The sequence below is a fragment of the Methylobacterium sp. WL19 genome (assembly GCF_008040005.1).
GTDB classification, from domain to species: domain Bacteria; phylum Pseudomonadota; class Alphaproteobacteria; order Rhizobiales; family Beijerinckiaceae; genus Methylobacterium; species Methylobacterium bullatum.
In genome coordinates this window covers 1-43,761 of the sequence record NZ_VRVC01000028.1, presented here as the reverse complement: position 1 = coordinate 43,761, position 43,761 = coordinate 1, and the positions used below count along the sequence as shown (strand labels likewise).

Below are 43,761 nucleotides of genomic sequence, written 5' to 3'. Positions count from 1 at the left end.
TGCCGGGCTCCGGCGCCGCTGGCGAGCGCGCCAAGGCCGGGGCCGGTCATCCGGGCGCCGTGCCCTCCCCCATGGTCGGCACTGCCTATCGCCGGCCCTCGCCGGATGCAAAGGCCTTCGTCGATATCGGGTCCCAAGTGGCGGCCGGCGAGAAACTGCTTCTGATCGAGGCGATGAAGACCTTCAACGAGATCGTCGCGCCCCGCGCCGGAACGGTGACCGCGATCTTCTTCGAGGATGGTCAGCCGGTCGAGTTCGGCGAACCTCTCCTCGTCATCGAGTGATAGCGCCCCCCATGTTCGAAAAGATCCTGATCGCCAATCGTGGCGAGATCGCCCTGCGCGTCCTGCGCGCGGCCAAGGAACTCGGGATCGCCACTGTGGCGGTGCATTCGACTGCGGATGCCGATGCCATGCATGTGCGGCTCGCCGACGAGAGTGTCTGTATCGGTCCGCCCTCGGCCAGGGACAGCTACCTCAACATTCCCTCGATCATCGCCGCCTGTGAGATCACCGGCGCGGATGCGGTGCATCCGGGCTACGGATTTCTGTCGGAGAATGCGCGCTTCGCCGAAGTGCTGGCCCATCACAATATCGGCTTCATCGGTCCCAAGGCCGAGCATATCCGCATCATGGGCGACAAGATCGAGGCCAAGCGGACAGCCAAGCGGCTCGGTATTCCTTGTGTGCCCGGCTCCGAGGGCGGTGTCGACGATCCGGTCGAGGCCAAGCGAATCGCGGCGGAGATCGGATATCCTGTTCTGGTGAAGGCCGCCTCCGGTGGCGGTGGCCGCGGCATGAAGGTGGCGCGTACGGAGGCCGATCTGGAACAGGCCCTCGACATGGCGCGCACCGAAGCGAAAGCGGCGTTCGGTGACGATGCCGTCTATCTCGAAAAATATCTCGAGAAGCCGCGGCACATCGAAGTTCAGGTTCTGGGCGATGGTCGCGGCAAGGCAGTCCACCTAGCCGAGCGCGATTGCTCGCTCCAGCGACGTCACCAGAAAGTGTGGGAGGAAGGCGGATCGCCGGTGATCGACGAGGCGACCCGTGCTGAAATCGGCGGTATCTGCGCTCGGGCGATGCAGGAGCTGCAATATATCGGCGCCGGAACGGTCGAGTTTCTCTACGAGGACGGGCGGTTCTACTTCATCGAGATGAATACCCGCATCCAGGTGGAGCATCCGGTAACGGAGATGATCACCGGGGTGGATCTCGTGTCCGAGCAAATCCGTGTGGCCGCTGGCCTGCCCCTCTCGGTGACGCAGGAGGACATCAAGGTCACGGGTCATGCCATCGAGTGCCGGATCAATGCCGAGCATCCGGCTACCTTCCGTCCATCGCCTGGGCTCATTACCTACTTCCATCCGCCCGGCGGGCTCGGTGTACGCGTCGATTCTGCCGCCTATCAGGGGTATCGCATCCCGCCGAACTACGATTCGCTGATCGGGAAACTCATCGTTCACGGGCGTACCCGACATGAATGCCTCATGCGCCTGCGTCGCGCCCTCGACGAATTCGTGGTCGCCGGCGTCGACACGACGCTTCCGCTGTTCCGAACGCTGGTGCGAAATCCGGAGGTCCTCGCGGGAGCCTACGACATCCATTGGCTGGAGAGCTTCCTCGAAGGCGGTGGCCTCTCGGAGACGACGACCTGAATGACGCCGACAAACGGCTGAGAGGAACTGCTCCGCTTAAAGCTCGTTCTCTGGATAAGAAGTTTCTCATTGCGCGCAATCGAGGGTGACCGCCCGGCGCAGTGGGAGCACGAACCCAGAAGGACGAACGTCATGCGCATTGCAAAGCTTACCGTCGCTGCCCTGCTCCTCGCAGCCTCCCCGGCCTTGGCGCAGTCACCCTCAGGCAACGTCTCGCAGCCGGAACGGACTGTGCCACAGGCCGGCACGACGACGGGTGGTCCGCTCGACAATCCGTCCACCCGGGATATGCCGCCGGCCACCGGCAGCACGAGCCGTCCAGTTGGCGAGAATGGGATGTCCGCAGGAGCCGGCGCAGTCGATTCGGCAAAAGGCGGCAATGCCGATCAGACCAATAAGGGCATGGGAGCCAATACCGGTTCCACTTCCGGCGGTCCGGCGCGCTAATCGCAGCGCTTTCCCTTTGCTTGATTTAGAGCAGCCTGCCCCAAGAGGCAGGCTGCTTTGTTTTGACCAGCAGAAAAGATAGCTTTTTAACCGTGCGAATTGTTACAACGAGCGGATGTTTCGTTTCTCTCCGTACTCGACATTTATTGGTATTCTCATCCAAAAGAATAATTCGAAGTGCCCTATGAGAGAAGAATCTGCTGCTTTTAATGCCCATTTAGAAGCACGGAGCTTTTGATGTTTGTTTTTACCCCATTGAGATGCGACACATTGCCGGCTCACTACAAGGGGAACGCCTGGCGACGACAGAGCTTATCCGACCAGCCCGGCCCGGCAAGCGCCTTTTCTGACATCAGCAGGAAGCTACCGAGAGGCCGATCACCCTTATGACAATCGAGATATTCATGCGCACCCTGACCATCGCCGTGTTGGCCGCCTCCCTGAGCGCCACCGCCGCCTTCGCCCAGTCACCATCCGCATATATCGGTGCGCCCGACCGCATCGTCCCGATGACCGGCACGCAAGCAGACGGCATCTATCGTGATGCCGAAGGTCGCGTCGATGTCGAGGATACCGGCAGCGTTCGTAGCCGCCCCTTCATTTCGAACCGCGAGGCGGTGTTCGAGGATTCCGCGAAGGGCGGCAATGCCGAGCAGAACCAGCGTTCCAACCCCAATCTCGGTACGACTTCGGGCGGTCCCGAATTCTGAAATCGATCCTTTTCACAAGACGAGACGGCGGAGCGAAAGCTCCGCCGTTTTTCGTCGGGAGCGACGCTGGGTGATGCGTCCGCCCTCTGGCTTTCGTACGTCCGAAGCGTCACATTGGTCATCATGCAGCACGACCACGACGGCGACCGCGTGGACATCACTCCGCAGATCTTGCTGAAGGCCTATGCCGCCGGAATCTTTCCCATGGCGGAAGATGCCGATGACCCGACCATCTATTGGGTCGAGCCGAAAGCACGCGGAGTTCTGCCGATCGACCGTTTCCACGTCTCCCGTCGGCTCGCCCGTACAATAAGGTCCAACCGTTTTGAGGTTCGGACAGATTTCGATTTCGATAGCGTGATCGCCGGCTGCGCTGCTCCTCGAGGCGACGGGGAGAAGACCTGGATCAACGCACGTATCCGAGAACTCTACCGTGCCCTCTATGATGCCGGCCATGCCCATACGATCGAAGTCTATGCGGAGGGACGGATCGTCGGCGGACTCTACGGCGTATCGCTCGGAGCGGCATTCTTCGGCGAGAGCATGTTCCACGTCTCCCGCGATGCATCGAAGGTTGCCCTTGTCCATCTGATGGCGAGGTTGCGGATGGGTGGCTATCGCCTCGCCGATACGCAGTTCGTCACGGACCATCTGATCCAGTTCGGAGCGGAGGAAGTGCCGCGCCATGTCTACAAACGACGGCTAGCGGAGGCGATCGCTGAGGAAGCGGTCTGGGATGTCTGGCCGAAGGAGCGGGCCGTGAGTGGCGAGGAGGTGCTCACCTCGATCGCTCGGCAGACATGAATCGCGGTGCGCGTCAGCGGGTTCTGTCGAGCGCCATGCGCAGGGCGAGACTTCCGAGAACGCCGCCCATGATCCAGCGCTGGGCTTTCAGCCATCCGGGATTGCGCGACAGAAAGACGGCGATCGATCCTGCCGCCAACGCGATCAGCGCATTCACCGCGACGCTGATCGCGATCTGGACGGAGCCCAGCATCAGTGTCTGTCCCAGCACCGAGCCGCCCGTGGGTGTCACGAATTGCGGCATGAGCGCGAGATAGAGCATCGCGATCTTCGGATTGAGGAGGTTGGTGAGGAAGCCCATGGCGAAGAGCCGCTTCCGGCTATCGGGGGCGAGCCGGCTCACCTCGAACGGTGAGCGGCCACCAGGCTTCAGCGCCTGCCAGGCAAGGTAACCGAGATAGAGGGCGCCAGTCAGTCTTAGTGCATCGTATGCGTAGGGGATCGCCAGGATCAGAGCGGTGATGCCGAAGGCGGCACAGAGCATGTAGACGACGAAGCCCAGCGCGACCCCGCCGAGGGAGACCAGCGCCGCCCCGCGGCCCTGACAGATCGCGCGGGAGACCAAATAGGCCATGTTCGGCCCTGGCGTCAGCACCATCCCGAGGGAAACGCCCGCGAAAGCCAGAAGGGTGACGGCATCGGGCATGAAGCAAAACTCGGTTGCCCGGCCGATCCTACCGGAAGATGGCGTCGAAGATCGATTGCGGCTGCTGAGGCGGCGGCGCGGGCGCCGGGCCTTCGTTGGTCGGGAAGAATTTCCGCGATGGCTTCTGCTTCGGCTGCACCGGAACTCCGCGCGGCGCCTCCACATCGACCTGCCCGTTCGGGTTGACCTGTTGGGCCGTACGCGTCGGGTCCGAGTTCCGCTGGCGCTTGGTCTTCTCCGGCTTCGACGCCATGGCAGGCACGTCTTCCTGCTCGCGGGCCTCGGCGATGATGTCGTTGCCACCTTTGCAATCCACGAGCCACACATCGTAGATCGGATGCTCGATCGCATGCAGCCCGGGACTCGCCGCGAACATCCAGCCGGTGAAGATGCGGCGGTACTTGTTGTCGAGGGTTACCTCGTCGACTTCGAGGAAGGCCGTGGTCTTTGGGCTCTCGGTGGGCGGCCGGCTGTAGCAGACGCGCGGGGTCATCTGCAGTGCGCCGAACTGAACGGTCTCGTCCACCGCGACTTCGAACGACACGATCCGCCCCGTGATCTTGTCGAGGCCGGAGAACACCGCGGTCGGGTTCTTGATCTTGTCGGCGAGGGCATGGCCCGTCATCGGCAGGCCGAGCGCCGCGGTGCCCGCGAATAGAAGGCCGGCTCTGATGGCGAGATGCAGATTGCGGTGAACGAGCATGCGGCTTACCCGGCGCGGGACGAAGAGGCGTCTGCCCTAAGCCAGGGCGGTCGCGATGTCATGCACCGATAGACAGGCCAAGCATGGTGTAAAAAGGGCGGCCCAATCATGGGTGCTGGATCCGGCGTCGGCGGCCGCTCTCATTCGGCGAAGCGCTATTCCGGGCTCCAGGCCGCGTAGTCACCACCCGTCACGACCTTGTTGCCCGGATTGAGTTGGGATCCCTTCGGACGGTACGCCGCGCTGGTTCCGGTGAGATTCTCCACATGCGGCTTCTGCCACTCGCGCGGGGTGTAGCTCTCCTCACTCGGGGGAACGTCACCGTTATGGCAGAGCCAGCCGCGCCAGCCGGGCGGGACCTTCGATGCATCGGCATAGCCGTTATAGACGACCCAGCGACGCTCCGTCCCGACCGAGCGGTCGTTCAGCGGTCCGATGGCCTTGTAATAGGTGTTTCCGAAATCGTCTTTGCCGACCAGCTGGCCGTGACGGGCCGTCATGACGGCGAGCGACATGGTCTGCCCGTTCCACCATGTGAAGATCCGCAGAAGCGTGTCCTTGAGAGCCATCGCACTTGCCTGAACCGGACCGGCGCGACCGCCCGTCCTTCGATGGCCGGACTATGGTCAGGGGCCGGCACGAAGTCCAGCGCGAGTCGGACCGGGGACAGCCATCGGCGCGCGATCAGCGATCAGGCTCCTGGGGCGGTGCGGCGGGAATCACACAGCCAACGCGCCTTAACCAAAAGCTTACATGGCCAAGGCGGCGTCCGCCCTGTGAACTCAGAAATTTTCCAGCCGGATTCCCGCAACGTAAAACAGCACTTATCGCCGCCGCCGCGATATCCACAGGTTTTACGGTAGCACTACAACATATAGCGCGGAACGTAGCCGGCACACACAAGTTGTTGACGTGGAGGGCGTGTCCGAGATAGCTTTCGAAGGTCGCCGGGACGACGGGTTCGGTCCGGTAGCCCTAAGCATTTTCGGCCATCTGACAGCGCATCGCGAGCGTTCGCGAGCGCTTGCCTTCGTCAGACTTCAGTGAATCGGCGGCTGCGCAGGGCGCGGCGGCATCGTCGACTCTTCGACAAGGGATACAGGGTTCATGCGGTTCGAGCGGCGTTACACCACGGCCGGGCAATCCCCCTACGCGACCATCGCCTTCCGCAAGGCGTTGAGCGAGATCCGCAATCCGGACGGATCCATTGTCTTCCGCCTCGACGGCATCTCGGTGCCGGACAGTTGGAGCCAGGTCGCCAGCGATGTGCTGGCGCAGAAGTACTTCCGCAAGGCCGGCGTGCCGGCGCGCCTGAAGAAGGTCGAGGAGAACGACGTTCCCTCCTTCCTGTGGCGTTCTGTGGCCGACGAGGCCGCCCTGGCGGAACTGCCGGAGGCGGAGCGCGCCGGCTCTGAGATCTCATCCACCCAAGTGTTCGACCGGCTCGCCGGCTGCTGGACCTATTGGGGCTGGAAGGGCGGCTACTTCACCTCGGAGGAGGACGCATCCGCGTTCCTCGACGAGCTTCGCTTCATGCTGGCCAAGCAGATGGTCGCGCCGAACTCGCCGCAATGGTTCAACACCGGTCTCCACTGGGCCTACGGCATCGACGGTCCGGCGCAGGGCCATCACTATGTCGATTACCGCACCGGCGGACTGGTGAAGTCGGCCTCGTCCTACGAGCACCCGCAGCCGCATGCCTGCTTCATCCAGGGTGTGCAGGACGACCTCGTGAACGAGGGCGGCATCATGGACCTGTGGGTCCGTGAGGCGCGCCTGTTCAAGTATGGCTCGGGCACCGGCTCCAACTTCTCCATGCTGCGCGGCGAGAACGAAAAGCTCGGCGGGGGCGGCAAGTCGTCGGGCCTGATGTCGTTCCTGAAGATCGGCGACCGGGCGGCCGGCGCGATCAAGTCCGGTGGCACCACCCGGCGCGCAGCCAAGATGGTCATCGTCGACATCGACCACCCGGATATCGAGCAGTACATCGATTGGAAGGTGAAGGAGGAGCAGAAGGTCGCCGCCCTCGTCACAGGCTCCAAGATCGTTTCCAAGCACCTCCAGGCAGTGATGAAGGCCTGCACCCAGTGCGAGGCCGAGGGTGATGCCTGTTTCGACATCGAGCGCAATCCCGTCCTCAAGAAGGCTGTGAAGGCAGCCCGCAAGGAGATGGTGCCGGACGGCTACACCAAGCGCGTCATCCAGTTCGCCCGCCAGGGTTTCACCAAGATCGATTTCCCGGTCTACGACACCGACTGGGATTCCGAGGCCTATCTGACGGTTGCCGGCCAGAACTCGAACAACTCCGTCTCGCTTACCGACGACTTTTTGCGCGCGGTGGAGCGTGACGAGGAATGGCATCTGACGGCTCGGACCACCGGCAAGTCCGTGAAGACGGTCCAGGCCCGCGAGCTCTGGGATAAGATCGGCGAAGCCGCTTGGGCATCCGCCGATCCGGGCCTGCATTTCAATACGACCATGAACGATTGGCACACCTGCCCGTCCGCTGGCCGGATCCGCGCGTCGAACCCGTGCTCCGAGTACATGTTCCTGGACGACACGGCCTGCAATCTCGCGTCCGCCAACCTGCTGACGATGTACGATCAGGCCAGCGGCGAGTTCGACGTAGCTGCCTTCGAGCACCTCAACCGGCTCTGGACCGTGGTCCTCGAGATTTCGGTGATGATGGCGCAGTTCCCGTCGAAGGAGATCGCGGAGCTTTCCTACCGCTATCGTACCCTGGGTCTCGGCTACGCCAATATCGGCGGCCTGTTGATGAGCATGGGCCTGCCTTACGATTCGCATAAGGGTCGGGCACTGGCCGGTGCCCTGACCGCCATCATGACTGGTGTCGCCTACGCCACCTCGGCGGAAATGGCTGCCGAACTCGGGCCGTTCCCGGGCTACGACGAGAACGCGGATGCCATGCTCAAGGTCATCCGTAACCATCGCCGCGCGGCGCATGGCGAGGCTGCGGGCTACGAGTTCCTCTCGATCGCCCCCGTCCCCCTCGACATCGCCAACATTCCTCAAACGAACCTGGCGGAACGCGCCAAGGTGGCGTGGGACCGCGCCCTCTCGCTGGGCGAGGAGCACGGCTACCGCAACGCCCAGGCCACCGTCATCGCGCCCACCGGCACGATTGGCCTCGTGATGGATTGCGACACCACCGGTATCGAACCGGACTTCGCCCTGGTGAAGTTCAAGAAGCTCGCGGGTGGCGGTTACTTCAAGATCATCAACCGTGCCGTACCGAACGCCTTGCGTTCCCTCGGCTACCGCGAATCGGAGATTGCCGAGATCGAGGCCTATGCCGTCGGCCATGGTTCGATGGGGCAGGCTCCCGCCATCAACCCGGGTTCCCTGCGCGCCAGAGGCTTCACCGACGACAAGATTGCGGCCATCGAGGCGGGACTGAAGTCGGCCTTCGACATCAAGTTCGTGTTCAACCGCTGGACCCTCGGCGACGACTTCCTCAAGGACGTGCTTCAGGTTCCGGCCGATAAGCTCGCCGACGCGACTTTCGAGATCCTGCCCTTCCTCGGCTATTCGAAGAAGGACATCGAGGCAGCCAACACGCATATCTGCGGCGCGATGACCCTCGAGGGAGCCCCCTTCCTCAAGCAGGAGCATTACGCGGTCTTCGATTGCGCCAACCCGTGCGGGCGCATCGGCAAGCGCTACCTCTCGGTGGAGAGCCACATCCGCATGATGGCAGCGGCGCAGCCCTTCATCTCTGGGGCGATCTCTAAGACCATCAACATGCCCAACGACGCCACGGTCGAGGATTGCAAGAACGCCTACAAGCTGTCTTGGACGCTGGCCCTCAAGGCCAACGCCCTCTACCGCGACGGCTCGAAACTCTCTCAGCCCCTGAACTCGGCGCTCATCGCCGATGAGGAGGAGGATACCGAGGAGGCCATCGAAGCTCTGGTGGCGCAACCGGCCACCGCCAAGGCAGCGCAGCTCGCGGAAAAAATCGTCGAACGGGTGATCGAGCGCGTCGAGCGTATCCGCTCGCGCGAGAAGCTACCCGATCGGCGCAAGGGCTATACTCAGAAGGCTGTTGTCGGCGGCCACAAGGTCTATCTGCGGACCGGCGAATATGAGGATGGCCGCATCGGCGAGATCTTCATCGACATGCACAAGGAAGGCGCCGCCTTCCGTTCGCTGATGAACAACTTCGCCATCGCGATCTCGATCGGCCTTCAATACGGCGTGCCGATGGAGGAGTATGTCGACGCCTTCACCTTCACCCGCTTCGAGCCGGCCGGATTTGTCCAAGGCAACGACGCGATCAAGAACGCTACCTCGATCCTCGACTACGTGTTCCGCGAGCTGGCGATCTCGTATCTCGGCAGGATGGACCTCGCCCATGTCGACCCGTCTGAAATCGGCAACACGGTGATGGGCAAGGGCGAGGGCGAAGGGAGCCGCAGTGGCGGCGACAGGCCGGATCCCGTGGCGTCCAGCGTCGTCTCGCGCGGCCTGCTGCGCGGATCGGCCGACCGGCTTACCCTCATCCAGGGCGGCCCCGGCGGCGGCACGATGGGCATCGGCTCCGGTAACGCCGGAACGAGTTCCCCGGCCGGCGGCGTCGTTCATGCCCTGCGGGGAGCGACGGCATTGAAGGCCGAAGAGAGGGATACTTCAGTAGCTCTCGGGTTTTCTCTTCCAAATACAGAAGTCGGCCCATCAATTGCCTACCGTAGAACTGAAGCTAAGCTGAAGGGCTATGTGGGAGAAGCTTGCCCAGAGTGTGCAAACTTTACTCTCGTTCGGAATGGAACATGTATGAAGTGCGATACATGTGGAAGCACTACCGGCTGTTCATAAAGGAAAATGAGTATGGCCGGGACATATGTTACTACACCCCGGCCGTACTATAAAATCAATATTTCAGTCCAAAACTGCCGAGAGCTTGCATCTCTCGGCAGTTCCATCGATTTTAGTATTACAGAATTTATTGTCGGCCCTTTAATCGATCACTTTCGAGGAAGGCTTGGCATTGAGTATATCCTACAAGACGAAGTTGCCGGACCAGCTGAAGTGGTCATAAATGGCGATAAAACGTCTATACTATTAAGAGTAAGTAAGGAAATGTGGGCTGCCGCATCCAGGGGCGAGGCAGAGGGACGACGCATCTTAGCTCATGAAATAGACACATCTGGCTTCATAGAGATGATAAATTTCTATTTTCAGATGATATTGAATTCAATCATAGGTTTATTCCATCTGAATGCTTTGTTGAAAATCAAGCAAATGTCTTCGCTGATCTATTCCTGCTTCCAGATCAAGCGGTTAAAAATTTTGACGCAATTCAAGACCTTATTGATTATTGCGATTATTATTCTGGCGTACCTAGAGATGTGATACAACGTCGCTTCCGTATTGCACAAGAAAGAAAACGTCATTTTTTTCTTCCAAAGTATGAGATGGGGCGGATTTGTGCAAAGTGTGGAGAGGAAAAAGTTTCGCTGATTGTTTCCGTTCTTAAGTGTGATAATTGTGGTAATATTTCCTATTAACAAAAAACTAAGATTAGCTTAGCTCTTCAATGGCTGAGCTTTAGACGGTCGGCCATGCCGAAAGCCTCGTTACCGCCCTCCCCTTCGCCAAGGCCGAACGCACCGTGTCGGACCGCCGAGCCGAGGCCAAGATAAAGGGCTATGTCAGGGAATCCTGCTCCGAATGCGCGAATTTCACCCTCGTGCGTAACGGAACTTGCTTGAAATGCGATAAGTGTGGCGGAACGACGGGCTGCTCGTAAGGGGTTAGCAAAAACTGTTGCCACGACGAGCACCAAAACATTGCATTTCTAGCGATGTTTCTGGCTACTAAAATAACATAAAGCTGCGTATGACAGGACGGTGCGCGGAGGAATCCGCGCGTTTTTCCTTTATTTACACGGTATTATAAATGCTGAACCTGATCAGGCGTCGGAGCAAAAACTGCCCGAAGCCTCTTGCCTGCTTGACCTGCCCGGACGCCGGCCCGGCGACCTGCTTCCTGAGGCGATAGCGGCTCCGGCTGCCAGCCTGCTCCAGCCGCGGGGGCATCGCACACATCAGGGGGCGTCTTCATCAGCGTGCGAGGGCCGGCCCGCATCCGTCTCGCTGTGACGCGCCCGACCCGGAGCCAGGTCGGCGGTAATCCGCCGCTCCCTCACAGCAGCGAGGTTCGCCTCGTTGGCAAAGCATGCATCGCAGGAGACGTCACACCGCTTAGCCCGAGATGACTGCGGACGTCGTCGATGAGCGGCACCAGGGGGCGGGAGTGGGCGCAATTCGTAACAAGGGGATGCACAACGGTGATCTAACTCGCGGCATCGGCGGCGATCTGCCCGCGCTAGCCCTACACGAAGGCATCGCACCTGGGCACGATCAGACTGTCTGCGTCCGTAAAGTTGCGCTCTGGTCGGTCTGGCGGACCCCCGTCCACTCTAGCTAAATTATACAATGGCGACGGTCTTTCATTAGCCAATCGAGAAAACGGAAGCAAGGCAATCGGCCCGTTATCTCGCAGACGCTTCTTGATGGACAGCCCTCGACGTCACGTCAGTGCATCAATGTGACGAAAGCCCCGATCTTCTCTTGGGCAAGGATAAAGGTATGGCTAAATGGCTGATCGTTCAAATAAACCCGCCCCGCAGTCAAAGTCAGGGCGAGTGTCCAAAAGATCGCGATAGCGGCATTGCGCGCCCGACGATCTCCCTGCACCATGTGCGTGGTGCGGTCTTCTCCCACCGGCTCGCCATACGGATCGAAGCTGGTGACGTTGGCATCGGAACACGTGGTCATGGGCATTAAGATCGGGCTTTGCGTGCCAGCGATCAATGGATAAGACTTTTGAAATTCCCGCGGTATGGAGCGCGACTTTCTCTTTTCGTCGAGCCATGTGGAAGTTTTTTTCGGGGAGCCTGGAGGCAACTCCGAGCGGGTGGAATGGGCGTGAAGGCATCCTCGAATCTGACAATCCCGACGGGAGCGGCCACGTCGCATAGGCGATCGTCGCTTCTGCCGGGCATCGTCCTCTGCCTCGGTGTCACCGGGATCGCCATAGCCATCCAAGCCTGGGAGGAGCGGGCCACCGGGCACCCCTATATCGAAGCGCTCGTGATCGCGATCCTGTTCGGCATTGCGATCCGCACCGTCTGGATGCCGGGAGAGCGCTTCCGGGCAGGGATTGCCTTCAGCGCGAAGCAACTGCTCGAACTGGCCGTGACGTTGATGGGAGCGTCGGTCACCCTCGGCGCCATCGTCGCCTCAGGATCCGCACTTCTCACCGGCATCGTCGGCACGGTGTTGCTGGCGATCGTCTCGAGTTACGCGATCTGCCGTGGTCTCGGCCTGCCGGCCCGGATGGCGATCCTGGTTGCCTGCGGCAACGCCATCTGCGGAAATTCGGCCATCGCCGCCGTGGCGCCGGTGATCGGAGCCGATAGCAAGGACGTCGCCGGCTCCATCGCCTTCACCGCCGTGCTCGGCGTGCTGATGGTGCTCGGCCTGCCCCTCTTCATCCCCCTCGTTGGCCTATCGGATCACCAGTACGGGGTGCTGGCGGGCCTAACCGTCTACGCTGTGCCGCAGGTGCTCGCCGCCACGGTGCCGGTGGGGCTGCTCAGCACCCAGGTCGGCACGCTGGTCAAGCTGGTGCGTGTATTGATGCTCGGCCCCGTCGTCATCGCCTTCTCGCTCATCGCCCATCGGCTTGCCTTGGAAGACGGAGTTCGGAAAGCATCGACGGGGCGGCTCGGCTTCACCAAGCTCGTACCCTGGTTCATTCTGGGTTTTCTCGGGCTGGCGAGCCTGCGTTCCCTCGGCCTGATCCCTGAGGCGGCCTCCGGGCCGGTGAGGCAACTGGCTGGATTCTTGACGATCATGTCCATGGCCGCCCTGGGCCTGGGCGTCGATGTCCGGGTACTGGCCCGCATGGGCGGGCGGGTGACGCTTGCCGTCACCGGCTCTCTGGCCGTCCTCCTCGCCATCAGCCTTCTTCTCATCCGCGCCCTCGGCATCTCTTGATCGCCTGATCCGCGGTGCGCCGAAATCGAGATGTTCGACCTCTCGCACCTGTACGGCGCCCGGCGTCTTCTCGATGAGGGGTTGAAGAATGCCCGTCCCCGCGTCCCTTCGTAACCCGCCTGAAGAACGCTCTTCCTGCCAATGAGCGCCTCCTCGACCGGCTCCTCGGGGAGCGGAAACGGATCCTGCCCCCGGGCGACCTGGACGGCCGCCGGCACCGGCCGGCATCCGGCCGAGGTATTGGATTGGGCGCATGCGCGCGAGGACGATGCGGTGCGGACTGGAAGACAAGATCCGTGTCCCGGAGCACCAATTGGCAGCCAGCAGCGCTGAACTCGTCGGGCTAGCCCTCGAACGGGGTTTCGCCGCGGCCGGGACGTCGCCGAACCCTACGCGGCTCGGGAGCTTCTCGGTCTCGCGACCTGTGCCTTCTGTGCCAAGAGGGCTGCAGGCGAAGCTCTTCACCGCCTGCAGCCGCACCGGACGCGTCTTTCAGGGCTCCCGGTACCTCAAGGTTAGGACCGGGGCCGCGCCGTTCTCCAGCCGGCCTTCAGTTCACGCCGAGCAGTTCGACGTCGAAGATGAGCGTGGCGTTCGGGGGGATCAGGCCACCGGCGCCGCGTGCGCCATAGCCGAGGTCGGATGGGATGATGAGCGTGCGCTTGCCGCCGACCTTCATCGTGGCGACCCCCTGGTCCCAGCCGCCGATGACCTGTCCGATACCGAGGGTGAAGCTGAAGGGCTGGCCCCGGTCGCGGGAGGAGTCGAACTTCTTGCCGGGCTTGCCACCATCGTCGAGCCAGCCGGTGTAATGGACGCTGACCTTCTTGCCGGTCTGTGGCGAGGGGCCGGTGCCGACGACTTCGTCGCGATATTGAAGGCCCGAAGGCGTGGTCACGGTCTCGGCGGATGCGGAAGCGGTCATGGCGATCAACAAGGCTCCGGTGAGGGCAAGAAGCGGACGACGCATGCGGATGGTTCCTGTCTGGCGTGCCGAACGGGCCGAGTAGCACGGCTGCGCCCGCGCGTCAGCGCCTGCCCAAGACCCGCTTGATCAGCGCCTTGCAATCGCGTTCGATCATGACAAGGCGAATCCGTCGATCTACGGGAAGCAAGCGGGACGCCCGGCGCGGGGCGGCGACGACCTCGCAGATCGTCTCCCGGTCCGGAAAGAGATCCTCTAGGACGGAACCGGCCAATGTCGCCGAATCGAGCCGCTGGGCGAACCCCGTCTCGTGCAGCATCTCGATGATCCGTGCCTCGAGCAGGAGCCCCGGAGCGTTGGAGCGCTCGGTCTCGTCATAGGTCGTCTTCAGAAGCGTGGCCGTGCCGCCTGTCAGAAGGGCGAGGCTGATCGAGAGGGGGCGACCGTCGAGCCGAAGGATATCGGCGCGTAGGCCGATCGGGCCGCTCCCGTCGGCGAAGAGGGCTCGCGCAAAAGCCTCGTGCTGTGGCTGACAAGTCAGCGCCGTTCTGGCTCTGCCCTTCCATCCGGCCCGTTCGAGACTGAGGAAGCTGGTGACGGCATCGCGCAGGTGTGCGCCATCGGTGGCGACATCGAGGATGAGCGTACCACGCTTCGATAGACGCCGATCGCGACGGTTCAGATCCTTCAGGCGCGACCGGTTCGGATGACCTACGAGGAAGGCGTCATATGAGGTGCGGCGCTCTACGATCGGTCGTTCGAAACTGTGTGCGGTGCCATGCTGCCAGCCCGCCCGATCCATCGCCGCGAGCAGTTCGCCACCGAGCCTCGTCGAGGTGGGAAGCAGCGGCCAGCGCCAGAGATGGCCGCCGGAGGCGGATTGTAGACCCGCCACCAGAAGATCGAGAATTTCCTCCAGGTCCGGGTCGTCGGCAACGAGCGGACTCGTCTGCGTGATGAAGGGTGAGAGGAAGGGGCGTGCCACCTTCATTCCGAGCCCGCAGACATCGCGCTTGCATGCGAACGGTAGTAGCGCATCGAGGCCGCTCGGACCCCGCACGGCAACGAAGGCGAGATCCGTATCGGCGAGTCCCGCAGCGTGGTGGGCGGCGATGACGTGGCGGCTGTAATGCGGATGCGTGGTGAGCGCCCGGGCCATCAGCGCGTCCCAGGCACCGGGATCGGCAGCCAATTCCGAATATGTGACGATCGAGGCGGAGCGTCGGCCGTTCGTCCCTCGATGCTCGGTCTTCATGAACCCGCGCGGCTTGGGAACCGCAGAACCGGCGTCACGATGCCGTGTACGAGGAAAGCCCCCATCGCCATGCCGGCTCCGCGAAGGATGGTGGCCAGTGCCATGGCGATGGCGGCCCCCATGGCGCCCATCGACGGGACGAGGACCACACACAGAAAGGCTGCCACGGCCAGCGTTGCCAGTGTGATGGCGGCGCACAGACGTTCGCCGTCGATCATGGTCAGCAGGTCCTCCCCCGGCCCGAACAGGCTTGCACCGACATTGCCCAAAACCAGCACGGCGAGGAGCGGGAAGCTCGCGCCGAATTCCGGCCCGAACATCGCGAGCAGGAACGGTCCCGCCGCCACGATGACGAGACCGACCGTCACCGTGGCGGCGAATGTGAGCCGGGCCTGGATGCGGACGAAGCGTTTCAGGCCCGGAGCATCCCGGGACGCATGGATGGCGGCGAAACGCTGAGCGGTGGCCGCGGATGCGGCGTAATGCACGAAGGGGACGAATTGCTGGATCCGGGTCGCGACGAAATAGAGGGCCACCGCCGTCGGCGGCATCATCATACTCAGGATGACCACATCGATCATGGTGAAGGCGGAATGGGCAAGATCACCCGCCGCGATTGGCAGGCATGCCCGGAGCCAGATCCGCCAACGGTATCGCGGTGGCTCCGAGGGCAGAACGGCGCGAAGGCGCAGGATCAGGAGCCACGCTTGGATCGCCAGGGCGATCCCGGTGGCGACCAAGGTGCACGCGACGGCAACCCAAGCCTGCGCCGGCGCTCCCGCGGCGACGGCTCCCGCCATGGCGGCCATGATCAGGCACTGGCGGAGGAGATAGGGTGGCGCGATGGCGAGCACCGCCCAGTTCTGGCTGCGGGCGACGCCCTCGAGATAGTCTTGCAGGGTGAAGAGCGGCAGGACCAGCGCGGCGACGAGCAGTGGTCCAGCATACGGTCCTCCGAGGAGGGTACCCTGCATCCAGACCAGTGCGAGGCCGAGACATGCGACGGTGCAGGCGCACGCGGCACTCACCCATGCGCCCCCGATGAGGAACCCCCGGACATGGACGAGGTCGGCCCGTGCTTGGTCGGCGGGCAGGAAACGGCAGGCGCCCTGGGCGAAACCCAGTGTCGAGGAATGCCCGAGGATGGCGATCCAGACCCAGATCGAGGCGAATATCCCGTATTCCGTCCGCCCCATCAGGCGCGCCATCAGCACTTGCGCCCCGTAGGCGAAGACGGCGGCAGCGATACGGATGGTGAAGACGTCGAGTGCCGCTCCCGCGGCACCTGCGCGGAACGTCTTGAAGCGGACGATCACCGCTCCGAAGGTGCGACCCTCCGTCCCATCAGTTGCTAAGCTCACGTCGCCCCTTCGAGATCTCAAGTCAGGCCCTGGCCTCGTTCCGGAAACAGGACGCCTGTCTTCGGACGAGGTCACGCAATACCGGGGCTTTTTTTCGCATCGTTCCGGCGTCGGTGTTCAGAGCGACACCCGTTGCGGCCGGGCTAAAAGAAACCGAGTGCGCATGTCACCGTGCGCATCAGGGCTTGTCCTCCAGCGATGCACCGCCGCTCCGTGGGGGCGACGGCTTGACCGAAGCATCCTTCGGCGGCGCGACGATCAGGGCCGGCGCGCCGGCCGTCCCCGTCGCCGCAGGGTCGGGCTGTAGCAGGGAGAGAGTGATGGCCCGCGTCACGTGTTCGGCCATGCAGCGCAGGCCGAGGTCGTTGAGGCGGAACTGGCGCCCCAGCATGTGCGCTTCGCCCTTGTCGCTACTGCCGGACAGGTAGCGCATCGCCTCGTAGCGCTGTACCAGCGGAACGCCTTCGCGCAGGGCCACTTCCTGCACCTTGCGGACGATGCTGCTGTAATATTCGTCCTGGGCCAGCGACGCCGTGTAGACGGGATTGACCAGCACCACGTCGATATCGTGCGACTTAATCCACTGAACCGTTTCGTCGAGAGCGCTCGCGAAGGCATCGAGATCGACGCGGGCGAGTGCATCGTGGGTGCCGACTTGCCAGACCACGAGATCGGGCTCCACCTCTGCCACCATACTGCGCAGACGCTCCGCCGCGCCGGAGGCTATCTCACCCTGCATGCCCCGGCTCTCGACTTCCACATCCACATTGGGAAGCGAGCGTTCCAGTGCCGTCTCCAGCTTGACCGGATAGGTCGCCGAGGCCCCGGCACCGGCCGAGGACGAACCGATGGCCAGAACGCGGACCGGACGCTTCTCCTTGAGCGCCGCTTTGACCGAGTTCAACCGGGCGAGGGTGTAGAGCTTGGAGCCGGGAACCCGGCATTCGGGCGACAGGCTCACATCGACGGCCTCCGACGCCTCGCCGCCCGGAGCGGGCGCCGCTGCGGTCGGTGGTGAGACGATCGTCGCACCGCCCTCCGCCCTGGTCTGCGATGATCCGACGATCATTCCCAGTAAGGCGAGGCCGAGGGAAATCAGGAGTGCCGAGGTTTGCGCGAGCGCCATTCGACGAACCATGCAGTGAAGCCCAGAGCGAACAAGCCGAATCCCATGACGCCGACATCAACCAGGATGCCGCCCCCCGTCCAGAACCGCACGAGTTGTGCGGCTAGGCTCAGGAGCGAGCCGATGGAGAAGACTGCCAGTGAATTACGACCGAGTCCCGTCAAATATCGACCGACCGCGCCGACATGCGGGACGATGAGCGCGTAGACCCCCTGGAAGGCCAGCAGCACTCCGAGGAAGTGGATCAGCCGGGCGGGCGACAGGTAGGTCTTGTCGAAGGAGAAGACGAGCCGTGGATCGGGAACGAGCAACGGGTCGGGCCTGAGATCGAACACCGATAGCACGATGCCGAGCACGACGATGACGACGCCCACGGGCATCAGTCGCTTTGACCAGCGCCGGAGCGTGTCGGATTCGCGGTTCAGATCCTGCCCGACGAATCCGAGCACGAGCAGCAATTGCCAGCACAGCGGATCGAAGAACCAATCCCCCTCCCCCGGCCAGGATGGCAGGTTCCATTCGAAGACGAGGCTTGCGGCATAGAGGGAGAAGGACAGTCCGAGCGCCGCGACGCGGCTCACCCGGGCCACCAGGATGAAGACGGGGGCGATGCCGAGAAGCACCACGTAGAGCGGCAGGATGTTGAAGAAGCCGAGTTGATGTGTGAGCAGCACGAAACCGACGGTGGTCTGTATAGGATCGGCGAAGAAGCCGCCGGCGTTGTGCCACTCAAGAAGAAGCGGATTGTCGAGAAGCAACGCCGTCCCGGCAATCATGGCCAATGCGATGGCCATCGTCGTGATCTGGGCGCGATAGACTTCGATCGTGCGTGACAGCAGTCTCAGGACGCTTTTCAGGCGCGGTTCCGGTCGTCCGTCGCGCCCGCGCGTGGCGATCCCGATCGACCATCCGGCGAGGAAGACGAACAGCTCCGCCGCATCTGAAATGCCGTATTGCGAGTAGGTGTAGCGCTCGAACGTGTTGCCCGGGATGTGGTTGACGTAGATCGTCACGAGGGCGAGGCCGCGCCAGAAATCGATCGCGTTCGGTTCGCGCATAAGGGATCCGAACTCCGGAATGTCGGGCGGGTTGGAGGAGCGCGAAGCGGAATCGGAGGCCGCCTCGCAGCGCAACGGCACGGTCTGATAATGCGGTACGCGGCAATCTGCAAAGGCGGTATCCGATCCGTCCCGTACGGGATGAATCCGCACTGTGGCCGATTTATCGGGGACAGGGCCGGCGCGGAAACTTATGCTGCGATCATGCCGTACCCACCGGACACGACGATGTCAGCCAGTCCCGCCCCCGATGCCCAACCGATTCCCACGGGAGTTCCGGGGCTCGATGTGATCCTGGCGGGAGGATACGCGGCCCAGCGTGCCCATCTCATCGAGGGACGGCCCGGTGGCGGCAAGACGACCCTCGGCCTCCAGTTTCTTCTCGACGGCGCCGCCCGGGGCGAGACATGCCTCTATATCACCCTGTCGGAGAGCCGCCGCGAGCTGATGTCCGTCTCCGAGCGGCATGGCTGGTCGCTGGAGGGGATCGAGATCTACGAACTCGTTCCGCCGGAACTCAGCTTGGATTCGAAGCTGCAGCAGAGCCTCGTCCATTCGTCCGATCTCGAGCTCGGTGAAACCGTGCGCATGGCCCTGAGCGAGATGGAGCGGGTGAAGCCGAGCCGTGTCGTGTTCGACAGCCTGTCGGAGATCAGGTTGCTGTCACAAGGGTCGCTGCGCTACCGGCGCCAGGTGCTCGCACTGAAGAGCTACTTCCTCCTCAACGACATCACCGCGCTGATGCTCGACGATCTCAGCGCCGAGCATGACGACCTCAACCTGCATTCCATCAGCCACGCGGTGATCCGGCTCGAACAGCTGACGCCGGCCTATGGTGCCCCGCGGCGGCGCGTCCACGTCATCAAGATGCGGGGCACGGAGTACCAGGGCGGCTACCACGACTTCGCAATCCGCAAGGGCGGCATCCTGGTGCATCCGCGCCTGATCGCGAGCGACCATCCCAGCAGCTTCGAGGCGGGCTCGGTGGAAAGCGGCGTCGCCGAGCTCGATCGGGTTCTGGGCGGCGGCCTCGACCGGGGGACGACGAGCCTCATCGTCGGTCCGTCGGGGGCCGGCAAATCCACGCTCGCCATGAGCTACCTGGTGGCCGCCCTCCGGCGCGGCGAACGCGGCCTGATCATCAGCTTCGACGAGACGCGCGGCATCCTGTTGCGACGTGCCCGGAGCGTGGGCATGCCCCTGGCGGATTTCATCGAGGCCGGATCGCTGCAGATCGAGCAGATCGACCCTGCCGACGTCTCGCCCGGCGATTTCGCGGGACGTATCCGCGATGCCGTGGAGCACGATGCGGCCAGGATCGTCATCATCGACAGCCTGACCGGCTACATGACCGCCATGGCGGGCCAGCCCTTCCTCGTCATGCAGATGCACGAGCTCGTCACCTACCTGAACCAGCAGGGCGTGGTGACGATCCTGATCCTCGCCCAGCACGGCATGGTGGGGAAGATGGAATCGCCGGTGGACCTGACCTATGTCAGCGACACCGTCGTGATGCTGCGGTTCTTCGAGGCCGCCGGCCGGGTTCGCCGGGCCTTGTCCGTTCTCAAGAAGCGGACCGGTCCGCACGAGGACACGATCCGCGAGTTCAAGATCGACGCCAACGGATTGCGCGTCGGCGAACCCCTGCGGAAATTCCGCGGCGTCCTGACGGGCGTGCCCACCTATGACGGCAACGGCGACAATCTCCTCGTCGAACGGGTCGGGGCCGATGGAGAGTCCCTGGACGAGCCCGGACGCGATGCCGCATCCTGAACCGGTCGTTCTGATCCTCGCGCCCCTGGGACGTGATGCGTCAGTGGCCACGGCGATCCTGGCGGAAGTCGGTATCGCCTCTGAGTCGATCTCGACCCTCGACGCCCTGGTGGCCGGCCTCGATGGCGCCGCCTGCGCGGTGATGACCGAGGAAGCGCTACTCCGCTGGGACCGCAACGCCATCGCCCACTGGGTCGAACGGCAGCCGCCCTGGTCGGATTTTCCCTTCGTGCTGCTCAGCTCTCGCGGCGGCTCGCCGGATGTGCGGCTCACCGATCTCCTGGGCAACGTGACGGTGCTGGAACGTCCCTTCCACCCGGCGGTGTTGGCCAATGCGGTGCGCTCCGCCCTCCGCGCCCGGCGGCGGCAGCGCGAAGTGCAAGCCTATCTTGAGGAACGCCAGCGGACGCACGAGCGGCAGGCCCTGCTGATCCGCGAGCTTCACCACCGCGTCAAGAACACGCTCGCCACCGTCCAGGGACTGCTCGGAGCGACGGCGCGCTCCACCAAGGATGTGAACACGTTCTATCATTCGTTCTCGGACCGGATCGTCTCGCTGGGCAAGACGCACAACCTGCTCACCGAGGATTACTGGCAGACGGCCCCGCTGCGCGAGCTGCTGCAGAACGAACTCGGTCATTACAACGATGCGACGACCAGCCGGATCATCCTCGACGGACCGGCGATCGAACTGGCCGCGGACCTCGCCGTCCCCACCGGCATGGCGATCCACGAGTTGACCACGAATGCCACCAAGCACGGTGCGCTGTCGCTGCCATCCGGGCGGATCGTGGTGCGTTGGAGCGTCGATCGGCGAGAGGCAGGGCGTGTGCTCGACCTGAGCTGGACGGAAACGGGTGGTCCCCCCGTGAAGCCGCCGGAGCGCAAGGGATTCGGCTCGACGCTGCTGCAGCGCGTGCTCGCGCAGCAATGCAATGCCGAAGTCGTCATCGCCTACGAGGCCGAGGGGCTGCGGTTCCACATGGTCGCCCCCCTGCCCGAGGATCGGCTGGTGCCCGCATACTGACTCGTTGGGGTCAGGATTTCACGATCCGGTCGAGGCGGCCATTGACGAAGAAGTACAGCTCCTTGGCTCCCGGCTCGTTGTAGAGCACCTGTACCTCGCGGCCGGAACGCCCCTCCCCGACCAGCACGTCCGTTGCGGGCTTCGCCTTCAGCCGGACGAGATCGCACTCGCCGATCCCGGGCTCGATCACGGTCGCGGTACCCGGCGCGGCCTGGCTGCAGGTGCCGTCGGCATTGAGCACCGGCCCCGTGACACCGGGCGACGGGGCCGGCGTCACGGCGACGGGGACCGGCCTGCTAACCGGCGCTTCCCGCTCGCCGGTGGTGCAGGCGCCGAGGAGGACGAGGCTCGCGAGATATGCGGCGGCCGTGCCCCATCGTGGCGAGGCGTTCGTCACTTCACGTCCTTCGAAGTGCCGGCCCGCGCCTTCAGCGCAGCCGCGTAGAGATCGGAGGCGTCCTTGTGGAAGGCCGCGCGAGAATCGGGCCGCGAATAGAACATATGGCCGCCCGGATAAACCGCGAGGTCGATCCGCTTGTCGCCGCCGAAGGCCGGTAGCTGGTCGATCAGGAGCTTCGAGGTGAAGTACGGGGTCACGAGATCGGTGAAACCGTGGGCCACGAGGACGCGCAGGTTGCCGTCGAGGGCCATGACGCCGCGCAGCGCACCGAGGGATTCTGGCGCCATGCGCCCAGAGCCCCAGCCCCAGCTCCGGCTCACAGCGCCATTGAGGAGTTCGTAGCGCAGGTCGGGCACGCGGTAGTTCAGCTTCGCGCCGTAGAGTTCGATCATGGCGCTGGTCAGCGGCGCCTGCATGGCCGTGAGCAGCGGGTCCTCGAAGCCTGAGAAGGTCGCGGCCGGGTCGGGGTCCCATCCGGTGATGCCGGTATCGTAGGCGCTGGCGACACGGCCCTCATCCGCGCCGATCTCGCGCTGGACACTGTTGGAGCTCAGGCGACCGGCCTGACGGCGGACGAAGGCCGGATCGAGACCCGTGACGGCCCCCACCCTGTCGCCGAGCCGGGCGATGGCGGCCTGGTCGGACGGCCCCTTGAGCAGGTCGGCGAGATAGTCGCCGGTGGCATAGGATTCAGTCTCTGCCAGAGCCTTCCGGCTCGGCGTGCCGCCGGCCCGCTCGATGGCGGCGGCGGCATAGGATGGCAGCTTCGTCACGTGGCCCCAGGGGGTCGAGCGCGGCGATTGCAGCCAGGCGAAATCGAGCACAGGCGACAGGAGGACCATGCCGGAGAGGCCGATGCCGATCTCCTCCTGCAGCTTTGCCGCGATGAGCGGCCCGCGAAAGCCGCCATAGCTCTCCCCGACGAAGAATTTGGGCGCCGCGATCCGGTCGTTCGTGCGCAGCCAGCGGGCAATGGCCGAGGACAGGACCGACGCATCCGCATCGACGCTCCAATAGCGTTTGGCATCGCCATCCGTCGCGCGGCTGTATCCCGTGCCCACGGGATCGAGGAAGACGAGGTCGGTGAAATCCAGCCATGTGCCGTCATTGGGGACGAGGCTCACGGGCGTGGACGGGCTGATGCTCGTGCCGTCGAGGGGCAGGCGCCAGGGTCCGATCGCGCCGATATTGAGATAGGCCGAGGCCGCGCCGGGGCCGCCGTTGATCGCGAAGGTCACGGGCCGGGCCGCCTCGCTCCTGTCGGCGAGACGATAAGCGATGAAGGCGATCTCCGCCTGGAGCTTTCCGCCCTCGTCCACGAGGGGCAGGCTGCCGGCCGTGGCGGTGAAGCGCAGGATACGGCCACCCGGCAGGGTGACGCTGTGCTCGGTGGTGACGTCGGATGGAAGTTTGCGTCCTTCCGGGCCTCGCTGCTCGGCGGCACGCCTTTCCTGCGGCCTGTCGCCTCCCTGGGGCGATTGCGCCATGCCGGGCTGGGTGGTGACGAGGAGGATTGCGGACAGAGCGAGGGCGAGCAGCCTGGCGCCGCCCTCGCCACGGCTCAGGGGCGAGACGATCGAACCTCGGATCATGCGGCTTCCTTTGAGGTGATGGGCCACAGCGCTCACGCCTTCTTCTGCCAGCGCCCGGATTCGTCCTGCTGCCAATAGACGATGGTATGGCCCGCCTCCTTGGCCTGCTTCCACTGCGCCCGCGCACCGAGCAGGGCGTCCTGATCGTTGCCGTCGAACAGGATACAGATCCGCTGGTACTCCGAGGCATCCGGCGGCAGCGGCGCACCGTCCACGAGAAAACGGATGGCGGCGGAGTTGGGATTGCCGTCTTGCAGGGTCAGCACGACGGGCTGGCTCGCCGCCTGCGGGTCACGGTCCGTCCCGTGCGGCAGGAAGCTGTCGTCGCTATAGGTCCAGAGGTGATCGTCCAGCGCCTGGAGCCGCTCTTCCCCCGAGACCTGGATCGCCGCGCGCCATTGGCGCGCAAACGATCGCTCGACGAGGGTCGGCAGAACCTTCTCGAGGGGTTGCTGCTGGAGATGATAGAACAGGATTTCGGTCACACCGGTCAGGATAGGCCAATGCCGCCGTTTTGAAAGCGGCGGGATGCCGCTCTTCAGGCCGGCCCGATGAAATGGGGGACGAACAGGGCGGCATTGCCGGTGATCGGCCCTGCGCTCTCTCGGATGCAGAGGCCCGCGGCTTCGTCCCCGACCATCCACGAGCCGATCACGGGGCGACGGCCATCGAAATCCGGCAACTCGGCCAGCGCCTGTCGGATATGCCGGCCGCCGCCATAAGGGCCGTGATCCTGCGCCAGGACGGCACCGTCGCGTACCATGAGGATGTTGGCACCTTCCCGCGAGACCAGTGGTTTCTTGACGAAGGACGTTCCGAGCGAAGCCTTTCGCGGGTCGTCCTCGAAGAAAGCCGGCAGCAGGTTCGGGTGACCGGGTTCGCGGGCATGGAGATGCGCCAGCAAGCCCTTGTTCGACAGGACGGCCTTCCAGGGTGGCTCGAGAAAGAGGGTCGTCGTGGCATCGAGCCCTTCGCCGAAGGCATCCGTGAACGCCCATTCCCAGGGGTAGAGCTTGAACAACCTCGGGATCGGCGCATGGACCCGGTCGACGAAGCGTCCGTCCTCGTCCCGTCCGATGTCGGAAATGTCGAGGAAGCGTGTCGCGAGCCCCGCTTGGCGCGCGCAATCTTCGAGATAGGCCACCGTGCCCCTGTCCTCGGGCGCATCTGCATAGGCGGTGAAAGCCATTGAGCCGTCACCGCGAAGCGCGCGGAACCGGGCGACCAGCTTCTCGTGGAGGGAATTGAACTGGTCGGCCGTCTCGGGCAGCGAGCCGGTTCGCAGCCCTCCCTCCAGCCAGAGCCATTGAAACACGCCGGACTCGTAGAGGGCGGTGGGCGTATCGGCATTGTATTCGAGGAGCTTTGCCGGCCCGGCGGATGCCCCGCCATAGGAGAAATCCAGGCGGCCGTAGAGGGAGGGGTCTCCCCGCTTCCAGCTCGCGCGGATCGCGTCCCAGGCGTGGCGAGGAATGTCGAGCGAGGTCAGGATCCGCTCGTCCTCCACCGCATCGGCGACGAAGGCGAGGCACAGGGCGTGGATCTCGCTGCTCGGCGCTTCGAGATCGTCTTCGATCTCGGCCAGCGTGAAAGCGTAGGCGTGGCTCTCGGACCAATACGCTGCGCCATCGAGGGTGTGAAAGGTGAAACCATGCCGACGCGCGGTCTCCCGCCAATCCGGTCGCTCGCCGATGGGCACGCGCCGCATCAGCCGCCGCTTCCATGGCTGGACCAGCCGTGCGACGAGAACGAACGGCCCGTGCTTCCAAAACCACCGTACGCGACCCGGCGCACCGCCGAGGAGGCGACCCGTGCGCTGGAGGACGCACCGCCCGACGACGTGGTGATCCGTCCCCCCCAACCCGTGCAATAGCCAGTGCCCCCCGAGTGGCCGGCGCTTCCGCTATGGGACGCTTCCGACTTCGGAGCATGGTCGAAGATCGGCTGGGGCGTCAGGTTCTGATCGACCCGCCTGCCGATGACGTAGCCGGCCATCATCGGGACGAAGCGCCCGGCAGCACTCATGGCGACGCCGTCTCCGGGCAGGCAATGCGATGGGCCGTGGTGAGACTCGCAATCGATCATCGTCGCGTAACGCGGTGCGACCTCGGGATAGGCGGCACGCGCCGTGAGGTACTCGCTCCGGCAATCCGCTTCCGTTCGTATGTCACCGGCGATACAGGCGTCCGCATCGGCGTAGACGAGCACGGATTCTTCGTCCTGCGACGGATCGATATGGGCGAGCCCGAAGGCGGCTGCGCCCGCTCCCGCCAGCATGACGAGGGTGACCGTCTGCGAGCGCATGAGGCGCGGTGGCTTTACGGGGGTCGGTGATCTGGTCTCGGATGGCATCCCAATGTGGGCCGCCTTCCGACGACCTGCTCCCTCACGGCACGATACCGCACTGACCCGAATGTAGAATCGAGCTTGGCCGTTTGAAACCGGGAATGGAAAAATTCGCCGATCGCCCGCTCAGTAGGTCATGGACGCCGCATTGACGATGCCGCCTGCGAGGGACGACGCGGCGAGCAGGATGGACGCGGCGATCTCACCAGCTTCGATGCGACGTGACAGGTCCGGTAAAATCAGCCGCACGACAAAGTAGACCAGGATCTGCACGATGAGGGCGACGAGGCCCCAGACGATGCAGTCGAGGATCGATTGCGCGTTGTAGATCGCCACCGAGAGCGGCAGCGTATAGCCGATGAGGCTTCCGCCCAGCGCGATGGCGGCCGAGGCGTTGTTGGCGCGGATCAGCGCGATCTCGCGATGGGACGTCGCCGACAGGTAGACCGCGAGATAGACCGCCACGAGGCCGAACGCCGCCGCGACATAGGCGATAAAGGCGGGCAGACCCGAGATCGAGACCATGGCGCCCGCCCCTCCCTCAGACCAGCCGGCTCTGCACGATGGCGGCCGAGATGAAGCTCTTGAACAGCGGATGCGGCTCGAACGGCCGTGATTTCAGCTCCGGGTGGAACTGCACCCCGATGAACCAGGGATGCCCGGCATGTTCCACCGTCTCGGGAAGCAGACCGTCCGGGGACAGCCCCGAGAACCGCAGACCCTTGGCTTCCAGCCGCTCGCGATAGGCCATGTTGACCTCGTAGCGGTGCCGGTGACGCTCGGAAATCTCGGTGCTGCCGTAGATCTCGGCGATCTTGGTATCCGCGCCGAGGGTCGCCTTGTAGGCGCCAAGCCGCATTGTGCCGCCGAGATCGCCCTGGGCGGCGCGCCGCTCCAGCTCGTTGCCCTTGAGCCATTCGGTGAGCAGGCCGACCACCGGTTCTTCGGTTTCCCCGAACTCCGTGGAATTGGCATCCTCGACGCCGGCCAGCGAGCGGGCCGCCTCGATCACGGCCATCTGCATGCCGAAGCAGATGCCGAAATACGGGATCTTGCGCTCGCGGGCGAAGCGGGCCGCGCGGATCTTGCCCTCGGCACCGCGCTGGCCGAAGCCGCCCGGAACGAGGATGCCGTTGATTCCCTCGAGGAACGGCGCCGGATCCTCGCCCTCGAACACCTCGGCCTCGATCCATTCGAGGTTCACCTTCACCCGGTTGGCGATACCGCCATGGGTGAGGGCCTCGGACAGGGATTTGTAGGCGTCCTTGAGGCCCGTATACTTGCCCACGATGGCGATGGAGACCTCGCCTTCCGGATTGCGCACACGCTCGGAAATCGTCGTCCAGCGCACGAGATCGGGCTCGCCCTTGGGCTCGATGCCGAAATGCGCCAGGACTTCCCGGTCCAGCCCTGCTTCGCGGTAGGAGAGCGGCACGTCGTAGATCGAGGCGACGTCGCGCGCTTCGATGACGGCGGTCTCGCGCACGTTGCAGAACAGGCCGAGCTTGCGGCGCTCCTCCACCGGAATCGGTCGGTCGCAGCGGCAGAGCAGGATGTCGGGCTGGATGCCGATGGAGCGCAGTTCCTTGACGGAATGCTGCGTCGGCTTGGTCTTCAACTCGCCGGCCGAGGGGATGTAGGGCAATAGCGTCAGGTGGACGAAGGCGACGGTGCCGCGCGGCAGTTCCTGGCCGAGCTGGCGGATCGCCTCGAAAAACGGCAGGCCCTCGATGTCGCCCACCGTGCCGCCGATCTCCACGAGGACGAAATCGAACGCCTCGTTGCCCTCGAGCACGAACGCCTTGATGGCGTTCGTGACGTGCGGGATCACCTGGATCGTCGCGCCGAGATAGTCGCCGCGCCGCTCCTTGGTGATGATGTCGAGATAGATCCGGCCGGTGGTGATGTTGTCGGCCTTGGTGGCGGCGAGGCCCGTGAAGCGCTCGTAATGGCCGAGGTCGAGGTCCGTCTCCGCACCGTCGTCGGTGACGAACACCTCTCCGTGCTGGGTCGGGCTCATCGTGCCCGGATCGACGTTCAGGTAGGGGTCGAGCTTGCGCAGACGGACCGTATGGCCGCGCGCCTGCAGGAGGGCCGCGAGGGCCGCGGAAGCGAGGCCCTTGCCGAGCGAGGAGACCACGCCGCCGGTGATGAATACGTACCGCGTCATGGGCTTCGGCTCATAAACAAGGGTGGGTGATTCGCCAAACTTCAAACGACCCCGCCGCCAATGGCGGCAGGGCGAAATCGACGCGAACTGTGGAAAAGCCCGTCCGGCGACGGTTCGAGGCGGGGTGTGAGCGGTCCGCCACGCCTCGCCGGTCTGTGATCAGCGCGACTGGGGCGCCTCGGGTGTGGCGGGCTGGGCCGCGCCCTGCCCCGGACGAAGGGTCTCGAGCAGGTTGCCGTTGGGCGCCACCGGCTGCGTCGTCGCGGCTCCGTCGAGGATGGACTTCGGCGCGGCGCTGCGATGGGAAATGACCGCCAGCGTCATGCTGGTGGTGAAGAACAGGGCCGCCAGGATCGCCGTGGCCCGCGTCAGCGCGTTGGCCTGTCCGCGTCCGGTCATGAAGCCCGACACACCGCCGCCGCTGCTGCCACTGCCGAGCCCGAGTCCACCCTCAGAGCGCTGCAGCAGGACCACGGCGATGAGGGCGAGAACCACGATGAGGTGAATGGAGATCAGGACGGCATTCATGTCGTTTCAGTCCGATGTTCCTGGTCCGTGAACCACGTAAGGCCGCATACGGCGCCCGATGAGGCCCGTCGAGGAACGTCTGCGAAGGGCAGGCTCCTACACGAGATGGTGGCCCGCGCCAAATCCTGCATGGAGTTTAGAAGAGGAGAATCGCCTCAGGCATAAGCGGCGGCTATCCCCAGGAAGTCGGAGGCGACGAGACTCGCGCCGCCCACCAGCGCGCCGTCCACATTCTCCACCGCCATCAACTCGCGGGCGTTGCCGGGCTTCACCGAGCCTCCGTAGAGGATGCGCACCTTTGCCGCTTCCGCCCCGATGAGCTGGCCGAGCATTTCGCGAAGCGAGGCATGGACCTCGGCGATGTCGGCGGGTGTCGGGGTCAGGCCGGTGCCGATCGCCCAGACCGGCTCGTAGGCGATGACCGTATCGGAGGCCTTGGCACCTTTCGGCACGCCGATGGCGAGCTGCGCCCGGACGATATCGAGGGTGCGGCCCTCTTCGCGCTCTTCCTGCGTCTCGCCGACGCAGATGATGCCGCAGAGGCCGGCCCGGCGGGCGCCCAGAGCCTTGGCATGAACGCCGTCATCGGTCTCGTGGTGATAGGCGCGGCGCTCCGAATGGCCGACGATGACGTAGGTCGCCCCGAGATCGGCCAGCATCTCGGCGGAAATGCTGCCGGTGAAGGCGCCGCTGGCCTTGGCGTGCAGGTTCTGGCCACCGATAGCGATGGCAGACCCGTAGACAGCCGCCACACAGGAGGAAATCAGCGTCGAGGGGGGGCAGACAAGGACGTCGATCCGGGATGTGAGTTCGGGCGAGAGCCCGTCGCGGATGGCCTCGACCACCGGAACCGAACTGCGCAGGCCGTTCATCTTCCAGTTGCCGGCGATCAGCGGCCGCCGTCCCGACTTCGACATCGTATCCCTCGCGTTCAGATCATCCTGGTCCGGCTTCACCGGATCGTGAGCGGGGCCGTAACAGAGCCGACTTGCCGGCGCAAACATGCGCTCGCGGATCGCCCCGGCCTTTGCGGAGGCGAGCGGATGGTCTATCGCGGGCGGCTTGGAGCCGTGCCCCGGCGCGCCATCACGACGGATTTTCGAACCTTCCGATGCTGCAGAACATGCGTAGTGCGAGCCAGCATTGGCTCGGCAAGATCATTCTCACGGTGGTCTTCACCTTCCTCATCGCTGGCGTCGCGATCTTCGGCGTGGAAGATTTCTTCCGCTCGAACTCCGCCACGACCGTGGCCACGGTGGGCAAGACGCAGATCACCTCGGAGGCGGTACGGTCGGCCTACCAGCTGCAGCTGCAGCGCTACCAGAGCCAGCTCCAGCGCAGCCTGACACCCGATCAGGCCAGAGGCCTCGGTCTTGATCGCCAGGTTCTCTCTCAGCTGATCAGCGAGGCCTCCCTCGACCAGCAGGCCAAGGATCTCGGGCTCGTGATCCCCGATTCGGCGGTGCTGCGCGCGATTCAGGAAGAGCCGACCTTCAAGGGGGCCAACGGCTCCTTCGACCAGACCCTCTTCTTCCAGACGCTGCAGCGCGCCGGGATCAACGAGGCGATGTTCGTGCGTGACCAGCGCGCCGCCGCCGGACGGCTCCAGATCGCCGAGGCCGTGGCCGCGGACATCCACGTCCCCGCCGCCCTGCGCGAGGCCGTGCATCGCTACACCACCGAGCGCCGCGCGGCGTCTTTCCTGATGCTGCCCCCGTCCGCGGCGGGTGACATTCCCGCACCGACCGACGAGGAGGTGAAGACCTTCTACGACGAGAACAAGAGCGCATTCCGCGCACCGGACTACCGGGCCGTGACCCTCCTCGCCCTCGATCCACAGGCGATGGCCAAGCCCGACGCGGTCACTGAGGAGGATGTGCAGAAGCGCTACGATCTCGCCAAGGCGCAATACGGCACGCCGGAGCGGCGCACGATCCAGCAGATCGTGTTCCCCGACGAGGCCTCCGCCGAGGCGGCGCGCAAGGAGATCGAATCCGGCGAGAAGCCATTCGAGGCCGTCGCGGTCGCGCGCGGCGTCGATGCGAAGGAACTGTCCCTCGGCAACCTCACGAAGGCCGACCTGTTCGACCCGGCCGTCGCGGATGCCGCGTTCTCGCTTGCTCAGAACACCGTGAGCGCCCCGGTCAAGGGTCGCTTCGGCACCGTGCTTCTCCGCGTCACCGCCATCGAACCCGAGACACGCAAGCCCCTCGCCGACGTGGCGCCGGAGATCCGCAAGACGATCGCTCTCGAGCGCGCCAGGACCGCCGTCGAGAAGGACCACGACGCGATCGAGGACGAGCGCGCCAACAGCAAGCCGCTGGCCGAGATCGCCAAGGAGCGGGGCCTCACCCTCGTGACGGTGCCGGCGGTGAGCGCCCAGGGGCTCGACCCGTCGGGCAAGCTCGTCGATTCCATCCCGGATCGCGACACGACGCTGCCGATCGTGTTCCGCTCCGAGATCGGGAGCGACACCGAGGCGCTTCGCCTGAAGTCGGGCGGCTACGTCTGGGTCGACGTCACCGGCATCGACCACGCCCACGACAAGCCCCTCGACCAGGTGCGCGACCAGGCCGTTGCGCAATGGCGTGCCGCAGAGGTGGCCAAGCGCCTGTCGGAGAAGGCCCGCAGCCTCACCGAGCGCCTGGACAAGGGCGAGGCCATCGACACGCTGGCGACGGAAGTCGGCGTGCAGGTGCAGACCTCCACGGACATCGCCCGCAGCCAGGCCAAGGACGGCCTCTCGGCCGACGTGGTCAACCGCCTCTTCGCCGTCCCGGTGGACAAGGCCGTCTCGGTGGAATCCGGCGAGTCGCGCGTGGTCGCCAAGGTCACGGCGGCGACGATGCCCGCCTTCGTGCCCGGCAGCGCCTCCGACGCGGCGATCTCGAAGCGGTTCCAGGCGACCCTCATCGACGACATCCTCGGCGAGTACATCGCCGACGTTCAGAAGAGCGTGGGGATCACCGTCAACCAGACGGCGTTCCGGCGCGCGATCGGCGGCGAGTACTGAACCGACCATGTTTCAGGAGCCGGATTACGCCGCCTTCGCGGAGGCCTACGAGGCAGGGCGGCCGACCCTCCTCAACCTGACCCTGGTGGCCGATCTGGAAACTCCGGTCGCGGCTTTCCTCAAGCTGCGCGCGGTTCATGCCGGGCCGGCCTTCCTGCTCGAATCCGTCGAAGGCGGTGCGGTGCGCGGCCGCTATTCGATGATCGGCCTCGACCCCGACCTCGCCTGGCGCTGCCGCGACGGCCGGCCGGAGACCGCGCGGTGCAGCGACCTGTCGGTGTTCGAGCCCGACGACGCCTCGCCGCTGGCGAGCCTCCGCTCCCTCATCGCCGAGAGCGCCATCGGAGCCGATGACGGCACCGAGCTTCCCCCCATGGCGGCAGGACTCTTCGGCTATCTCGGCTACGACATGGTCCGGGCCATGGAACGGCTCGGGGAGTCGAACCCGGATCCCCTCGGCGTTCCCGACGCGATCCTCGTCCGGCCGCGCGTCATGGTGGTGTTCGATGCCGTGCGCGACATCATCACCGTGGTCGGCCCGGTGCGCCCGAGCGCAGGGGTTTCGGCGCGCGCGGCCTATGAGGGCGCCCTCGCCCGTCTGGAACGCGTGGCCGATGTCCTAGAAGGTCCGCTTCCGGTGGAATCGCGGATCGACCCCCGCTCCATCGCCCATCCCGAGCCGGTCTCGAACACGACGCCCGATGCCTATCTGGACATGGTCGCACGGGCGAAAGAGTACATCGTCGCCGGTGATGTCTTCCAGGTCGTGCTGTCCCAGCGCTTCGAAGCGCCGTTCACGCTGCCGGCCTTTGCCCTCTACCGTTCCCTGCGGCGGACCAACCCGGCTCCCTTCCTGTGCTACCTCGACTTCGAGGATTTCCAGGTCGTGTGCTCCTCGCCCGAGATCCTGGTTCGGGTGCGCGAGGGCCGCGTCACGATCCGCCCCATCGCCGGCACGCGCCGGCGCGGTGCCACGCCGTCCGAGGACAAGGCCCTGGCCGAGGAACTGCTGGCCGATCCGAAGGAACGCTCAGAGCACCTGATGCTGCTCGATCTCGGCCGCAACGATGTCGGTCGGGTCTCGCGCATCGGCAGCGTGACCGTGACGGGGTCGTTCTTCCTCGAATATTACAGCCAGGTCATGCACATCGTCTCGAATGTCGAGGGCGATCTCGATCCGAGCCACGACGCGCTCGATGCCCTGTCGGCCGGGTTTCCGGCGGGCACGGTCTCCGGTGCTCCCAAGGTCCGGGCGATGGAGATCATCGACGAATTGGAACGTGAGAAGCGCGGACCCTATGGCGGCTGCATCGGCTATTTCGGCGCGCGCGGCGAGATGGACACCTGCATCGTTCTGCGCACCGCCATCGTGAAGGACGGGCGGATGCATGTTCAGGCTGGCGCCGGCATCGTCTACGATTCCGATCCGGCCTCCGAGCAGCAGGAATGCGTGAACAAGGCCAAAGCCCTTTTCCGCGCCGCAGAGGATGCGGTGATGTTCGCGAGCCGGGCGCGGCGGGGGCAGTAGTCCTTCCGCGTACCAAGGCAGCCCTTCCGCTCGTCCCGCGATTGCCGATAGACATCGAAGCGGTCGTATATCGGCCGGTTGCGATGGCGGAGGGACGTGATGGCTGGGACCGAGATCGATGCCGTCAGGGATCTCCTCGCGGCCAGTCCACGATCTTCGAACCTCGCCGAGCGCCGTGAGCGGCTCGATGGATTCGGCGCGCATTATCCTGTCCCCCACGACGTGACGGTCGTGCCCGTCGATGCCGGCGGGGTGGCGGCCGAATGGACCGTGAGCCCGGAGGCCGACCCGGCCCGCGTCGTCCTGTTCCTGCATGGCGGCGGGTACGTGTCCGGCTCGCTCAACAGCCACCGGCACATGATGGCCGAGACGGGCCGCGCCGCCGGAGCACGCACGCTGGCCCTGGATTACCGGCTCGCGCCGGAACATCCGTTTCCCGCGGCCCTCGATGACGCCCTGGCGGGTTACAGTTTCCTCCTCGATTCGGGCGTCAGCCCCGGAAACATCGTCCTGTCCGGGGAGAGCGCTGGCGGCGGGCTTGCCCTCGCGACGGCCCTCTCGCTGCGTGATGCCGGCCTGCCGCTTCCGCGCTGTCTTTGGCTCACGTCGCCCTGGGTCGATCTGGAGATGACCGGTGACAGCATGGACACCAAGGCGGCGGTCGATCCCCTGATCCAGCGGGAATACCTGACGGAACTCGCGGAGGCCTATTGCGCAGGAAAGAATGCTGCGACCCCGCTGATCTCGCCGCTTCACGCCGACCTCGGCGGCCTGCCGCCGATGCTGATCCAGGTCGGCAGCGCCGAGACCCTGCTGGACGATTCCCTTCGCCTCGCCGGGGTGGCCGCCTCGGCGGACGTCGCCGTGACGCTCCAAGTCTGGCCGCACATGATCCATGCCTGGCACATGTTCTATCCGCAACTCGCCGAGGGGCGGCAATCGCTTGCGAGCGCCGGTGCCTTCATCCGCGCGCATTTGGGGGACGGCGCCGCCGTCCGGCATCCGACGATCGGGGCCTGAAAGCGGGCGCGGCGCGAGAACGCTTGACCCTCTCGGCTCACCTCGTCACACGAGGGGGATCAAGAGAAGCGCGATCATGGCCAACGTCCTCGTCATCGACAATTACGATTCCTTCACCTGGAATCTCGTCCATCTCATCGGGCCGCTTTGCGGATCGATCAATGTCGTGCGCAACGACCGGATCACCATCGACGAGATCCGCGAGCGCGCTCCCGATGCGGTGGTGCTGTCGCCGGGGCCGTGCACGCCCAACGAGGCCGGCATCTGCCTCGACGTGGTGCGCGACCTCTCCGGCGAGGTGCCGATCTTCGGAGTCTGCCTCGGCCTCCAGGCGATCGGGCAGGCCTTCGGCGGCGACGTGGTGCGGGCGCCAAAGCCCATGCACGGCAAGGTCTCGAGCATCACCCACAGGGCGACGGGGGTCTTTCGCGGGCTGAACGGCCCCTTCGATGCCACGCGCTACCATTCCCTCGTGGTGGAGCGAGGCGGGTGCCCGCAGGACCTCATCGTCACGGCGGAAGCGGACGGGCTCATCATGGCGCTGGAACACGCCACACTGCCGGTCCACGGCGTGCAGTTCCACCCGGAGAGCGTCCTCTCACATCACGGCTCGCAGATTATGCGCAACTTCCTCGACATCGCCGCCGCTTGGAACGCGGGGCGTGACAAGCGAGGGTCCGGCGTGCATTGACGCGTCAGTCAGTACTGACTTACGCGTCGAACAGCCATGGACACCTTCAAGCCGCTCCTCGCGAAAGTCGCGGCCGGGTCGAGTCTCGACCGGGCGGAGGCGCGCGCCGCCTTCGACGACCTGCTTTCCGGCGAAGTGACGCCGGTCCAGGCCAGCGCCTTCCTCATCGCCCTGAAGGTCCGCGGCGAAGCCGAGGATGAGATCGTTGGCGCGGTGGAGGCCATGCGGGCGCGGATGGTGCGCGTGGCCCCGGTGCCCGGCGCCATCGATATCGTCGGCACCGGTGGCGATCATTCGGGCAGCTACAACGTCTCGACTCTCGCCGCGATCCTCACGGCGGCCTGCGGCGTGCCCGTGGCCAAGCACGGCAACCGCGCGGCCACCTCGCGCTCGGGTGCGGCCGATGTCCTCGTTTCCCTTGGGGTCAGGATCGGCCTCGACCCGGACGGGCTGGCCCGCTGCCTCGCGCAGGCCGGCCTTTGCTTCATGTTCGCCCAGACCCATCACGGCGCCATGCGCCACGTGGCGCCGGTGCGCTCCGAACTGCCGACGCGGACGATCTTCAACCTGCTCGGGCCACTCTCGAATCCGGCCGGTGTCGAGCGCCAGCTTCTGGGCGTCTCCACCGAGGCATGGGCCGAACCCCTGACGCGTGTGCTGGGCGAACTGGGCAGCACGCGGGTCTGGACGGTGCACGGGTCGGACGGGCTCGACGAGATCACCGTCACCGGCCCGACGCCGGTGGTCACCCTGGAGGACGGGCGGATCGGCCGTTTCACCATCGATCCGCGCGACGTCGGCCTGCCGCTCTGGACCCTCGAGGATCTGCGCGGGGGCGATCCCGACCATAACGCGCATGCGCTGAACGCCGTCCTGGCGGGCGAGCGCAACGCCTATCGCGACATCGCCGTTCTCAATGCGGGGGCCGGCCTCGTCGTCGCCGGTTCCGCTCAGAATCTGGCGGAAGGCGTGGCGCGTGCGGCATCCGCCATCGACGATGGCGCCGCCAGGGCGACCCTCGCGCGCCTCGTCGCGGTCTCGAACACATGAAAGATGCCCCGATGAGCGAGGCGAAACCCGTGGCAGACGTGGTTGCGGCACCGGCCACCACCGACCGGCGAGACGTGCTCTCGCGGATCGAGGCCTACAAGCGCCGAGAGATCGCCGAAGCCAAGCTGCGCGTACCCCTCGCCAAGCTCGAGAAGCGCATCGAGAAGGCCGCGCCCGTCCGCCCCTTCGCCGATGCCATCGCCGCCCATATCGCGCAAGGGCGTCCCGCCCTCATCGCCGAGGTGAAGAAGGCCTCTCCGTCCAAGGGCCTGATCCGCGAGGATTTCGACCCCGCCACCCTCGCCGCCGCCTACGAGGCGGGTGGCGCCACCTGCCTGTCCGTGCTCACCGACACGCCCTCTTTCCAGGGCAAGCCGGAATACCTCACCGAGGCACGGGACGCCTGCTCGCTGCCTGTATTGCGCAAGGACTTCCTGTTCGAACCGTACCAGGTGTTCGAGGCGCGCGCCTGGGGCGCCGATTGCGTGCTGGCGATCATGGCGTGCCTCGACGACGACGAGGCGCTGGCCATCGTCGAGACCGCGCACGATCTCGGCATGGATGTGCTGGTCGAGGTCCATGACGAGGAGGAACTCGCCCGCGCCATTCCGCTGGGCACCCGGCTTCTCGGCATCAACAACCGCGACCTGAAGACCTTCGAGGTCTCGTTCGATACGGCGATCCGCGTGGCCAAAGGCGTGCCGTCCGACCGTATCGCCGTCGCCGAGAGCGGAATCACCGGCCATGCCGACGTCCTTCGCCTGGAAAAGGGCGGCCTCCGCACCATCCTCGTCGGCGAGAGCCTGATGCGGGAGGCGGACGTGACCAAGGCGACGAAGCGCCTCCTGTTCGGCAAGGTGGGTAAATGAGCACCCTCACGCATCTCGATGCGGCCGGCGCCGCCAATATGGTCGATGTCTCCGACAAGCCCGCCACCACCCGCACCGCCCGCGCCCAGGGCGTGGTGGTGATGCTGCCCGAGACCCTGCGCCTGATCCGCGAAGGCGATGCCAAGAAGGGCGACGTGATCGGCACGGCGCGGCTCGCCGGCATCATGGCGTCGAAGCGCACGCATGAGCTCATCCCGCTCTGCCACCCTCTGCTGATCTCCAAGGTCCGGGTGGAATGTGTGCCGGACGACTCGCTGCCCGGCCTGCGCGTCACCGCCGAGGTCAAGGTGATCGGTCCGACCGGGGTCGAGATGGAGGCCCTCACCGCCGTTTCGGTCGCCTGCCTGACGATCTACGACATGGTGAAGGCCGCCGATCGCGGCATGCGGATCGAAGGCATTCACTTGCTCGCCAAGGATGGCGGAAAGTCCGGCTCGTACCGGGCCGAGGACGCCTCGTGAGCACGCTCATTCCGGTGGAGGAGGCGCTCGCGCGCATCCTCGCGAGCGCCGCCGAGCCGGTGGCGGCCGAGACGGTCACGGTGGCCGAGGCTTTTGGCCGGACGCTGGCCGAGAATGTGGCCGCCCTGCGCACGCAGCCGCCCTTCCCGGCTTCCGCGATGGATGGCTACGCCGTGCGCGCCGAGGATGTCGCCACCGTTCCGGCGACGCTGAGGCTCATCGGCATGAGCGCGGCGGGCCATGGCTTTGCCGGAACGATCGGCCCCGGCGAGACCGTGCGGATCCTCACGGGTGCTCCGGTTCCGGCGGGGGCCGATACGATCCTCATTCAGGAGAACGCCGACGTTTCCGACAACGTGGTCACGGCCGTGGAGACGGTGGCCGCCGAGCGCCACATCCGCGTTCCGGGCCTCGATTTCCGGTCCGGCGATCCCCTCCTGCGGGCGGGTGAAAGCCTGGATGCCCGCCGCCTCGCCCTCGCGGCGGCCGGTGGCCACGCGACCCTGTCGGTTCGCCGCAGGCCGCGGGTTGCGATCCTCGCGACCGGCGATGAACTCGTGGCGCCGGGCGAACCTGCCCGCTGGGACCAGATCGTGGCCTCGAATGGATTGGCGGTGGCGAGCCTCGCCCGCGAGGCGGGCGCCGAACCGATCGATCTCGGTATTGCCGGCGACAGCCTCGCATCCCTCGAAGCGGCCCTCGGAAGGGCGCGGGACGCGAAAGCCGATCTCCTCGTGACTCTCGGCGGCGCCTCCGTGGGAGATCACGACCTCGTCCAGGCGGCCCTGCATCGCGAGGGCCTCGAACTCGGCTTCTGGCGCGTCGCCCTGCGCCCCGGCAAGCCGCTGATGCATGGGCGCCTCGGGCCGATGATGGTCATCGGGTTGCCGGGCAATCCGGTCTCCGCCGTGGTCTGCGGCCTGCTCTTCGTCGTGCCGGCGATCCGCGCCCTTCTCGGCGACCCCAAGGCCGGAGCGGACCGCAGCGAGCCGGCGATCCTCGGCGCCGACATGCCGGCCAACGATGTTCGCCAGGATTACATGCGCGCGAGAGTGGAGGCCAAGGCGGGCGGCTTTCCCACGGTCTACGCCGAGAGGCGCCAGGATTCCTCGATGCTCTCGGTGCTCGGCCAGTCCGAAGCGCTTCTCGTGCGCCCCCCCGGCGCACCGGCGGCAAAGCGCGGCGACCCGTGCCGGATCATCCGGTTGGACCGGACGCTGCTCTGAGCGACTCCTTAAGGGTGACCGCCTTCTACGGGCCGTCGCCCTCAGGCCCGAACACGAACTCCATGGCCTGTGCCACTACGGCCGGCCGGTAGGCATGCGGGCCGTCATACTCCACTGACGTAACGTCGTAGCCGGCCTCTCTCAATTGAGCTGTATGCACGCGCGCACTGCGATCGATAGGGATCTGCTCGTCTCGTGTCCCGTGCGAAAGGAAGATGCGCGGCGACCCGGATTGCAGGTGAACCGACAGGAATCCCGCCGACGACACGATGAGGTGGGTCACCACATGGCCATTGGCGAGGCCGGCGGAGAGGGCGTAACTGCCCCCGTCCGAATGGCCGGCGAAGACGATGTGCAACGGATCGAGCATGAAGCGCGACGCCACGTCGGTCAAAGCGAGGTCGAGCCGTTCGCGATCCGGCCCATGACCGCCAATGACGAGGTCCCAGGTCGGGAACAGGGATTGTGGGACAAGAAGCAGAAATCCGCGTGCCGCCGCGTGCTGCTCCAGCATGGGCAGGATTTTCTCGGCGCTCCCGCCTCCGCCATGGAAGAGCACGACCAGCGGCGTCGGACGGCGCGGATTGATCCCCGGCGGGACCACCAGAATGGCATCCCGCTCGTCGAAGAGGCCTAGCCAATGCCGACCGGGGGGCGGCGGTGACACGCTCGGCAAGCGATGGGCGAAGGTCAGCCGCCCAGCGAGTCGTGGATCGATCATGCGGTGAACCTCGCGGCAGCCAGTTTTGTGATGCGCTATTCCGGCTTGGCCTCGGCCACCGGCTTGATCTTCAATTGATCAATGATCCAAAGCCAGCCGCCATCGTCCTGCAGCCGTGCCGTCTCCACCGAGATCGTGCCGTTCGGCAGGCGCGCGAAGGTCATCGCGACGGACCCGTTACGGATGCTGGGCAGCGCCTCGGCGGCCGGGAATTCGGAGCGACGGGCAAGCAGGTCGGTGTAGAAAGCGCGGATCTCCCGCTGCCCCGTCGCCACCACTTTCCCGGCGGCAAGCACCGCATCCTGTTCGTAGAGGGCGACCAATCCCTCCACGTCGCCGGCATTGGCCCGCTCGTTGAAGAGACGGGCAAGGTCTTCGGGTGATTGCGCGCGCGTGTGTGCCATGGCGTTTCCTTCCTCTCATCTTGCGAGTTGTCTCGCCGGTGCTTTTGGACGTCTAGGTCTTGGGGAATGAGCCGGCCCGTTCATCGACTCGGAGCTATTTCAACAGCGTTCCGTCCGCGTCGCGCACCGCAACGGTGACGGGAATCCCCGCTTTGACGCTCTCGGAGACGGTGCAGAAGCGCTCGAACTGGTCGAGAACCTGATCAAGGCGCGGCATCGTAGCTGCGGGAGCGCCAAGCGCGATTCCGACCTCGATCCCGCTGATCCTCAAGCGGCCCTCCGCGTTGCGCTCCACGCGAAAGCTCGATCGTGCGGCGAGCCCGGGGGCATCCTGTTTGAACTTGCCCAGAGCGAAGACCAGGCTGGCGCAGAGGCAGTTGGTGACGCCCGCGACGAGGATCTGCTCGGGGAAAGGCCCCTCCCCGCTGCCATAAGGCGGCGCCTCGTCGACGGCGAGGTTCGGGAAGGCCTCCCCGAAATCGATCTCGAACCGATAACCGTCGATCTGCCTGATGGTAATGCTGCCGTCACTGCCCATACGGGACGTCTCCTCGAGGATCGTTTAGCTGCCGCCTGCCGGGCGTAGCAGTTAGGCAACGATCGGGAAGCGAGCCCGAGTTCCCTTTCATCCATCACTCCTGCATCCGTGTTGACAGCCCGCAATCATTGGCATACCAAATACCAACAGTAGACGCACAGAAAAAGCAAGTGCGCGGAACATCTCTCGGGCGGGGTTTGACCTTTCCGCGAAATGGAGGAAGCGATCATAATGATGCATTGCAGCATTCGCATTCGCAACATGTCTTGGGCTAAAGCCGGTCGTTCGATGACGACTTCGGGCTTGGTGCCGCTCAGCCGCAGCGAAATGTTCCATCGCGCCTGACGGCCGGGCCGGCCGGCGAAGTCGATGAGCACAGTTCCAGTCGAAGACGCGAATCGGGCCATGTCGGACCAATCTATTCCCGCCGGTATCAACGTCTCGCAACTGGTGGAAGCCGCCGGAGATGCAATCGTCGTCTCCGATCCCGACGGGGCCATCGTCGTCTGGAACGCGTCGGCGGAACGGATCTTCGGGTTCTCGTCATCCGAGGCGCTCGGCCAATCCCTCGACCTGATCACCCCCGAACGCCAGCGCCAGCGTCACTGGGATGGTTACGCCAAGACGATGCGGACCGGCATTACCCGCTACGGCACGGAGGTGCTGCGCGTGCCGGCGCTCCACAAGGATGGCCGATCGCTCTCGATCGCCTTCACCGTTGGTCTCCTCAACGGACCCGACGGCTCGGTGATCGGTATCCTCGCCATTATCCGCGATGAGACCCGGCGTTGGAACGACGAACGCCAGATGCGCAAGCGTCTGAGTGAACTCGAAAGCGCCGCCGCCTGAGTGGAAGCGCGCAGGTTTAAAGATTTCGCCCGACTCCGGGCCAACACGAGCTCCGGATCAGAACCGGACAGTCGAACTATCCGATCCATTATCGTTGCATGACGATCGAAAGGGAGAACGTCGAGATGAGCAAGCCGCTTGAGGGCACCAAGATCATCGATTTCACGCACGTCCAGGCAGGCCCCGCCTGCACGCAGCTTCTCGCCTGGTTCGGCGCCGATGTGATCAAGGTCGAGCGTCCCGGTTCCGGCGACGTGACGCGCACCCAGCTTCGCCATGTGGAAGATGCCGACGCGCTCTACTTCACCATGCTCAATTCCAACAAGCGTTCGCTGACGCTGGACACCAAGACCCCCGAGGGCAAGGAAGTCCTCGAAAACCTCATCAAGCAATCCGACGTGATGGTCGAGAATTTCGGCCCCGGCGCCCTCGACCGGATGGGTTTTTCCTGGGCTCGCATCCAGGAACTCAACCCAGGCATGATCTTGGCCTCGGTAAAGGGTTTCTCGGATGGCCACCATTACGAGGACCTGAAGGTCTACGAGAACGTGGCTCAGTGCGCCGGCGGCGCTGCCTCCACCACCGGCTTCTGGGACGGCCCCCCCACCGTGAGCGCGGCCGCCCTCGGTGACTCGAACACCGGCATGCATCTCGCCATCGGCATCCTCACGGCACTCCACCAGAAGAACAAGACCGGCAAGGGCCAGAAGGTCGCCGTCTCGATGCAGGATTCGGTGCTCAACCTCTGCCGCGTGAAGCTGCGCGACCAGCAGCGCCTCGACGCCCTCGGCTACCTTGAGGAATACCCCCAGTATCCGCACGGCGAGTTCACCGACGTGGTGCCGCGCGGCGGCAACGCAGGCGGCGGCGGCCAGCCCGGCTGGGTGCTGAAGTGCAAGGGCTGGGAGACCGACCCCAACGCCTACATCTACTTCACGATCCAGGGTCATGCCTGGGCGCCGATCTGCAAGGCGATCGGCAAGGAAGAGTGGATCGACGATCCGGCCTACAACACGGCGCGCGCCCGCCAGGACAAGATCATGGACATCTTCGGCACGATCGAGGAGTGGCTCGCCGACAAGACCAAGTTCGAGGCGGTCGACATCCTGCGCAAGTTCGACATCCCCTGCTCGCCGGTCCTGTCTATGAAGGAGTTGTCGGTGGATCCGTCCCTCCGCGCCAGCGGGACCATCGTCGAGGTCCAGCACCCGAAGCTCGGCTCGTATCTGACGGTCGGAAGCCCGATCAAGTTCTCCGACATGCCTGTGGAGATCAAGTCGTCGCCGCTCCTCGGTGAGCATACCGACGAGGTCCTGCTCGACCTCGGCTACACCCAGCAGCAGATCGAGCGCCTGCACCAGGCACGCGCCGTCTGAGGCGGATGCGCGGCGGCCCGTCCCAACAGGACCGTCGAATCGGGAGAACGGCGCGCCGCGAGGTGCGCCGTTCTCTTTTGGAGTGGGACCGGGCCGGCCCATCCTCATGGCCGCCAGTAAGGGCGCTCGGCGATCGACTGGCCCCGTCCAAGTGAAGAATCTACGGGCCGGAACCAGAGGCTTCCTGCCACAACGACGTCCTCAAGCGCCGCAGGTCGGCAGCGAGGATCAAGCGATGGATCAGCGCGACCGGCACCATGTAAGCCCGACCGAAGGCATTGTGGACGACGACCGACGACGTGATCGTGAGACGATGACCGGACGTCGCGAGACAGATCATGACGTCCAGGTGCCGGTCCCGCGCGGTGAGGACCAGCATATCCGGGGCGCTGTGTTCCACGAGGAAGAAATCCAGCTTATCGCCCTCGCGGACATGCAGCCGTCGTTCTCCTGAAAAGCCGCCGATGGCCTTCACGCCGAAGCGCGCCGCGATCGCATCCCTCACGCGAAAGGCGAATGCCATGAACGGTCGCGGTTCTGAGGAGATGACATTCCAGACGTGGATCGGTGTCACCGCCGAGGAGAGTACGACCGATCGCGTGTCGTAATAGTCGAGTTGATCGCGTGGGCGCAGAATGCGAACCGGCGGGTCGGCAGCCAAGCTCTCTCTCCCAACTCATCTGTGGGACAGCCTTAGCATGACCGGCGCGGGGAGTCGGCGCTGTTGATGGGCGGAACGAGGGCGGCCTCCGTCATTCTGGATCCGGTAGCCGTGCGGTCTATCCCCCAAAGGAGGCGGTACGGCCCTGCTGCCCCGCAACGGGAAGGGAATCTGAGAGACCGTGAGATGGGTCGTCCAGCGCAGCTGCGTCCTTCTCCTCGGCCGCGAGCGCCGCGTAGGGGAGCCAGCCGGCGAAGGGTTCAAGAGTGTCCGGTCCGACCGGACGGTACCAGCGCCAGACCTGCCGGGCCGCGCTGGGGGCGTACCAGCGGCCGGGGCGGCCCTCGGCCAGGATCGGGCCGAGTGTCAGATGGTTGAGCCAGATCCGCTCGACGATCTGCGGAGCCGTGTGCATCGGGTGCCAGGTCGGCGGCATCGGACATCTCCTGCGGAGGCGATCACGGGGTGCTGAAACGGGTGCGGGGGCCAGGACTTGGCGTCCGGCCCCCGCACTCTGTCATGGTCGGTGGCTCAGCCCGAGATCAGGCAGCGACCACGCGGGGGGCGGGCTTCGCCTCGTCGGAGACGGCAAGTGCCTGGGCCACCACGCGCTTGCGCCAGGGCTTGAGCACACCGATGGCCAGCAGCGAGGCCAGGATGTTGGCGCCTGCGGCGACGAGGAAGACGCCGTCCCAGCTGTTTGTGGCCTGCTGGAGGTAGTTGGCCACGGGCACGAGAAGCGCGGCGGTGCCCTTGGCGGTGTAGAGCAGGCCGGCATTGG

At 65.1% G+C, this 43,761-nt stretch carries 43 protein-coding genes and 3 pseudogenes; 21 read left to right on the top strand and 25 right to left on the bottom strand.

The features are described 5' to 3' along the window. The 5 genes from FV220_RS08095 to aat all read left to right on the top strand — a co-directional run. The coding region (locus FV220_RS08095) for a biotin/lipoyl-containing protein (protein WP_348642070.1) at positions 1 to 284 on the top strand (284 nt) is incomplete at its 5' end. 11 nt (positions 285 to 295) lie between these two features. Continuing rightward, complete coding sequence (gene accC, locus FV220_RS08090) at positions 296 to 1,657, top strand: acetyl-CoA carboxylase biotin carboxylase subunit (protein WP_056145690.1); 1,362 nt, start codon at positions 296 to 298, stop codon at positions 1,655 to 1,657. A 132-nt stretch (positions 1,658 to 1,789) separates the two neighbouring features. Beyond that, entirely contained in the window at positions 1,790 to 2,104 is a 315-nt protein-coding gene (locus FV220_RS08085; RefSeq protein ID WP_147830616.1) for a hypothetical protein, read from the top strand. A 404-nt stretch (positions 2,105 to 2,508) separates the two neighbouring features. Continuing rightward, the gene (locus FV220_RS08080; RefSeq protein ID WP_244474519.1) at positions 2,509 to 2,814 is read left to right on the top strand and encodes a hypothetical protein; all 306 of its coding nucleotides are present in this window, start codon (positions 2,509 to 2,511) and stop codon (positions 2,812 to 2,814) included. Between the two features lie 123 nt (positions 2,815 to 2,937). Continuing rightward, on the top strand, positions 2,938 to 3,618 hold the full coding sequence (gene aat, locus FV220_RS08075; protein ID WP_056146510.1) for a leucyl/phenylalanyl-tRNA--protein transferase: 681 nt from the start codon (positions 2,938 to 2,940) through the stop codon (positions 3,616 to 3,618). 13 nt (positions 3,619 to 3,631) lie between these two features. On the opposite strand, the gene FV220_RS08070 is transcribed toward aat, so the two are convergent. The 3 genes from FV220_RS08070 to FV220_RS08060 all read right to left on the bottom strand — a co-directional run bounded on the left by FV220_RS08070 (position 3,632) and on the right by FV220_RS08060 (position 5,536). Then, positions 3,632 to 4,264, bottom strand: coding sequence for a LysE family translocator (locus FV220_RS08070; protein WP_018044719.1), 633 nt, complete (start codon positions 4,262 to 4,264; stop codon positions 3,632 to 3,634). A gap of 28 nt (positions 4,265 to 4,292) precedes the next feature. Further along, positions 4,293 to 4,889: a DUF2155 domain-containing protein gene (locus FV220_RS08065; protein WP_238253835.1), complete on the bottom strand. Its 597-nt coding sequence runs from the start codon at positions 4,887 to 4,889 to the stop codon at positions 4,293 to 4,295. A 233-nt stretch (positions 4,890 to 5,122) separates the two neighbouring features. After that, positions 5,123 to 5,536 carry an NADH:ubiquinone oxidoreductase subunit NDUFA12 gene (locus FV220_RS08060; RefSeq protein WP_147830614.1) on the bottom strand — a complete coding sequence of 138 codons (414 nt, stop codon included), beginning with the start codon at positions 5,534 to 5,536 and terminating at the stop codon, positions 5,123 to 5,125. A 538-nt stretch (positions 5,537 to 6,074) separates the two neighbouring features. Between FV220_RS08060 and FV220_RS08055 the strand changes: the two genes are divergently transcribed. Together FV220_RS08055 and FV220_RS08050 are read left to right on the top strand one after the other, a co-directional pair. After that, the gene (locus FV220_RS08055; RefSeq protein WP_147830612.1) at positions 6,075 to 9,803 is read left to right on the top strand and encodes a vitamin B12-dependent ribonucleotide reductase; all 3,729 of its coding nucleotides are present in this window, start codon (positions 6,075 to 6,077) and stop codon (positions 9,801 to 9,803) included. Between the two features lie 12 nt (positions 9,804 to 9,815). Beyond that, on the top strand, positions 9,816 to 10,340 hold the full coding sequence (locus tag FV220_RS08050) for a hypothetical protein (RefSeq protein ID WP_147830610.1): 525 nt from the start codon (positions 9,816 to 9,818) through the stop codon (positions 10,338 to 10,340). Between the two features lie 560 nt (positions 10,341 to 10,900). Here FV220_RS08050 and FV220_RS26025 read toward each other — a convergent pair. Then, positions 10,901 to 11,405: pseudogene (locus FV220_RS26025) on the bottom strand (IS5/IS1182 family transposase); the annotation flags it as partial. A 119-nt stretch (positions 11,406 to 11,524) separates the two neighbouring features. Next, complete coding sequence (locus FV220_RS08045; RefSeq protein ID WP_147830608.1) at positions 11,525 to 11,767, bottom strand: hypothetical protein; 243 nt, start codon at positions 11,765 to 11,767, stop codon at positions 11,525 to 11,527. Between the two features lie 144 nt (positions 11,768 to 11,911). On the opposite strand from FV220_RS08045, the gene FV220_RS08040 reads away from it, so the two are divergent. Together FV220_RS08040 and FV220_RS26020 are read left to right on the top strand one after the other, a co-directional pair. Continuing rightward, positions 11,912 to 12,991, top strand: a complete 1,080-nt coding sequence (locus FV220_RS08040; RefSeq protein ID WP_147830607.1) for a YeiH family protein — start codon at positions 11,912 to 11,914, stop codon at positions 12,989 to 12,991. 21 nt (positions 12,992 to 13,012) lie between these two features. Continuing rightward, positions 13,013 to 13,411: pseudogene (locus FV220_RS26020) on the top strand (3-keto-5-aminohexanoate cleavage protein); the annotation flags it as partial. A gap of 130 nt (positions 13,412 to 13,541) precedes the next feature. Here the strand turns inward: FV220_RS26020 and FV220_RS08035 are convergent. The 5 genes from FV220_RS08035 to FV220_RS08015 all read right to left on the bottom strand — a co-directional run bounded on the left by FV220_RS08035 (position 13,542) and on the right by FV220_RS08015 (position 18,716). Then, positions 13,542 to 13,961, bottom strand: coding sequence for an FKBP-type peptidyl-prolyl cis-trans isomerase (locus tag FV220_RS08035; protein ID WP_027172428.1), 420 nt, complete (start codon positions 13,959 to 13,961; stop codon positions 13,542 to 13,544). Between the two features lie 58 nt (positions 13,962 to 14,019). After that, positions 14,020 to 15,171, bottom strand: coding sequence for a GNAT family N-acetyltransferase (locus tag FV220_RS08030; RefSeq protein WP_147830605.1), 1,152 nt, complete (start codon positions 15,169 to 15,171; stop codon positions 14,020 to 14,022). Continuing rightward, entirely contained in the window at positions 15,168 to 16,532 is a 1,365-nt protein-coding gene (locus tag FV220_RS08025) for a lipopolysaccharide biosynthesis protein (RefSeq protein ID WP_147830603.1), read from the bottom strand. The genes FV220_RS08030 and FV220_RS08025 overlap by 4 nt, the downstream gene beginning before the upstream one ends. A gap of 178 nt (positions 16,533 to 16,710) precedes the next feature. Beyond that, positions 16,711 to 17,658, bottom strand: a complete 948-nt coding sequence (locus FV220_RS08020) for a GDSL-type esterase/lipase family protein (RefSeq protein ID WP_056253500.1) — start codon at positions 17,656 to 17,658, stop codon at positions 16,711 to 16,713. Continuing rightward, positions 17,628 to 18,716 (bottom strand): OpgC domain-containing protein, encoded by a 1,089-nt coding sequence (locus FV220_RS08015; protein ID WP_147830601.1) that lies wholly within the window; start codon positions 18,714 to 18,716, stop codon positions 17,628 to 17,630. The genes FV220_RS08020 and FV220_RS08015 overlap by 31 nt, the downstream gene beginning before the upstream one ends. A gap of 228 nt (positions 18,717 to 18,944) precedes the next feature. Between FV220_RS08015 and FV220_RS08010 the strand changes: the two genes are divergently transcribed. Next, positions 18,945 to 20,489, top strand: a complete 1,545-nt coding sequence (locus FV220_RS08010; protein WP_147830599.1) for an ATPase domain-containing protein — start codon at positions 18,945 to 18,947, stop codon at positions 20,487 to 20,489. Further along, on the top strand, positions 20,476 to 21,516 hold the full coding sequence (locus FV220_RS08005) for a sensor histidine kinase (protein ID WP_056146508.1): 1,041 nt from the start codon (positions 20,476 to 20,478) through the stop codon (positions 21,514 to 21,516). The genes FV220_RS08010 and FV220_RS08005 overlap by 14 nt, the downstream gene beginning before the upstream one ends. 10 nt (positions 21,517 to 21,526) lie before the next feature. Here FV220_RS08005 and FV220_RS08000 read toward each other — a convergent pair whose 3' ends face one another. The 9 genes from FV220_RS08000 to tpiA all read right to left on the bottom strand — a co-directional run bounded on the left by FV220_RS08000 (position 21,527) and on the right by tpiA (position 29,469). Beyond that, the gene (locus FV220_RS08000) at positions 21,527 to 21,913 is read right to left on the bottom strand and encodes a hypothetical protein (RefSeq protein WP_147830597.1); all 387 of its coding nucleotides are present in this window, start codon (positions 21,911 to 21,913) and stop codon (positions 21,527 to 21,529) included. Next, positions 21,910 to 23,508, bottom strand: a complete 1,599-nt coding sequence (locus FV220_RS07995; protein WP_056145646.1) for a peptidase S10 — start codon at positions 23,506 to 23,508, stop codon at positions 21,910 to 21,912. Before FV220_RS07995 ends, FV220_RS08000 begins: the two co-directional genes overlap by 4 nt. A 32-nt stretch (positions 23,509 to 23,540) precedes the next feature. Next, positions 23,541 to 23,993 (bottom strand): DNA polymerase III subunit chi, encoded by a 453-nt coding sequence (locus FV220_RS07990; protein ID WP_147830595.1) that lies wholly within the window; start codon positions 23,991 to 23,993, stop codon positions 23,541 to 23,543. A 53-nt stretch (positions 23,994 to 24,046) separates the two neighbouring features. Next, positions 24,047 to 25,216 carry a glutathionylspermidine synthase family protein gene (locus tag FV220_RS07985; RefSeq protein ID WP_147830593.1) on the bottom strand — a complete coding sequence of 390 codons (1,170 nt, stop codon included), beginning with the start codon at positions 25,214 to 25,216 and terminating at the stop codon, positions 24,047 to 24,049. Continuing rightward, a complete protein-coding gene (locus FV220_RS07980; protein ID WP_018044737.1) occupies positions 25,216 to 25,812 on the bottom strand; it encodes a DUF1190 domain-containing protein in 597 nt (198 codons plus the stop codon). Before FV220_RS07980 ends, FV220_RS07985 begins: the two co-directional genes overlap by 1 nt. 168 nt (positions 25,813 to 25,980) lie before the next feature. After that, positions 25,981 to 26,379: a DUF350 domain-containing protein gene (locus FV220_RS07975; protein WP_018044738.1), complete on the bottom strand. Its 399-nt coding sequence runs from the start codon at positions 26,377 to 26,379 to the stop codon at positions 25,981 to 25,983. Between the two features lie 16 nt (positions 26,380 to 26,395). Beyond that, complete coding sequence (locus tag FV220_RS07970) at positions 26,396 to 28,024, bottom strand: CTP synthase (protein ID WP_147830591.1); 1,629 nt, start codon at positions 28,022 to 28,024, stop codon at positions 26,396 to 26,398. Between the two features lie 159 nt (positions 28,025 to 28,183). Next, positions 28,184 to 28,552 carry a preprotein translocase subunit SecG gene (secG, locus tag FV220_RS07965; RefSeq protein ID WP_018044740.1) on the bottom strand — a complete coding sequence of 123 codons (369 nt, stop codon included), beginning with the start codon at positions 28,550 to 28,552 and terminating at the stop codon, positions 28,184 to 28,186. A 155-nt stretch (positions 28,553 to 28,707) separates the two neighbouring features. Beyond that, positions 28,708 to 29,469 carry a triose-phosphate isomerase gene (gene tpiA, locus FV220_RS07960; protein WP_056146506.1) on the bottom strand — a complete coding sequence of 254 codons (762 nt, stop codon included), beginning with the start codon at positions 29,467 to 29,469 and terminating at the stop codon, positions 28,708 to 28,710. 194 nt (positions 29,470 to 29,663) lie between these two features. On the opposite strand from tpiA, the gene FV220_RS07955 reads away from it, so the two are divergent. From FV220_RS07955 to glp, 8 genes are all read left to right on the top strand, one after another. After that, positions 29,664 to 31,565 carry a peptidylprolyl isomerase gene (locus FV220_RS07955; protein ID WP_147830590.1) on the top strand — a complete coding sequence of 634 codons (1,902 nt, stop codon included), beginning with the start codon at positions 29,664 to 29,666 and terminating at the stop codon, positions 31,563 to 31,565. A 7-nt stretch (positions 31,566 to 31,572) separates the two neighbouring features. Further along, on the top strand, positions 31,573 to 33,093 hold the full coding sequence (gene trpE / locus FV220_RS07950) for an anthranilate synthase component I (RefSeq protein WP_147830588.1): 1,521 nt from the start codon (positions 31,573 to 31,575) through the stop codon (positions 33,091 to 33,093). Positions 33,094 to 33,192: 99 nt separating this feature from the next. After that, positions 33,193 to 34,113, top strand: coding sequence for an alpha/beta hydrolase (locus FV220_RS07945; protein WP_147830586.1), 921 nt, complete (start codon positions 33,193 to 33,195; stop codon positions 34,111 to 34,113). Between the two features lie 76 nt (positions 34,114 to 34,189). Next, on the top strand, positions 34,190 to 34,804 hold the full coding sequence (locus FV220_RS07940; RefSeq protein ID WP_147830584.1) for an aminodeoxychorismate/anthranilate synthase component II: 615 nt from the start codon (positions 34,190 to 34,192) through the stop codon (positions 34,802 to 34,804). Between the two features lie 36 nt (positions 34,805 to 34,840). Beyond that, on the top strand, positions 34,841 to 35,854 hold the full coding sequence (gene trpD / locus FV220_RS07935; RefSeq protein ID WP_018044746.1) for an anthranilate phosphoribosyltransferase: 1,014 nt from the start codon (positions 34,841 to 34,843) through the stop codon (positions 35,852 to 35,854). A gap of 11 nt (positions 35,855 to 35,865) precedes the next feature. After that, positions 35,866 to 36,723: an indole-3-glycerol phosphate synthase TrpC gene (gene trpC, locus FV220_RS07930; RefSeq protein WP_147830582.1), complete on the top strand. Its 858-nt coding sequence runs from the start codon at positions 35,866 to 35,868 to the stop codon at positions 36,721 to 36,723. Further along, positions 36,720 to 37,205, top strand: a complete 486-nt coding sequence (gene moaC, locus FV220_RS07925; RefSeq protein ID WP_147830580.1) for a cyclic pyranopterin monophosphate synthase MoaC — start codon at positions 36,720 to 36,722, stop codon at positions 37,203 to 37,205. The genes trpC and moaC overlap by 4 nt, the downstream gene beginning before the upstream one ends. Next, entirely contained in the window at positions 37,202 to 38,431 is a 1,230-nt protein-coding gene (gene glp / locus FV220_RS07920; RefSeq protein WP_147830578.1) for a gephyrin-like molybdotransferase Glp, read from the top strand. The genes moaC and glp overlap by 4 nt, the downstream gene beginning before the upstream one ends. Before the next feature lie 25 nt (positions 38,432 to 38,456). Here the strand turns inward: glp and FV220_RS07915 are convergent, their stop codons facing one another. From FV220_RS07915 to FV220_RS07905, 3 genes are all read right to left on the bottom strand, one after another. After that, complete coding sequence (locus FV220_RS07915) at positions 38,457 to 39,152, bottom strand: esterase (RefSeq protein ID WP_147830576.1); 696 nt, start codon at positions 39,150 to 39,152, stop codon at positions 38,457 to 38,459. A 35-nt stretch (positions 39,153 to 39,187) separates the two neighbouring features. Beyond that, a complete protein-coding gene (locus tag FV220_RS07910; protein ID WP_147830574.1) occupies positions 39,188 to 39,556 on the bottom strand; it encodes a hypothetical protein in 369 nt (122 codons plus the stop codon). 94 nt (positions 39,557 to 39,650) lie between these two features. Beyond that, positions 39,651 to 40,094, bottom strand: a complete 444-nt coding sequence (locus FV220_RS07905; protein ID WP_147830572.1) for an OsmC family protein — start codon at positions 40,092 to 40,094, stop codon at positions 39,651 to 39,653. Positions 40,095 to 40,499: 405 nt separating this feature from the next. Between FV220_RS07905 and FV220_RS07900 the strand changes: the two genes are divergently transcribed. Then, entirely contained in the window at positions 40,500 to 40,943 is a 444-nt protein-coding gene (locus FV220_RS07900) for a PAS domain S-box protein (protein WP_147830570.1), read from the top strand. A 125-nt stretch (positions 40,944 to 41,068) separates the two neighbouring features. Next, positions 41,069 to 42,319, top strand: coding sequence for a formyl-CoA transferase (frc, locus tag FV220_RS07895; RefSeq protein WP_147830568.1), 1,251 nt, complete (start codon positions 41,069 to 41,071; stop codon positions 42,317 to 42,319). Between the two features lie 160 nt (positions 42,320 to 42,479). Here the strand turns inward: frc and FV220_RS07890 are convergent, their stop codons facing one another. The 3 genes and pseudogenes from FV220_RS07890 to FV220_RS07880 form a co-directional block, all read right to left on the bottom strand. Beyond that, positions 42,480 to 42,980, bottom strand: a complete 501-nt coding sequence (locus tag FV220_RS07890; protein ID WP_147830566.1) for a DUF2867 domain-containing protein — start codon at positions 42,978 to 42,980, stop codon at positions 42,480 to 42,482. A 118-nt stretch (positions 42,981 to 43,098) separates the two neighbouring features. Continuing rightward, entirely contained in the window at positions 43,099 to 43,416 is a 318-nt protein-coding gene (locus tag FV220_RS07885) for a hypothetical protein (RefSeq protein WP_147830549.1), read from the bottom strand. Positions 43,417 to 43,522: 106 nt separating this feature from the next. Beyond that, positions 43,523 to 43,761 (bottom strand): annotated as a pseudogene (locus FV220_RS07880) (oxalate/formate MFS antiporter); the annotation flags it as partial.

Bases quoted from the DNA above. Each gene is read 5' to 3' on its own strand.
- accC (WP_056145690.1), top strand. From the start codon at position 296: ATGTTCGAAAAGATCCTGATCGCCAATCGTGGCGAGATCGCCCTGCGC.
- FV220_RS08085 (WP_147830616.1), top strand. From the start codon at position 1,790: ATGCGCATTGCAAAGCTTACCGTCGCTGCCCTGCTCCTCGCAGCCTCC.
- FV220_RS08080 (WP_244474519.1), top strand. From the start codon at position 2,509: ATGCGCACCCTGACCATCGCCGTGTTGGCCGCCTCCCTGAGCGCCACC.
- aat (WP_056146510.1), top strand. From the start codon at position 2,938: ATGCAGCACGACCACGACGGCGACCGCGTGGACATCACTCCGCAGATC.
- FV220_RS08070 (WP_018044719.1), bottom strand. From the start codon at position 4,264: ATGCCCGATGCCGTCACCCTTCTGGCTTTCGCGGGCGTTTCCCTCGGG.
- FV220_RS08065 (WP_238253835.1), bottom strand. From the start codon at position 4,889: ATGACGGGCCATGCCCTCGCCGACAAGATCAAGAACCCGACCGCGGTG.
- FV220_RS08060 (WP_147830614.1), bottom strand. From the start codon at position 5,536: ATGGCTCTCAAGGACACGCTTCTGCGGATCTTCACATGGTGGAACGGG.
- FV220_RS08055 (WP_147830612.1), top strand. From the start codon at position 6,075: ATGCGGTTCGAGCGGCGTTACACCACGGCCGGGCAATCCCCCTACGCG.
- FV220_RS08050 (WP_147830610.1), top strand. From the start codon at position 9,816: ATGGCCGGGACATATGTTACTACACCCCGGCCGTACTATAAAATCAAT.
- FV220_RS08045 (WP_147830608.1), bottom strand. From the start codon at position 11,767: ATGACCACGTGTTCCGATGCCAACGTCACCAGCTTCGATCCGTATGGC.
- FV220_RS08040 (WP_147830607.1), top strand. From the start codon at position 11,912: ATGGGCGTGAAGGCATCCTCGAATCTGACAATCCCGACGGGAGCGGCC.
- FV220_RS08035 (WP_027172428.1), bottom strand. From the start codon at position 13,961: ATGCGTCGTCCGCTTCTTGCCCTCACCGGAGCCTTGTTGATCGCCATG.
- FV220_RS08030 (WP_147830605.1), bottom strand. From the start codon at position 15,171: ATGAAGACCGAGCATCGAGGGACGAACGGCCGACGCTCCGCCTCGATC.
- FV220_RS08020 (WP_056253500.1), bottom strand. From the start codon at position 17,658: ATGGCGCTCGCGCAAACCTCGGCACTCCTGATTTCCCTCGGCCTCGCC.
- FV220_RS08015 (WP_147830601.1), bottom strand. From the start codon at position 18,716: ATGCGCGAACCGAACGCGATCGATTTCTGGCGCGGCCTCGCCCTCGTG.
- FV220_RS08010 (WP_147830599.1), top strand. From the start codon at position 18,945: ATGTCAGCCAGTCCCGCCCCCGATGCCCAACCGATTCCCACGGGAGTT.
- FV220_RS08005 (WP_056146508.1), top strand. From the start codon at position 20,476: ATGCCGCATCCTGAACCGGTCGTTCTGATCCTCGCGCCCCTGGGACGT.
- FV220_RS07995 (WP_056145646.1), bottom strand. From the start codon at position 23,508: ATGATCCGAGGTTCGATCGTCTCGCCCCTGAGCCGTGGCGAGGGCGGC.
- FV220_RS07985 (WP_147830593.1), bottom strand. From the start codon at position 25,216: ATGCGGCGCGTGCCCATCGGCGAGCGACCGGATTGGCGGGAGACCGCG.
- FV220_RS07980 (WP_018044737.1), bottom strand. From the start codon at position 25,812: ATGCGCTCGCAGACGGTCACCCTCGTCATGCTGGCGGGAGCGGGCGCA.
- FV220_RS07975 (WP_018044738.1), bottom strand. From the start codon at position 26,379: ATGGTCTCGATCTCGGGTCTGCCCGCCTTTATCGCCTATGTCGCGGCG.
- FV220_RS07970 (WP_147830591.1), bottom strand. From the start codon at position 28,024: ATGACGCGGTACGTATTCATCACCGGCGGCGTGGTCTCCTCGCTCGGC.
- secG (WP_018044740.1), bottom strand. From the start codon at position 28,552: ATGAATGCCGTCCTGATCTCCATTCACCTCATCGTGGTTCTCGCCCTC.
- tpiA (WP_056146506.1), bottom strand. From the start codon at position 29,469: ATGTCGAAGTCGGGACGGCGGCCGCTGATCGCCGGCAACTGGAAGATG.
- FV220_RS07955 (WP_147830590.1), top strand. From the start codon at position 29,664: ATGCTGCAGAACATGCGTAGTGCGAGCCAGCATTGGCTCGGCAAGATC.
- trpE (WP_147830588.1), top strand. From the start codon at position 31,573: ATGTTTCAGGAGCCGGATTACGCCGCCTTCGCGGAGGCCTACGAGGCA.
- FV220_RS07945 (WP_147830586.1), top strand. From the start codon at position 33,193: ATGGCTGGGACCGAGATCGATGCCGTCAGGGATCTCCTCGCGGCCAGT.
- FV220_RS07940 (WP_147830584.1), top strand. From the start codon at position 34,190: ATGGCCAACGTCCTCGTCATCGACAATTACGATTCCTTCACCTGGAAT.
- trpD (WP_018044746.1), top strand. From the start codon at position 34,841: ATGGACACCTTCAAGCCGCTCCTCGCGAAAGTCGCGGCCGGGTCGAGT.
- trpC (WP_147830582.1), top strand. From the start codon at position 35,866: ATGAGCGAGGCGAAACCCGTGGCAGACGTGGTTGCGGCACCGGCCACC.
- moaC (WP_147830580.1), top strand. From the start codon at position 36,720: ATGAGCACCCTCACGCATCTCGATGCGGCCGGCGCCGCCAATATGGTC.
- FV220_RS07915 (WP_147830576.1), bottom strand. From the start codon at position 39,152: ATGATCGATCCACGACTCGCTGGGCGGCTGACCTTCGCCCATCGCTTG.
- FV220_RS07910 (WP_147830574.1), bottom strand. From the start codon at position 39,556: ATGGCACACACGCGCGCGCAATCACCCGAAGACCTTGCCCGTCTCTTC.
- FV220_RS07905 (WP_147830572.1), bottom strand. From the start codon at position 40,094: ATGGGCAGTGACGGCAGCATTACCATCAGGCAGATCGACGGTTATCGG.
- FV220_RS07900 (WP_147830570.1), top strand. From the start codon at position 40,500: ATGTCGGACCAATCTATTCCCGCCGGTATCAACGTCTCGCAACTGGTG.
- frc (WP_147830568.1), top strand. From the start codon at position 41,069: ATGAGCAAGCCGCTTGAGGGCACCAAGATCATCGATTTCACGCACGTC.
- FV220_RS07885 (WP_147830549.1), bottom strand. From the start codon at position 43,416: ATGCCGCCGACCTGGCACCCGATGCACACGGCTCCGCAGATCGTCGAG.